Raw genomic sequence first — 57,462 nt, forward strand, 5'->3', positions numbered from 1 at the left:
AGTTTCGGGTACGCGACAGGCACGGTAGAAAACGGCGCATGGAGCGCGCGTTGGTCAATTTCTTCTACTGCCACCCGGTCGGCCACGCGATCGAGGCTCTGTACTACGCCAACGGCCATCACGCCGCGAACCCCGATCGGGAAATCGCGGTCGCGCTCAACGCCGCCACCGCCACCGAGCTCGCTGACTACTGCCCCTTCATCTCGGCAAAGTACGTCGTCGACCATCCGTTGCTGACCTCCGCCAACGATTCGGCGCAACGGGTCGCGCACCTGCCCCGCGAGTGGGACTGGGTGATCGACGAGTCCCGGCGGTACCAGGACTTCCAGCTCGAGATGTTCCCTGGCCTCAAGGACTACTACGCGGCGACCGACCAGCACCTCAAGCCGGCCCAAGGCCGGACGGTCGTCACCAGTCCGAAGCCTGGATACCTGCGACGCCAACACCTCCGCCTCGAACTGCCGGAAACCGCAGTCACCCGGCGGACCATCACGATCATGCCGAGCGGATCGAGTGAACCGGCGCTGTACCCGTCGGCCGACTCATGGCTGTTGATCATGGACGCGCTCACCGACGCCTACCCGGACGCGCAACTCGTGCTGGTCGGCAAGCTCGCCAAGAACGACAGGACATCCACCTCGCTCACCGAGAAGGACCTCAAGCGCTTGCTCGACCACCGGTCCAAGCCGGAGAACTGCTTCGACCGCGGCCTCGTCGAGCAACTGTCTGTCGTCCAAGCGAGCGATGTGTTCCTGTCCCCGCACACAGGCTTCGGTATGGCGGTATTGGCCGCGGGCACGCCGTGGCTGACGCTGTCCGGCGGACGCTGGTTCGAGTTCTTCTTCAACGGTGTCCCGTTCCGGTCGATCATCCCTGACACCGACCGGTTCCCGAGTTACTCCACGTTCGACGACCTGCCGGTGATCGACACCGACGAAGGACCCCGCACACCAAGCATGACCCGGGCCCGGATCACCGCGGACCTCGACCGGATCGTGGCAGCCGCCGGAGAGTTGCGGGACGGGAAACTGACCTACGAGCAGGCACTGAGCGAGTACTTCCCGGCACTGCTGGAGGCTCACAACGGTGACAAGACCCAGCTCTGGTCCATCGACCACGTCCACATGGACTACCTGTAAGCCCGCACCGCACCAGGATAAGGCAGTCGCTCTGGCCGGCGCAGCCGGTACTCGAAATGCCACCACTCATTGTCATACGTCCGATACAGGTTGTAACGCGCGCCGTTGTCCTCCAGCCACTGGGCGCCTTCTCGCGGCCGGATGTCCATGGCGGTCCCACGGACGTGCTCGGACTCGGCCGGGTGCAGCACGGTCGTCAGGCCTGGCCGCTGCAAGTCCTCGATGTACATCCGGTGTTGCACGGCCGCGTCGCGGTGGCCGGAGGTCAGGCCGATCAGCTGGCCGTCCTTCCAGAACGCCTCGGTTCGGGCCGTGGTGAACGCCGCGTACGTGGCCGGGGTCAGGCCGGTCAGGTCCTCTTTGGGGAACCGCATTCCCAGCGCCCACTGGCACGCGACGTGCCGGGCGTGGCCGGGGGCGTTCAGGTGGGCGAAGGGCAGCAGGACCCGCGCAAGCGCTTTCGCCGCCAGCTCCATCGCACGATCTCGTGTCGTCATGCGATCCACTGTCGACGGACACTGTCGTTGTCCCGTTCGTGCCGTGTAACAGCTCTGTACTGGCACTTCTGTGACACAACCATGACATTTCACGAATGGCGCGCGGAAGCGCGGAATGCATCATGGGAGGGGTGGACAGGCGAACTTCGACCGGCCCTGCGATGGTTGGCGGTATGTCCCGGGTGCTGTTGATCGAAGACGACCAGGCGGTGCGTGACGGCTTGGAACTGGCGTTGACCAGGCAAGGGCATGCGGTGCGCGCGGTGGAGACCGGCGAGCAGGGGCTCGGCAAGCTGGCAGGCGTCGACGTCGTCGTGCTCGACCTGATGCTGCCGGGGATGGACGGGTTCGAGGTCTGCCGCAGAATCCGGGCGACCGGCAACCTGCCGATCATCATGCTGACCGCGCGCAGCGACGACATGGACGTGGTGGCGGGCCTGGAAGCAGGCGCCGACGACTACGTGGTCAAGCCGGTCCAGCCACGGGTGCTCGAAGCACGGATCCGCGCTGTGCTGCGCCGCGTGGGAGAACCCACCCAGCAGGCCGATGCCGAACAGTACGGCGAGCTGACTGTCGACCGCGCGAGCCTGGTGGTGCGCAAGAACGGCGAGCAGGTCAGCCTTGCCCCGACCGAATTGCGGTTGCTGCTCGAACTGTCCAGTTCGCCCGGCCGGGTGCTGAGCCGCCAGCAGCTGCTGGAATCGGTGTGGGAGCACGGTTATCTTGGCGACTCACGGCTGGTCGACGCGTGCGTGCAGCGGTTGCGGGCCAAGATCGAGAACGATCCGGCGACACCGCGGTACATCCAGACCGTCCGGGGGTTCGGATACCGGTTCGGGCCGTTGTGAGGAGCCTGCGTACCCGGCTGCTGATCGCGTTCGCCCTGCTCAGTGGTGTGACAGCGGCTGCCGTGTCCGGCGCGTCCTATGTACAGGCTCGCACCATGGTCCTGGAACGTGCACAAGACGCCTATGTCGAGTTGTTCACCGACAAAGTCGCCACCATGGCGGTGCCGAACCCCGATGACTTGTCCGATCGGAACACCGCTGGCTTCATCCTCTACAAAGGACAGCCGTACCACAATGACGGCCGGTCCGTCCCCGAGATTCCGCAGGCGTTGCGGGACGAGGTGAAGACCGGTGTCGTGGCGTGGCAGCGGGTCGAACACAACGGCCGAGTCGGACTGGTCATGGGCATGCGAGTGTCCGAAATGGAGTTCTACCAGACGCGGGGCCTCGACGCCGAGGCGGCGAGCATCAACCGGCTGGCGCTGATCGCGTGGACGATCGGGATCGGTTCGCTGGTCCTCAGCGGCTTTCTGGCGTGGTTCGCCGCCAACAGCGTGCTCCGCCCAGTACGTGAACTGCGTGCGGCCGCGCAGCGGCTGGGTGAAGGCGACCTGTCGACTCGTGTTCACGTCCGTGGCGCTGATGAGCTCGCTGGGGTGGCGGAAACGTTCAACGTCACCGCGGAAGCGTTGGAGAAGCAGGTCGCGGACGCACGCCGGTTCGTCGCGGATGTGTCCCACGAACTGCGGACTCCCCTTGCCGCGATGACGGCGGTCACCGACGTGCTCGACGAGGAAGCGCCGCATCTGACCCCGGATGCGGGCAAAGCCGCGAGCCTGGTCAGCAGGGAGACACGCAACCTGACCCGGCTGGTCAACGACCTCATGGAGGTCAGCCGGTTCGACTCCGGTGCGGCAGCGCTCGTGCTCGAGGAGATCGACGTCGCCGAGGCGATCCGAGCGACGCTGCGAGCACGGCGCTGGTCCGAAGTGGTCACTGACCTGCCGCCGCTGATCGCCCGGGTGGATCCGCGGCGGCTGGACGTGATCGTCGCGAACCTGGTCGGAAACGCGTTGCGGCACGGCGCCCCTCCGGTGTCGGTGATGTTGCGCGGCGGGCCGGGCTGGCTGCTCATCCAGGTCACCGACCACGGGCCCGGTCTCGACCCTGAAGTGCTGCCCCGGGTGTTCGACCGCTTCTACAAAGCCGACACGGCACGGACCCGTTCCGCGGGCAGCGGCCTTGGCCTGGCGATCGCCTGGGAGAACGCCCGACTGCACCACGGCGCGCTGACCGCGGACAACGGACCGGACGGCGGCGCGGTGTTCACGCTGCACCTGCCCACAGGAGGCCCACAGTGAAACGCGCACTCCTCGTACTCGTCCTCGTCCTGTCCGGATGCGGGGTTCAACCGTCCGATCCGATCGGTGGCTCGCAAGCGACGGGCGCTCTGATCTACTTGATCAGGACCTATGACAACACACTGGTACCGATACTGCGGCCGACCAAGCACCAGACGCCGGCCGGCGCCGCGTTGACCATGCTGGCCCAGTTCCAGGCCGAGCAGACGTCGGGTTACCGCAACGAGGTACCGACGGAAGCCGAACTGATGACGGTGAACGGTTCGACTGTCAGCGTGCCGATCGACGTAACCTCCCTGTCCACTTTGGCCACACAGCAGATCGTGTGCACGGCCGCGGTCCCCGAGCCTGTCACGCTCGTCGGCGGCGGACAGTCCCGGGGACCGCTGACTTGTCCTGTTTAGTCAGGCAACAAGCAGCCTGGCTTGTGCAGATCGAGTTGGTTGCCGCGCTTCACGCACGTCGTGATCCAGTACGTCTGAGTGGCGTAGGCTGCGCCCTTGCGTGCTGAGATGTTGCCGTACCTGTCCATCTCACAAGGGTTATTCATCGTGCACGAGCCGCCGTCGCGGTTGCTCGTGTTGTGAATGCCGACGACCTTGCCGCCCGCGACGATCGGTGACCCTGAATAGCCGGGCCCTGGCGGGCATTCTGGGTTGTACCGGATGACGTCCTTGGTCACGTTGGCAGTTTCCAGCACCCGGTAGGCGAAGCCGTCGATCTTGCACGGCAAGACCTTCTTCGCGTAGGACGAGACGACCTCGACGTCCATGCCCTGCTTGGGGCGCTCACTGGACAACGTCAACGGACGCACCTGGTACTGCCGCTCCAGTTGAGCGTAGGACTCCTTCAGCCGGTACAGCGTGATGTCCGTGCCCGTCAGGGTCACGTACAGCGCACGGTTCGCGCGCAGGGAAGCCACTGCGTTTCCCTTGCCATCAAGCAGATCCATCAGCTTGTTGGACGGTTGGTCCACGAGCGCCTCGTCCGGGCTGGGGCTCTGCCCTTCGAAACAGTGCCCGTTGGTGAGCACCAGGGCGGGATCGTTCGCCGACGAGTCCGCCATCCGGACAAGGGATCCGGAGCATCCCATGGCAACCGTTCCGGCGAGGTCGGTGGCCGCAGCAGCCGGAGTCGCCGCTGCCACGCCGAGCAAGGCGGTCAGACCGAGAACTCTCTTGATCATGACAGCCCCTCACAGGTTCCGTTGTCAGTGCGGCCGGTACGGAAGAAAACCACCATCTTGTCCGCCGAACACGACAACCGCCGTGCCCCGGAGTGGGCGTTGTCCTCGATGGTCAGCAACGCACCGCCTACTGTGTTCTGCATTCGTTGCGCCCACAGGTATGGCGTGACGCCCTCATAGAGATGCCCCGACAGTTGCAGCGCACTCGTACCCTTGGGCAACTGCACTGGCCGTGTGGTGAATGGCCAGTCCGCACACCACAGGCTGAAGTCGATGTACCCACCCGTGAAGGGGTACTTGGCGAGCCGCTCCTGGCGTTTCGCCCAGGCGTCCGCGAAATTCCGGCCGCCGATGGCCTCGTTGCAGAACACCGCACGGGCAGCCAACGCGTTGGACTGGAACCCATCGACACCGAAGGACTGGGCACGCACCGGCTGGGACCCGGGCGGCGTGCCGCCTTCCAACAGCGTCACCAGGTCCCGGGCGGACTCCGCGTACCGGTTGGGAGACGGAGACGCCAAGCCACCTACCGTCATGCCGTCGATATCGCCACGAGGCTTGGCGTCCAACTCGGCTCGCAGATCGAGCAGGGTCTTGCGGACCTCGGCCACGGTCTTGCCCAAGTGGTACTCGAAATCCCGCGCGGCAAGCCATTTCAGGAACGGTTCCACATCGGCCGCGCCAAGCGCGGCGATGTCGCTGTCCATTTGGGCCATGTCCAACGCGGGCGGCATCACCGAGTCGAGCCACATCCTGTCGACTCTCGAGTCGAACAGGCCACGGTAGATCGCACCGAGGAACGTCCCGTACGAGACACCGTAGAAGCTGATCTTCTGCTCGCCCAACGCCTCGCGGATCTTGTCCATGTCGCGCGCGGTGTTCGCAGTCGTGATCTGCGCGAGGAACTCCGGATCCTTGGCCGCGCAGGCCTTGTTCCAAGCGGCGTAGGAGTCGAAAGACTTCCTGGCCCCGTCTTCGGCACTCGTCGGTGGCGGCGGAGGCGGGGACTGGTGGTCGCAGAACTGTGCGGCGCTGAACCCGACGCCGCGGGGGTCGAAGCCGATCAGGTCGTAGTTCTCCTCGAGAACAGCGATCTTGCTGTCCCTGATGGAAAACGGCTGCGGAAGGGCGTAGAAACCCGGCCCGCCGGGGTTCATCAGCATCACGCCGCGGCGCTGGCCCTTCGCCTTCAGCCTGCTGACCGCGATGTTGAGCTTACGACCGTCGGGTTTGCTGTAGTCCAAGGGAACCGCGACGTACGCGCATTCCGCCCCGCCCTTGTCTTCGGGAACCTTCTCCGTCCACTTGTCATGCAGTTCGGCGCAGGGCTTCCACTCCGGCCCGGCATGGGCAGGTGTGCCCGAGATTCCGGTGGCGGTCACGAGGATCGCCACCATCGCTGCTGTTTTGGTCACCCGCCCGAACTTGGCAGAACCGTGTCAGCTGGCAGTCATGGTCACGTAACAGCTACGCGATCGCGAGCCGGACCGCGGCCACAAGTCCCAACGTGCCGATGATGTACCGCAGCGGGGCCGGTGGGATCTTGCGGGACAGGTGTGCGCCGACCGGGCCCGCGATCATCGTCATGGCACCGAAAACCAGGGTCTGCGGCCACGGCACAGGAGCGATGAAGCAGAACAAGACACCCGCCACCCCGTTCGCGATCCCTTGCAGGACTACCTTGACGGCGTTCAGCTGATGCGTGGTGCCTTTGGCGAAGAGACCGAGCACCGCGAAGAAGATCACGCCGATGCCGGTGCCGAAGTAGCCGCCGTACACCGAGGTGCCGAAGACCAGGGATTTGATCGGGCCGCGATGTGTCTTGGCGGACCGCAGTTTCTTGGCCACGAGCGGTTGGATCAGCACGAGCAGGGCGCCGAGGCCAAGCAGGGCGGGCACGAGGTAGGTGAAAACCCGTTCCGGCAGCACGAAAAGCACGAGTCCGCCGAGCAGTGAACCGATCGCGGCCGGAAGCATGACTTTGCGCAGCAGAGGTTTCTGTGTCGCGAGCTCTTTGCGGAAGGTCACCATCGATGCGACATTGCCCGGCACCACGCCGATGCAGTTGGCCACGTTGGCCTGCAACGGGCTCATCCCCAGGGCCAGGAACACCGGGAACGTCACCAGCGCGCCGGCGCCGGCGACAGTGTTGATCACACCGGCGAGCAACCCCACTGCGGCGACCACGATCAAGTCCACGCCAATTACTTTCGCCTGAGCTGCACTCATGCGTCCAATAAAAGTCGGCGATTAGATCAATGCGTATGATGCATCGATATGGAGATTGACCAGCTCAGGTGGTTCGTGATGGTCGCCGAAGGCCGCACGGTCACCGCCGCGGCGGCACAGTTGCATGTGTCACAGCCTGCGTTGTCACGGGGTCTGGCGCGTCTTGAGCAGGAGATTGGCGCACCCCTGTTCGACCGAGTCGGCCGTGTCCTGCGCCTCAACAGCAACGGCCGCACGTTGCTCGAAGCCGCCAAGCGCGCGTTGAACTCCATCGACAGTGCCGTCAAGACGATCGGGACCGCCGCCGATCCCACCCACGGCACCGTCCGGTTCGCCTTCCTGAACACCCTGGGCACCATGCTGGTCCCGGCTTTGCTCAGCGGCTTCCGCGCCCGGTACCCGGAAGTGGAGTTCCTGCTACGGCAGGACGGAACGAGCCGCAACGAGCAAAGCCTGCTCAACGGCGAAGTCGACATGATCATGGCCGCGCAGCCGTCGGACCAACCAGGCATCACGTGGCAACCGGTCCTCGACGAGCCACTCGCGCTGGTCGTCCCGGTCGGCCACCGGCTCGCCAAACGCCGCAGAGTCCGGTTGATCGAGGTGAAGGACGAACCGTTCGTGACCTTCGCACACGGCTTCGGCCTCCGGCCGCTCACCGAGAAACTGTGCGCCAGCGTCGGCTTCACGCCACGGATCGCCTTCGAAGGCGAAGACCCGACGATGCTGCGGGGTCTCGTCGGTGCCGGGTGCGGGGTCGCACTGCTCGCACCCGCACCTGGCCCGTTGCCGGACGCTGTCGAACTACCTATTTCAGAACCACGCTGTGCCAGGACAATCGGCGTCGGCTGGTGCCCCGACCACTACCACCCAGCCGTCGTCGAAGCGTTCCGCGAGTACGTCCTCACCGAGTCCCGCTCGCCCACAGCCTGGTCACGCTTCTGGACGAACTAGCGTCGCCACGACCTTCCGCACCGCCGAGGCGTCCGGTGTCGTGGCCCGGTCGGCGAAAAGCAGATGCGTGGACCCGATCAGCATGGCTGCCAACGTGTCGACGTCCGCGTCGGCTGGGATCCGGCCAAGATCCCGCTCTGCCGCGAGGTACGTCCCGATCATGATCGCGGCCTCGGTCAGCACAGGGACTCCGGCAGGCCAGACGTCGCGCAACCGGGCACGCAGGTCGTCCCGGAAGCTGACGAGAGCGACCACCGCGACGGCGACCGATTCGAAGAGCGCCGTCAACGCATCGGTGAGGTTGTCGACGACGTTGCCCGTCCCCGCGGCTTCGCGCAGTGCGGCGGCTTGGGCGTCCATTCGTTCGACACGGTCGAGCACGAACTCGGCGAGGAACGCATCGAAGTCGTCGAAGTGCCGATGCAGAACACCTTTGGCAACGCCCGCCTCGGTGGTGACCGCCCTGCTGGTCAGCGCGCTCGGCCCGTCCCGGAGCAGGATGCGGTCGGCCGCGCGGAAGAGCTGCGCACGCACTTCACGGATGGTCACGCCGGTCGGCACGAGCGTCCTCCATTGTCGAGTGGGCGCTTGCCCACTAGGGTGGGCACATGCCCACTTTAGAGCCTCACCACGTCAGGCAGGTAGCGGAGTCCTTCGGAATCGACGCCGAACGCTACGACCGGGCCCGGCCCCGGTACCCGCAGGAGTTGATCACCCGGATCGCCGGAACGAGCCCTGGCCCAGCGATCCTGGACGTCGGATGCGGTACGGGCATCGCGTCCCGGCAGCTCCAAGCGGCGGGATGCAATGTACTGGGCGTGGAGCCCGACGCGAGGATGGCCGAGTACGCGCGGGAACGCGGCCTGGAAGTGGAAGTCGCCAAGATCGAAACCTGGGATCCGCAAGGCCGGACATTCGACGCGCTGACCGCGGCGCAATGCTGGCATTGGGTGGATCCGGTCGCCGGTGCGGCCAAGGCAGCGCAGGTCCTGCGGCCCGGCGGGCTGCTGGCGGCGTTCTGGAACGTGGATCAGCTGCCACCCGAACTCGATGCCGTTTCCGGGAAGATCTATCGGCAGGTCTTCCCCGCCGTGACGACGAATGCGGACCCGTACAAGGTCATGACGGGCACCGCTGCCGAAGCGATCAACCAGGATGGCCGGTTCCACGCAGCTGAGCAGTGGCGATTCGAATGGCAGCGGCAGTACACCCGGGACGAGTGGCTGGATCGCGTGCCCACCAACGGCGGCATGAACCTGCTCCCACCGGACAAGCTCGCCGAAGTGCTGACGGACCTGGGGCAGGCAATCGACGCCATCGGCGGCAGCTTCACGATGAGCTACACGACCATCGCGGTCACGGCGATACGGATCTGAACCGCGCCTCGGCCTGTTCCGCGGTCAGCCCGAAGTCGGCCAGGTCATAGCGGTGCGATCGGCGCCGGTCGCCCGAAGTGTGCACGGCTTTCATCGCGTCGAGGACGTCATCTGAAATGTCCATGCCGAAATGGGTGTAGATATCGGTGACCACGCTCAGTGGATCGGCCACGAAGTCGTCGTACTGCACGTCGTAGAACTGGGCGGGATTGTGTTTCGCGCGGTCGGCGTTGAATTTCTCCAGGCCGCGCGCCCACAACTCGAGCTGGGTCTCGCCGATCACCGAGCCGTGGAAAACCGTGGACCACTCGCCCGATGCTTGTTCGGCGAGGCTGCACATCGACGCGATGATCGTGCTCGGCGCCCGGTGGGTTTGGATGATCAACGCGTCCGGATAGGCGTCAAGCAGGGCATCGAGTGCGAACAGGTGGCTGGGGTTCTTCAACACCCAGCGTTTCGAGGCGTCCGGCATGCCGATCAGCTGGAGGTTACGCCGGTGCCGGTGATACGCCTCGGTCCAGTCCTGTTCCGCCAGCCACGCGGAATACGTTGGCACGTAAGCAAGACACTCGAACGATATGGACATCATCGACTGCCGCAGCAGCCGCCAGCATTCCTCGGCCATGTCCGCCGTGATGTAGTGCAGGCCCATGAACTCCGGGTGCTCGACGTGGTGCTGCTCGTACCCGGCCTGGATCCGTTGGTACATCGGGTTTTCGTCCCACGTCTCGCGCGGGGGGCGTGGCTGCGGCACGTCGGTGAGCCACAACTCCAGCCCTTGGTGGGCGGGGTCCTCGGTGAGCAGCCGGTGCAACGCGGTCGTCCCGGTCCGGGGCAGCCCGGTCACGAAGATTGGCCGCTCAATCGGCACAGACGCGTAGTCAGGAAGACGTTGCCACGCAGCCTCACTGAGCAGCCGCGCCACCAGAGCTGAGCGCAGCCCGGCCCGTTTCACCCGTAACCCCAACTCGGTCAGACCGGCTTCGCGGTGGTACGAGTCCAGCAGCACCGAGAGGCCTTCGAGGTAGCCGGAGTCCCCGAAGTCGGTCAGTCCGGTGATCTTCGTCGCCGACGCGTGCAGAGACTCGATGTCCACAGTTGACTCCTAGTGGTGGTACTCGCCGCCGTTCACGTCAAGGCACTGGCCGGTGACCGCGCTGGCCAAAGACGAAGCCAGGAACACGATGGTGTCCGCGACCTCGTCGGGCTCCGGCAGTTTGCGCAGGTCGATGTTGGCCGCCACCTCGTCGTAGACCTCTTGTGGCGTGATGCCGCGTTGCTTGGCCAGGTAGTCGAAGTAGAACTTCACGTTGTCCGCCCAGATGTAACCGGGCGCGATCGTGTTGACCCGCACGCCCTTGGGGCCCAGCTCCGTGGAAAGGCTCTGCGCCATCGCCAGCAAGGCGGACTTGGTCATCTTGTACGGCCCCATCGTCAGCTGCGAGTGCCGGATCACCATCGAGCTGACCATCACGATGGAGCCGCGGCTGGCCTCCAGCGCCGGACGGAACAGGTTCACCAGCCGCAACGCGCCGAGCACGTTGGTCTCGAAGCCGTCGCGGATCCCTTCGAACGGGGCACGGTCGAAAGTGGTCATCGGCGGCATGGCGAAGGCGTTGTTCACCAACGTGTCCACCCGGCCGAAGGACTCCAGTGCGGTCTCGGCCAGGCGAGCCGCGTCGTCCTCGGACGAGATGTCCGTCGTCACGGTCACCGCACGCCGGCCGAGATCGGTGACCTCCTTGGCCACTTCGGTCAACCGGGACTCGGTGCGCGCCGCCAGCACGATGTCCGCACCTTGCCGGGCGCACCGCAACGCGATCGACCGGCCGAGTCCCGGCCCGATCCCGGAGACCACGACGACCTTGTCCTGCAACAACATCAGCCCACCATCCTGGTCGCTACGGCCGCCTGACGCGCGGCAATCCGGTCCTTGTACTCAGCTGGGGTGATGCGTGCGTCTTCGTGGAACGGGAGTTTCCGGGCGAGTTCACTGACCGGAACGACTTCCACGGCAGGTCCGTCCGAGGGTTTGAGGTCACGCGACAGCCGCTGCCACCGGATCTGCAGATATCCCTTGGCATGGCCGGTGCGTTCGATCCAGTTCACCAGCCCCGGATCGCGTTCGCTGACCACGTACCTGATCTTGCCGTCCGGGTCGATCCGGGCCTGGTCCGCGGTCAGGCTGGTCTGGTGGTTGATGTAGTCCAGCGAGATGTACCACATGCTGCCGAGCTGAAATCCCTGGTACGGCGCCTCGGACGCGGGCACCGTGATGATCATCGCCTCTTCGTCGGCGAGGTCGTAGTGCCCGACCGAGGAGAACTGGGTGGCCAGTCCGCCAGGCGTCAGCCGCGGCTCGGTCATCGTGTTCACCGGCAGCTTCAAGTAGAACCACTTCGGGAACGCCAGGAACGTCTTGATCCGTCCGATGAGGATCTTGCCTGCCACGGTGTACCGCTTGGCCATCAAGTCCTTCGTCGGAGCAGGCGGTGCCGAACCGGTGGTGTCCGTGCGGCGGATCTTGATCATCCCGCGTTCTTCGCCGGTCCAGTCGCTGTAGACCTCACGCACGATCAGCATCGCCGAGCCGTCGCCGAGGGTGAAGTAGTTGCGCCCGGCTTTGCCCGGCCCGAAGCGGATCTCGAACGAGCCGTCCTCGGCGATGTCGAACTCGCGGTCGTCGAACGCGGTCAGGCTGTCCGGCACGTCCACCGGCGAGTAGTCACCGTTGAGCACCTGGAAGCTCAGGTCAGCGGTGCTGCCGCGCTTGCCGGTCACGACGTACTCGGCGTCCTCGCGGATGTAGGCGTGGAAGTACAGCGTGTCCGGGTTGTCCAGGCCCATCTTGGTGTACGGCCCGGTGGACTGGACGAAGTACGGGAAGTCACGGTCGTACGCCCACGCCATCTGCAACGAGGCCCGGATGCTGCCTGCCAGGTAGTCGTAGCCCTCGGTCAGGTCCTGATCGGTCTGGACATGCGGCGCCTGCGTGATCAGCTTCTCGGCTTCGGCGACCGCGGCGGCGAATGACTCGGTGAGCACCGACCTAGGCTAGAACGTGTTCTAACATCCGGTCAAACACCGGCCAGGAACTTCAGGCTCGGCAGATCGTCCCAGGACACCATCGCCTCGTAGAGCCGGTTGTAGGCGATGTGCTTGATCCGCCAGCCGTGCTCGGGCGACCGGACGTACTGCTCTTCGTAGTAGGCGGCGCCCTTGATCACGAGGCGGTGCTCCTTGACGATCACGGTGTCCTCGAACGCCCAGGTCCCGGTGGCCGAGTCGCCGTCGACGTCGATCTCCGGCTGGCCGGCGAAGTGGAACGTGATGATCTTGTCGCCGCCGAGGTTCTGCCGCATGAAGTCCAGGATCGCGGCCCGTCCGGTGAGCACGAGCGGCTCTCCCATCGCCTTGGTCCCGTAGTCGGCGACCGCGTCCTCGGTCAGCGCGTCCTCCAGCAAGTCCCAGCGTTTCTGGTCGACGCCGCGCAGATATCGGTACTTCAGCCGGCGGATCTCTTCGATCACATGCAAGTCGTCCATGCCGACCAGCTAACCCCTGAGCATTGACCAGTGCAATAACCTGTTCTAGTTTTTGATCGTGGCCACCACGTACGAGCTGTCCAATCTGCGCGCGCTCGAGGCCGAGTCGGCGCACGTGCTGCGCGAGGTCGCGGCGACGTTCGAGCGCCCGGTGCTGCTGTTCTCCGGCGGCAAGGACTCGGTGGTGATGCTGCACCTTGCGGCCAAGGCGTTCTGGCCCGCGCCACCGCCCTTTCCGGTGATGCACGTGGACACCGGGCACAACTTCGACGAGGTCATCGAGTTCCGGGACCGCACAGTCGAATCGACGGGCGTCCGGCTCGTGGTCAGCCACGTCCAGGACGACATCGACGCGGGCCGCGTCGTCGAAGAGACCGGGCCTAGAGCGAGCCGGAACCGCTTGCAGACCACGGCTTTGCTCCGAGCCATCAACGAAAACCGGTTCGACGCGGTGTTCGGCGGAGCCCGCCGGGACGAAGAGAAGGCACGGGCCAAGGAGCGCGTGTTCAGCTTCCGTGACGAGTTCGGCCAATGGGATCCCCGCAACCAGCGACCCGAGCTTTGGAACCTCTACAACGGACGGCATCGCCGCGGCGAACACATCCGGGTGTTCCCGTTGTCCAACTGGACCGAATTGGACATCTGGCAGTACATCCGGGACGAACGCATCGAGCTCCCGGAGATCTACTACGCACATCGGCGACAAGTGTTCCAACGCGACGGCATGCTCCTGGCGCATACCAGGTTCGTGACGCTCCTGCCGGGCGAAGAACCCTTTGAGGCGTCCGTGCGGTTCCGCACAGTCGGCGACGCGACCTGCACCGGCTGCGTCGAATCCACTGCCGCCACACCGGAAGAGGTCGTCGCCGAAGTCGCCGCGACCCGCGTGACCGAGCGCGGCGCGACCCGGGCGGACGACCGGATCTCCGAGGCAGGCATGGAGGACCGCAAGAAGGAGGGCTACTTCTGATGAACCAGCTTCTCCGTCTTGCCACCGCGGGCAGCGTCGACGACGGCAAGTCCACTTTGATCGGCAGGCTGCTGTTCGACTCCAAGACCATCTTCGAGGATCAGCTCGCGGCGATCGAACGCAGCAGCCGCGACCGCGGCGAGGACTACCCGAACCTGGCGCTGCTGACCGACGGGCTGCGCGCGGAGCGGGAACAAGGCATCACGATCGATGTGGCGTACCGCTATTTCGCCACACCCAAACGGAAATTCATCATCGCGGACACGCCTGGGCACATCCAGTACACCCGCAACATGGTCACCGGGGCGTCCACAGCGGACCTCGCACTGATCCTTGTGGACGCCCGCAAAGGGATTCTGGAGCAGTCACGCAGGCACGCGTTCCTGGCCAGCCTGCTGGGCATCCCCCACCTCGTCGTGTGCGTGAACAAGATGGACCTGGTCGGCTGGTCCCGGGAACGCTTCGAAGAGATCCGTGAGGAGTTCCGCCAGTTCTCCATGAAGCTGACCGTGCCCGACCTGACGTTCGTACCGGTGTCGGCACTCCACGGCGACAACATCGTTCACCGCAGTGCATCGATGCCTTGGTACGAAGGCACTTCCCTGCTGCACCACCTCGAAGAAGTACACATCAGCTCGGACCGCAACCTGATCGACGCCCGGTTCCCGGTGCAGTACGTCATCCGCCACAAGGACTTCCGTGGTTACGCCGGAACGGTCGCCGGCGGTGTGTTCAAGCCGGGCGACGAGGTACTCGTGCTGCCGTCCGGATTCACCACGACCGTGCAGGCGATCTGGGGCCTCGGTGGGCAACCGGTCGCCGAGGCCTTTCCACCGCAGTCGGTCACGCTGGAGCTGGCCGACGAGCTGGACGTCGGCCGCGGTGACCTGATCTGCCGCCCGAACAACCGGCCGCACGTCGGCCAGGACGTCGACGCGATCGTTTGCTGGCTGACCGAACGCACTGACCTGACCCCGGACGCGAGGTACACGGTCGTCAACACCACCCGGTCGACCAAGGCCGTGGTCAAGTCGCTGGACTACCGGCTGGACATCACCACACTGCACCGCGACGACACAGCAGAGTCCTTGTCGCTCAACGAGATCGGCCGGGTCAAGCTGCGCACCCAGCAACCGCTGCTGTTCGACGCGTATCGCCGCAACCGGGCCTGCGGCAGTTTCATCCTGGTCGACGAGACGTCCAACAACACGGTCGCGGCCGGAATGATCACCGGGCCGAGCCAGGCGGTGGTCTGGCATTCCACCGCGGTCCAGCGCACCGAACGCGGCTCCGTGGGCTGCACCGTGTGGCTGACCGGGCTGTCGGCGTCCGGGAAGTCGACCGTAGCCGTGGAGCTGGAGCGACGGCTTGTGGCTTCGGGACGCCCGGCTTACCTTCTGGACGGCGACAACCTGCGCCACGGCCTGAACGCCGACCTCGGGTTCGGTGCGGCCGACCGCGCGGAGAACGTCCGCAGGGCCGGCGAAGTGGCGAAGCTGTTCGCCGACGCGGGCGTGGTCGCGGTGGTCTCGCTGATCAGCCCGTATCAGGCTGATCGGGACCGGGTCAGGGCCATGCACGAGCAAGCGGGCTTGCCTTTTGTGGAAGTCTTTGTGGACACTCCTGTCGAGGTGTGCGAGGCCCGCGATCCCAAGGGGATGTACGCCAAGGCCAGGGCGGGCGAGATCACCGGGTTCACCGGGGTGGACGACCCGTACGAGGTACCAGTGGCACCCGAACTGGTACTGCGACCGGAGCAAGGCGATCCCGCGAGGATGGCCGCATTGATCCTCGCCTCAATGGATCAGGTCACACTGACCCGGATGGACTAGCGGCGGCCCGTCGCATCGCCCGCTGCCTACACACGTTCGTCGCAGCGTCTTGCTACTCGCGAGTGAACGGTGTTTCGCACCGAAGCACTTTCGGTTCATTTATTGGCGTGTCAGCCGCAAAAAGCGTGAATCGTCCCATGATTGTTTTCCACAGGTCGGGCAAGCCTTTTGGGTGACTGCGCACGTTCAAAACGTGGTGCTAGCCTCCGTCTTGGCACCGTCCGAACTGGATCATTCAGCTGGGACACGAAAGGGTGTTCCACCTTTGTCTCAAGCCAATTCCCCATGTCTATTTCCCATGAACCCGACTAGGAAGAATGGCGGCACGTTGTGACCGACACGGTGGAGTCGAATCTTGGCGTAGAGAACGGCCAGCAACAGCAGAGCCTGGCCACCGCGGCCGCGCGGAATTTGGCGACGACCACCAAATCCGTCCCGCAGATGCAGAGCATCACCTCGCGCTGGCTGCTGCGGGTCCTGCCGTGGGTGCAGGCCCAAGGTGGCGTGTACCGGGTCAACCGAAGGCTGAGCTACACCGTCGGTGACGGCCGGATCGCCGTCTCCAACACCGGGTCCAGGGTCCAGGTTGTCGGCCCGGACCTGGTGGAAATGGCTCTGCTGCGCACTTTCGAGGACGAGGACGCGCTCAACGCCTTGGCAGGCCGGTTCGAGCAGCAGGAGTACGAGCCCGGCGCCGTGATCGCCGAATTCGGTCACGAGGCCGACTACGTCTACGTGGTCGCGCACGGCAAGGTGAACAAGATCGGCACCGGTGAGTACGGTGACCAAACCGTGCTCGGCACGATGGTCGACGGCGACTATTTCGGCGACCAGGCGCTCATCCAAGATCAAAGCATCTGGGAGTTCACCGCCAAGGCTGTCACCCCGACGACGATTCTCGCATTGCCGAAACAGGCATTTCAGGAATTGCAAGATCAATCCGAGGCGTTGCGCGAGCACGTCAACGCTTACCGCAACAGCCCGAAAAAACCGGCAAACCCGTACGGTGAAGCCGAGATCGAACTGGCATCCGGCCACGACGGTGAACCGGACCTGCCGAGCACGTTCGTGGACTACGAACTCTCGCCGCGGGAATACGAGTTGAGCGTCGCGCAAACAGTCCTGCGCGTGCACACCAGGGTCGCCGACCTGTACAACCAGCCGATGAACCAGACGGAGCAACAGCTCCGGCTGACCATCGAGGCGCTGCGCGAACGCCAGGAACACGAGCTGATCAACAACCGCGACTTCGGCCTGCTCTGCAACGCCGACCTCAAACAGCGCATCCCGACCCGCAGCGGCCCGCCGACCCCGGACGACATGGACGAACTGCTGGCGACGGTGTGGAAGGACCCGATGTTCATCCTGGCCCACCCGCGCGCGATCGCCGCGTTCGGCCAGGAGTGCAACAAGCGGGGCCTCTACCCGCAGAGCATCGACCTCAACGGCCACCAGGTTCCGTCGTGGCGTGGCATCCCCGTGTTGCCGTGCAACAAGATTCCGGTGTCCAACACGAGGACCACGCAGATGATCGCGATGCGGGTCGGTGAGCAGAACCAGGGTGTGATCGGCCTGCACCAGACCGGCCTGCCGGACGAGTACCAGCCCGGCCTGTCGGTGCGGTTCATGAACATCAACGAGAAGGCGATCATCTCCTACCTGGTCAGCGCCTACTACTCGGCGGCGGTCCTGGTGCCGGACGCCCTCGGTGTGCTGGAGAACGTAGAACTGGGCAGAACTGACTAGTGGCCGATCGGCCTGAGCCGATCGCAGCCGTCAGTCCCCCACCTATCCCCTCGGCCACCAGACCTTGGCCGTTGCCACGCCTGACTTTCCCGTTCGGCCGTCGGCGCTCCCAGCGGACGGGGAAGAACAGAGAACAAAGAACAAAGGGCGTGGTGCCCTCATCGGCCAGGGGCGAGTCAAGGTGGTCGAGCGGGCGCTGGCCGATGTGCGGCCCTCCCTGAAGAAGGGCCATCGACATGGTTCGGCATCGGCCAGCGTCGAATCCCCGGCAGATCCGCACTCTCATCTGATCAACTAGGAACAGGCGGTCGAACACGTGACACAGGTCGAGAACCCCCAGTCGCAGCAGATGAGCCTCGGCACCGCCGCGGCGCGAAATCTGGCGACGACGACCAAGTCCGTACCGCAGATGCAGGGGATCACGCCGCGGTGGTTGTTGCGCGTCCTGCCATGGGTACAGGCCGAAGGCGGCACGTACCGCGTGAACCGGCGGCTCACGTACGCCATCGGCGACGGGTTGGTCAGCTTCACCAGCAGTGCGGGCCGTGTCCAGGTGGTGCCGCCGGAACTGCGTGAACTGGCTCTGCTGCACGATCTGGACGACGACGAGACGCTGGCCGCACTGGCCGGCCGGTTCGAGCAGCAGGAGTTCGAACCGGGAGACCTGATCATCCAGAGAGGAGGTCACGCCGACCGGCTCGTGCTGATGGCACACGGCAAGGCGGACAAGATCGGCCAAGGTGAGTACGGCGCGGACACCGTGCTCGACACGATCGGTGAAGGCGAGTACTTCGGCGAGCAGGCGCTGACCGGCCTGCGCGACGAGTGGAGCTTCTCGATCAAGGCGAAGACCCCGTGCATCACGTTGTCGTTGTCCCGTCAGGACTTCGACCGGATCACCGAGCAGTCCGACAAGCTGCGGGCGCACCTGGAGTACTTCGTCTCGTTGCGCGGCAAGCGGAGCAACGCCAAGGGCGAGGCAGAGATCGAGCTGTCCTCCGGCCACGAAGGCGAAGCGCTGCTACCGGCCACCTTTGTGGACTACGAACTCTCGCCGCGTGAGTACGAGCTGAGCGTCACGCAGACGGTCCTGCGGATCCACACCAGGGTCGCGGATCTGTACAACCAGCCGATGAACCAGACCGAGCAACAGCTCCGGCTGACCGTCGAGGCGCTGCGTGAACGCCAAGAGTACGAGATGATCAACAACCGGCAGATCGGGCTGCTGCACAACGCGGACCTCAAGCAGCGCATCCCCACCCGGACCGGGCCGCCGACCCCGGACGACATGGACGAGCTGATCTCACGCAGGCGCAAGACCCAGTTCATCCTCGCCCACCCGAAGGCGATCGCCGCGTTCGGCCGGGAGTGCAACAGCAGGGGGATCTACCCGAACACCAAGGAACTCGACGGCAAGATCGTCCGCACCTGGCGCAACATCCCGCTGCTGCCGTGCGACAAGATCCCGGTCAGCGAGACCGGCCGGACCTCGATCATCGCGATGCGGACCGGCGAGAAGAACCAGGGCGTGATCGGCCTGCACCACGCCGGCCTGCCGGACGAGCTCGAACCCGGCCTGAACGTGCGGTTCATGGGCGTCAACGAGAAAGCCATCATGTCGTACCTGGTCAGTGCCTACTACTCGGTCGCGGTGATGGTGCCGGACGCGCTCGGCATCCTCGAGAGCGTTGAGCTCGGGCGTTGATGTCATGACACTTCGTGAGGTGACGACCGAAAGCCGTCAACCGGGTGAGGTGCTGGCATGGAGCAGGGACATGGTCGACCCGGCGACCCGTGCCGCGGTCGGCACCCTGCCCGGTTCGATGCGGCATATCGCCGGTTACCACTACGGGTGGTGGGACGAGACCGGCACGCCGACGGAAACCTCTGGCGGCAAGGCATTACGGCCGACGTTGACGCTGCTGGCGGCCGAGGCGGTCGGCGGTGTGGCGTCGGCCGCCGTGCCTGCCGCCGTCGCGATCGAGCTGGTGCACAACTTCTCCTTGCTGCACGACGACGTGATCGACGGTGACGTCACGCGCAGGCACCGGCCGACGGCGTGGAGTGTTTTCGGCCGCAGTGCGGCGATTCTGGCCGGTGATTCCCTGCTGACGCTCGCCTTCGACGTCCTCGCGGCGAGCGGGCATCCCGATTCCCGGGAGGGCATGCGGATCCTCAGCGCCGCCGTCCAGTCCCTTGTGGAGGGCCAGAGTCTCGATGTGGCGTTCGAGGACCGCCAGGACATCGAACTGGCCGAGTGCGAGGTGATGGCTCGGGGCAAGACCGGGGCGCTGATCAGCGCGGCGTGTGCCATCGGAGCGTTGTTCGGCGGCGCCCGCAGCGCGCAGGTCGAGCACATGCGTGCCTTCGGCGCGGAACTCGGCCTGGCGTTCCAGTTGGTCGACGACCTGCTCGGGATCTGGGGTGACCCGGCGGTGACCGGCAAGCCGGTGTACTCGGATCTGCACAACCGCAAGAAATCGCTGCCTGTAGTGGCCGCGTTGAGATCGAAAACTACTGCGGCACAGGAACTACACGAGCTGTACCACGCCGACCGGCCGTTGTCGGGCGTTGACGTCGAACGCGCCGCCGCGCTGATCGACGCGGCCGGTGGCCAGGCGTGGTGCCAGGCACAGGCCGACGACCGGCTGGCCCGTGCTATCCACCGGCTGCGGTCGGCGGACCCAGTGGCCGGTGCCGCCGCCGAACTGGCCGGGCTGGCCTGCCTGGTCACCCATCGCGACCACTGAGTTCCCTCGTGGGGTTTCTAACCGGACTGGAGACTCACGAGCAGATAAGAGGGGCCGCCATGCAGGTCAAGGTGTTGCTCGCGTCGCCACGGTCGTTCTGCGCCGGGGTGGAACGCGCGATCGAGATCGTCGAAGAGGTGCTGCGGCACCGAAAACCACCTGTCTACGTGCGTAAGCAGATCGTGCACAACAAGCATGTCGTCGCCGATCTGGCCACACGCGGTGCGGTGTTCGTCGACGAACTCGACGCCGTTCCGGACGGCGCGACCGTGGTCTTCTCGGCACACGGGGTCTCCCCCGCCGTGCGTGAGGAAGCCGAACGGCGACGGCTTGACGTGATCGACGCGACCTGTCCGCTGGTCACGAAGGTACACACAGAGGCCCGTCGCTTCGCCGGCCGAGGCGACACGGTGGTGCTAGTCGGACACGCCGGGCACGAGGAGGTGGAAGGCACGCTCGGCGAGGCACCAGACCGGACCGTACTGGTGCAGACCGCGGAAGATGTTGCGAGCCTGGACATTCCCGATCCGTCGAGGGTCTCGTACCTGATGCAGACGACGTTGGCGGTCGACGAGGCCGCGGAGGTGGTGTCGGCCCTCCGGGCTCGGTTTCCGGACCTGCGCGGCCCGGCTTCGGACGACATTTGTTACGCCACAACCAATCGGCAGAACGCGTTGCACGCGATCGCCGACGAGGCGGACCTGGTCCTGGTAGTCGGGTCGACGAATTCGTCCAACTCGGTGCGACTGGTCGAATTGGCGCAACGCCATGGCACGCCTGCGTACTTGATCGACGATGTCAGCGACATCAAGGCGAGATGGCTGGAGGGTGTGCGTGTCATCGGGATCACCGCAGGCGCTTCCGCACCACCGGGACTGGTCGACGAGGTGGTCGCCGCGTTGAACCCGATCAGCGTGGAGAACCGGGAAACGGTCACCGAGACCATCCAGTTCACCCTGCCGCCCGCGGCGAGGCGGTCGTCATGATCTCGGGTCCCGCCGATCTGGCGGCCAAGTCCACTTCCGAACTGGCCACTGTGGCCAATGACATCCGTGACTTCCTGATTCGCAAGGTGTCCAGGACCGGCGGGCACCTCGGTCCCAACCTCGGCGCGGTCGAGCTGACCATCGCCCTGCACCGGGTTTTCCATTCGCCGCACGACGTCCTGCTGTTCGACACCGGGCATCAGGCCTACGTGCACAAGATCCTGACCGGCCGCGAGTCCGATTTCGACTCGCTGCGCCAAGCCGGTGGCCTGTCCGGGTATCCGTCCCGGTCCGAGTCCGAACACGACGTGATCGAGAACTCGCACGCGTCCACCGCGCTGTCCTATGCGGACGGATGGGCCAAGGCCTTCGCGTTGCAGCAATCGACGCGCCGAGTGGTCGCGGTGATCGGCGACGGCGCGTTGACCGGCGGGATGGCGTGGGAGGCGTTGAACAACATCGGCTCCGCGCCGGACCGTCCAGTTGTCATCGTGTTGAACGACAACGGACGGTCGTACGCGCCTACTATCGGCGGGATAGCTAGTCATCTAGCCGTGCTGCGCTACGAGGGCGACCGCAACATCTTCGAGGACTTGGGGTTGGCGTACATCGGCCCGGTGGACGGGCACGACATCACCGACCTGGAGCACGCTTTGCGCAAGGCAGTCCGGTTGAACAGACCGGTGGTGGTGCATTGCCTGACGCGTAAGGGAAAAGGGTACGCACCGGCCGAAGAGGACGAAGCAGACCGCCTGCACGCGGTCGGACCCGTTGGTGCGGCCAAGAAACGATCGTGGACCTCGGTGTTCGCCGAGGAGATCACGGCGATCGGCGCGGAGCGCGAGGACATCGTGTGCATCACCGCGGCCATGGCCGAACCGGCCGGCTTGGCCGGCTTCGCTTCGCGTTTCCCTGACCGGATGTTCGACGTCGGGATCGCCGAGCAGCACGCCGTGACCTCGGCCGCGGGCCTGGCCATGGCCGGGATGCACCCGGTGGTGGCGATCTACTCGACGTTCCTGAACCGCGCGGTCGACCAGTTGCTGATGGACGTGGCACTGCACCGGCAACCGGTCACGTTCGTGCTCGACCGAGCCGGGATCACCGGGCCGGACGGGCCGAGCCACCACGGTATGTGGGACTCGTCGATTCTGCCTGTCGTTCCTGGTCTCCGGCTTGCCAGCCCACGGGACCCAGCGAGGCTGCGGGAACTGCTCAGAGAAGCGGTCGACGTCAACGACGGACCGACCGTCGTGCGCTACCCCAAGGCCACCGCGAGCGACGACATCCCGGCTGTGCGCCGGACCGGGCACTGTGACGTGCTGCTGGAATGCCCAGGTGCCGATGTCTTGTTGGTCGCGGTTGGCCCGTTGGCGTCGGCTTGTCTTCAGGCCGCGGATGAACTGCGTGCCCAGGGCGTGCCGGTGATCGTGGTCGATCCCCGCTGGATCGCGCCGATCGACCCGTGCCTGCTGAAGCTCGCCGGGGCACACCGGCTTGTGGTCGCGGTCGAAGACACCACGACACCAGGAGCTTTGGGCGGACGGATCGCGCAAGCGCTGGCGGCCAACGGTTCGGACACGTGCGCGGCGACCTTCGCGCTGCCGCCACGGTTCCTGCCACACGCATCCCGCTCGGAGATCCTGCGCGCGCACGGCCTCGACGCGGCCGGAATCACCACCACCGTGCTCAAACGCCTGGAGGCACTGTCTTGACCCTCGTTCAACTCGGCCCGCCGACGCTGCGCCGGAAGTCCCGTCAAGTGCTCGTCGGCGACGTTCCGGTGGGCGGGAACGCGCCAGTGAGCGTGCAGTCGATGACGACGACCGTGACGTCCGATGTGGACTCGACGTTGCAGCAGATCGCGGAGTTGACCGCGGCGGGCTGCCAGATCATCCGGGTGGCCGTGCCCTCACAGGATGACGCCGACGCACTGCCGGCGATCGCTCGCAAGTCGCCGATCCCGGTGGTCGCGGACATCCACTTCCAGCCGAAGTACGTGTTCGCCGCGATCGAGGCGGGGTGTGCCGCCGTGCGGGTCAATCCCGGCAACATCAGGCAGTTCGACGACAAGGTGCGGGAGATTTCCCTTGCTGCCTCGTCCGCCGGTGTCCCGATCCGGATCGGGGTCAACGCGGGGTCGTTGGACAAACGTTTGCTTGAGAAGTACGGCAAGGCCACGCCGGACGCGTTGGTCGAGTCCGCGCTGTGGGAGTGTTCGTTGTTCGAAGAACACGGGTTCCGGGACATCAAGATCTCGGTGAAGCACCACGATCCGCTGGTGATGATCGAGGCGTACCGCAAACTGGCCGCGCGCTGCGACTACCCGCTGCACCTCGGGGTGACCGAAGCCGGGCCACGCTTCCAGGGCACGATCAAGTCGTCGGTGGCCTTCGGTGTGCTGCTCGCCGAAGGGATAGGCGACACCATCCGGGTCTCGTTGTCCGCGCCACCGGTCGAGGAAGTCAAGGTGGGCGCGCAGATCCTGGAGTCCTTGGGGCTCCGGCCGCGCAGGCTGGAGATCGTCTCGTGCCCGTCGTGCGGGCGGGCCCAGGTGGACGTCTACAAGCTGGCCGAGGAGGTCACGGCCGCGTTCGACGGTTTCCCGGTGCCGCTACGGGTGGCCGTGATGGGCTGCGTGGTGAACGGACCGGGCGAGGCGCGCGAAGCCGACCTCGGCGTGTCGTCCGGAAACGGGAAGGGACAGATTTTCGTTCGGGGACAAGTGGTTCGGACCGTGCCGGAGAGCAAGATCGTGGAAACCCTGCTCGAGGAGGCGCTGAATCGCGATTGGAGCACTAATGTCTGAGCCGTGCGAGAAGTCCAGCAGAAGGTCGCCCAGGTCGCTGACAAACTCGGCCTGCACGCGAACGCGCCCAGCCTGACACTGACACTGCTGTCGGAAATCGGGCGGTTGTCCGATGAAGTGCTTGCCGCGACCGCGAACGGGCGCAGGCCGTTCCGGCCGACGGAAGGCTGGGAGCAGCGGCTGGCGGACCTGGCGTTCACGGTGATCAACCTGGCCGATCAGACCGGCGTGGACCTGACCACGGCATTGGAAGGCACGATCGCACGGCACGAAGCGAACGCGAAACCCGTCGACGACCTGCCTGGCTGGTAATTCGCTTTGCGGCGTGCGCGGGCCTGCAGTTGGATGACGTGATGGCATCCAGGATCCACAACGTGTCACTGAACGCGCTGGACGCGTACGGCCTCGCCGAGTTCTGGGCCAAGGTCTACGACAGGCCGATCGACGAGGTCGACAAACCGGGTGACCCCGAAGTGGCGATCGACCTCGGCGGCGGGATGAACATGTTCTTCCAGCAGGTGCCGGAAGCCAAGACGCCGCTGCGCAATCGAATGCACATCTGCCTGCAGCCCGACACGACCCGGGACGAGGAAGTAGACCGGCTGCAAGGACTCGGCGCCAAGCTGCTGGAAGACTTCCGTCGCCCGGACGGCACCGGCTGGGTCGTGATGGCGGATCCCGAGGGCAACGAGTTCTGCGTCGAGCGCAGCACGGCGGAGCGCGCAGCCACCTGAACCACTCGGAGGAACCGATGCGCAACGCAGAACTCGAGAAGCTCGGCGGCCTCGTCGGCACGTGGGCAACGACGTTGTCGAACGCCTGGTTCCTCGACCCGCCGGGCCTCGAAGTGCCAGGAACAACCACCATCGAGTGGCTCGGCGAGTCGCTGCTGTTCATGCGAACGAAACTCGGCGAACGCGCGCACCACTCCGAGATGAGCTTCGTCATCGGACGCAGCGACCCGAACAACACATACGTCGCGCTCTACCAAGACGATCGCGGCGTATGCCGCTTCTACGCCATGACCTTCGCCGGTGGGCACTGGACCATGTCCCGTGAAGACCCGGACATGCACCAACGCTTCATCGCCGAGGTCGAAAACGACCGGATCGTCGGCCGGTGGGAGGCCTCCGAGGACCAGGGCGAGACGTGGCGGAAGGACTACGGCCTCACGTTCGAGCGGACTTAGGACTGGGCGGCGCGTTCTCTAGTGCAACGCAGCGAGGTAGCTGACTTGTCTTGCCGTCCTGGGCTGCGTTGACGAGTAGGCTCCGGGGCGGGGGTGCGTGACATGCACACAGATGTGGATATCGCGGTCATCGGGGGCGGGCGGGGTGGGTTGACCCTGGCGATCGGTCTGCTGCGCCGGTCTGTTTCGGTGGCGGTGTTCGAGCAGACCTCCGAATTGCGCGAGATCGGGGCTGGCGTCGCGATCGCGGCCAACGGAACCCGGCTGTTGCGGGAACTGGGTGTTGAGCTGGCAAACGCCGGGAACATTCCCCCTTACCTGGAATTCCGCCGCTGGAACGACGGCGGCTTGATCTCCTCGCACGAGTTGGGACGCTGGTATGAGGACCGCATGGGGGCGCCGATGGTCACCATGCATCGGGGCACGCTGCAGCGAATGCTCACCGAGCAGGTGCCGAAGGAGCACGTCCACCTGGACCACCAAGTGACCGAACTCGTCGCGGAAGACGGTGGGGTACGCCTGCGGTTCGCCAACGCGCCGGATGTGGTGGCCAAGGCCGTGGTCGGCGTCGACGGCATGCGTTCGGTGGTCCGCCGCTACGTTGCTGGGGCGGTGTCACCGGTCTGTTCCGGTGAGATCGGGTTCCGTGGAGTGATCCCGGTAGGCGCGTCACCGAGTCTGCCCAACCCGACGTCGCTACAGGTGTGGTGCGGTCCCAGAACCCATGCCATCACCTATGGCGTGGACGACGGGCGGCTGATCAACCTGCTGGCCGTGTCTGTACCCGACGAGATCCCGGCATGGACACGATCAACCAACCGTGTGCCTGCCACTCGCGCTGAAGCGCTCGCGATCTTCTCCCGTGCCGGATGGACAGACAGCATGCTCGAACTCATCCGCGGTATCGAGGGTGACATGCATTTCTGGGCGTTGCAGGAGTTGCCAGGCCTGCGCCGATGGAGCCGTGGCCGCGTGGTACTGGCCGGCGATGCCGCGCATGCACCGCTGCCGCACCAGGGCCAGGGAGCAGGCCAAGCCATCGAAAGTGCCTACACCTTGGCCCACTTGCTGGCCGAAGCCGGGCCGGACGCCTACCAGCGCGCGTTCGACATCTACGAGCGGCTGCGCAAACAACGCACGCGACGGGTGCAGCATTACTCGCGGATGGCCGGCAAGCTGATCAAACTCACCGGCGCAACCGTGCCGCGACGCGACCACGACCTGGCGGACTTGCCGAGACGAATCGGCTGGATCCACGAATACCGCGCCGACTTCGCCGTCCGCGCAGCCCAATGACATTCGATCGCCGGCCCCGCGACAACCTCAGGCGGCTGTTGTGACGTCGGCCCGCAGCTGGTCACGCTGGCGATCGGTTGACGGATAAAGCAAGCTCACCACGCCGATCGCCACTCCGGCTCCGATCAACTGAGTGAGGACGAAGAGCGGGACCGAAGAGGGGGCGATGCCGGCGAAGGTGTCGCTGAAGATCCGGCCGACGCTGATAGCGGGGTTGGCGAAGCTCGTCGAACTGGTGAAGAAGTACGCCGCGCCGATGTACGCACCCACTGCGGCGGGTGCCCGATCGGCGCGGCCGGTGCGGACGAGCGAGAAGATCACCAGCAGCAGGCCAGCGGTCGCGACGACCTCGGAGACGCCGTGGGCGAAGGTCGCCCGTTCAGTCGTGCTGATGCTGACCGGGTCGGCGGAGAACAGCACGTTGGCCACGACCGCACCCGTGACGCAACCGGCCACTTGCGCCGGGGCGTAGGCCAGGAATCGGCGCCAGGACGAACCGCCCAGCAGGACATCGGCCAGCGTCACCACTGGGTTGAAGTGTGCGCCGCTGACCGGCCCGAAGATCAGGATCAACGCGTACAGCCCAGCCGCAGTCGCGGCGGCGTTCTCCAGCAACTGCAACCCGACGTCGTCCGGGGACAGGCGTTGCGCGGCGATCCCTGAGCCGATCACGACCGCGGCGAGCAACATGCTGCCCAGGAACTCGGCGAGGACCGGGCGTGCGAGCGGCTCAGTGGAGCGCGGGGACATTCAACTCCTCAAGCAGGTCACGGATACGGCGTTCGATCTCGTCACGCACCGGGCGAACGTCCTCAACACCCTTGCCTGCCGGGTCGTCGAGCTGCCAGTCGAGGTAGCGCTTGCCCGGGAACACCGGGCATGCGTCGCCGCAGCCCATCGTGATCACCACGTCGGCGGCCTGGACGATCTCCGTGGTCCACGGCTTCGGGAACTCCTTGGAGATGTCGATCCCGCGTTCGGCCATGGCCGCGACCGCGGACGGGTTGATCTCGTAACCAGGCTCCGAACCGCCGGACCACGCAACCGCGCCGTCTCCGGCCAGGTACTGGAAGAACCCGAGTGCCATCTGGCTACGCCCGGCGTTGTGCACGCACAGGAACAGCACGACCGGCTTGCCGTCCTGGATATGTCCTTCCACTTTGGCCAGTGCTTGCAGGCGTTGCCGGGCGAACCGTTCGGCCAGCAAGGGCAGGAAGTTCGGGATCGTGCTGCGCGAGGCGAACTGGTCGTAGCTGGAGTGCAGGAACAGTTCGATGGTTTCCTGGCCGAACACGCCGTCGAATTGCTCGCGCAAGCGGGTTGCCGCGGAGCGCAGGGCAAGGCGTTGGTCGATGCTCAGGTCGTGGGTCTCAGTCATCCTTGTCTCCCAAGGGATGTACCGCGGGCGCGAGCCGCTCGACGCGCTCGGCCAAGTCAACGAAAGCGCGTTCGAAAGCGTCGTCGCTGCCTGCCTTGACCGGATCGGGGACCGACCAGTGCAGTCGTTCCCCCTCGGCGAGTTCTTCGTGCGCGTTGTCGCACACAGCAACCACCAGGTCGTCAGGCTGGAGTACGTCTCGGACATGCGCTGTGCGAGCACGGGCCAGCGACAACCCATGCTGCCGCGCAGTGGCCACGGCAAGCGGATGCACGCGCCTGGCCGGGACCGTCCCCGCTGACGTGGCGGGGACCTGACTACGTCGTTTCCACAACGCGGCCGCGAGTTGCGAACGCGCGGAATTTCCCGTGCACACGAAGACCACTCGTGACGCGTCCCGGGCGCCCCTCGGGGACAGGTCGTGCAGCACACGCAACCGGAGGTAGGTCCGGCGATGGTCACCTTCGGACCGGGATCGCTCCACGATTCCGGCTTGTTCCAACGACTTCACATGATGGGCCAGCAGATTGCTCGGCAAGCCCAATGCCCGCCCCAGCTCGCTGGGCGACGCGTCGCCCAGCGACAGCAGGTCCACGATCGCCAACCGAGCCGGTTCGCCGAGCGCGGCGTGCTGCCGCGCCCGGTCGACCAGCGCCGAAGGCCACTCAACGTTCATTGAGTCAATGATTGCTGAGTTAATCGCCCGAGTCAACCCGGCCATTGCTGTCCTGCACATGAACCTGACCGTCGGCTAGCCGCTGACCTTGCAGTTGCGTTCGCATCCTCAGGCTGTCGGGGGAACCGATCGCGAGGGCGTACAGCGCCGGGCACATGCCGTCCTCTCTCCGTGGCCCGGACGAGCCGCAGGCAGGAGTGATTTCGGCGAGGATGACGGCATGAACCACGATCGCGTGATGGGCGTCGACGCGTGCAAGGCCGGGTGGGTAGGTATCACTGTGGCCGCAGGACAGGTCGATAGCCATGTCGCAGCCACAATCGAAGAATTGGTCGCCTTGGCCGACGGACCGCTTGCGGTGATTGCCATCGACATGCCCATCGGGTTGCCCGACCGCGACCAGCGGGAAGCAGACATCCTTGCCCGGCAACAAATTGGCTCATTGCGGTCCTCGGTGTTCATGACACCCGTCCGCGCCGTTCTCGACGCTACCGATCACCTCACGGCCAGCGAGCGCAATCGCCAACTGACTGGCGAAGGCATCTCCATTCAAGCATTCGGCTTGTTGCACAAGCTTCGGCAAGTGGATCGATGGATCCGCCAGCGCCCATGTCACGTCGTGGAAGCCCATCCCGAGGTCAGCTTCGCGCTTCTGGCCGGTGCGCCACTCACCGCACGCAAGCACACATGGGCCGGCGCCCACCTGCGGCGGCGACTGCTCACTGACGCCGGAATCCCGCTGGACAGCGATCTTGGCGACGCCGGCCGGAAAGCCGCCGTGGACGACGTCCTCGACGCCGCCATCTGCGCGTGGACAGCACAACGCGTCGCGCGCGGCCAGGCACGATCCTTGCCCGATCCACCCCAGGTATTCACCGACGGCCTACCTTGCGCTATCTGGAGTTAACGACCCGATGGCGGACAGTCCGGGTGGTTCACTGGTCGCCGGTCCCACGCTGTTTGGCTATCGCGTCGATTTCGTCGGCGATGGTGGACCACAGTTCGCGCGGAAGGTCGTGGCCCATCCCCGGGTAGCTGACGAAGCGCGCACCGGGGATGGCTGTGGCGGTGGCCCTGCCCGCTCGGATCGGTTGCACGGGATCGGCTTGTCCGGTCAGCACCACACTGGGCACCCGTATCCGAGACAGTTCGGCACGGCGGTCGCCGGTGGCCCGGGAGGCCTCCCTCTGTCTGCGCGCCGCTGCCGGATCCGTGCGGTGCTCGTAGGTGCGGCTGGCCATCTCGCGGAGCCAGTCCTCGTCATGCGGGTAGCCGGTGGAACCGATGATCCGCATCATCCCGATCAAACGCTCGGCCTCGGCCTGTGGCCCTGTTCCCCGAACGCGCAACCCCAACGCGAGCATGCGGAGCACGAGCCTGGGCGTGCGCCGGTTCCACCACAGGGAGGGATTCGGTGCCGAGGAAAGCGAGGTCAGGCTCAGCACACGCGGCTGCTGGCGTACCGCCATGACCTGCGCGATCATGCCACCGAGGGAGACGCCCACCAGATGAGCCGCCGGCCAGGCCAGCGCGTCGAGCACCGCACAAGCATCCGCGGCCATATCGGCGAGTGTGTAGGCGCGGGGGACGCGCGAGGACCGCCCCGAATCCCGGTTGTCGAACAGCGCGAGCCGGAACCCGCGTCGTGCCAACTCCGTGCAGAACCCGTCCGGCCAGGCTTCCATCGGAGCGCTGCCCCCCTGAATGAGCAACAGCGGACGCTCACCCTCACCCGTCGTCCGGTAAGCGATCTCGACATCGCCATTGCGGGTCGTCGAGACATCCATGGCAGCCCTCCCATCCAGGCCCACCGAGAGGCTACCGCCAACCGTGTGTTCACCAGCCCTGGCCGGGGATGCGGCCTGGGCAGGGGCGGCCCGTGGAGGCATTGATCGGGGGAACAGATGCGTCCGTTCGGGAATTGGGCGTGGCATGAGCCAACTCGTAGACCGCACGATCACTGCACTTCGCTCTGAGCATGACGTGCTTGCCGGTCTCGTGCGCACCCTTACCGACGACCAGTCTGGAATACGACAGCCGCTGGCTCGACACGGTCGAGGCGCTCACCCCCGAGCAGCGCTCGTCGCTGACCGTCGACCTCGGGTTCCTGCCGGAGCCGGTCCCGCTGGTGACCGCCCTGGGCATGCGGCTCAACGAGGTGGCCAACCATTCCTGGGACGTGCGCGTGGCATTCGACGCGCACGCCGAAGTGGACGCCGATTCGGCCGCGGTACTCGTCGACCTCCTGACCGGGCCCGTGGCCTTCATGCTGAATTTCCTCGCGAAGCCGGCCGAGCTCACCGACCCGGTGTCCGTCGCGGTCCCAGGCGCCGGTCTGGTGATCGACGACGCGGTCACCGTGGTTGACCATGTCGAGTCACCTTCCGCGACGTTCAACGGGCCGCCGGAAGCGTTTGTCCGGCTGATCAGCGGCCGTCTCAAGGCCCCGTACGACAACGGCGTCACCATCGACGGCAACATCACGCTCGACGACCTGCGTCGCGTTTTCCCCGGCTTCTAACGGAAATCAACGGGTACGCCCTCGATGCGCTCCTTGGAAGTGGCGTCAAGTTCGCTCGTCGGTGCCACGCACGTCCGCATCTCGGCATGAGCGAGCGTGCGTGGCATTGACCTGCTCACCTTGGCCCAGCCGGGCGTCCCGAAACCACGAACAGTCATGAACTTGTGCATGAGTCTCGACGGTAGGCAGATCACGGCCGCCGCGGCTCATGCTTCTGGCTAAAACTGTTCAGCGACGCTCATCCATCCGGACGAGGTGCCTGCCCGAACCAAGCACCTGTTTCGCACCCGACGGCAGGATAACCTCGGCCTCGGAGTTCACCGGGACCTCGATCTCACCCGCGCCGGCACGCCACGAGACCGAAATACGCCCGCGCACGGTGTCGAGCACCACCCGAGACCCGACGCGACCTGGGACAACCCGGAATCGCGCCCACCCGGGCTCCAGCAGCGAGACCCCGACGGCCCGCTCGACCAGCCAGTTCACGACCAGGCTGAGGGTCGGGTCCTGGTGGCCACGGGACTCCTTCTCCCACGACTCCCAGAACGTCGTCGCCCCCAGCGAACGCAAGTATCCGAACGACGGGTACGTGTCCTGAGTCAGAACCGCGTAAGCCAGGTCAGGCCTTCCGTTGTCGGACAAGGCGAACGGCAAAGCACCAGTGCCCAGGGCACCTGTGTCGAGGTGCCTGCCCTTGCGTTCCACGTCATCGACCAGGCCCTGGACGACCTGCGCGCGAACCGCGGGCGGTACGAGCCCGAAAGCCAGCGCGACAGCGTTGCCGGTCTGCCGATAGGAACTCTGGATAGCCGTCCGGTACTCCCCTGAGCGCAGGAAAGCGGCGTTGAACTGGCGAGAAATCTCGTCCGCACGAGCCTGCCAAGTCCGGGCCTGTTCCATGCGCCCCAGCTCAGAGGCAATCGCGATCGCGGACCGCAGCGTCTCGATCACATACGCCGTACCGACGAGTGTGCCGCCTTCCGGTGCCATCGGCGTGCCCTTGGGCGGATACCAGTCACCGAAAGTGTCGTCGGCGATGCCGTCGCGCAGCTTGCCCAGCAGCCAGGTGACGTACTTCCGGACGCCCTCGAAGTGTTTCGAGAGAACGGTTTTGTCGCCATACGTCAGCCAATGGCGGTGCACAAGATACGGATACACACCGGTCGACGAAGGCGTCAGCAACCTGCCGCCGCTCAGCGCACCTGAAGGCGTGATCAGCGGAATCTCGCCATCGGCACCTTGGCTGACCCGGATGTCCTCCAGCCAATTCTCGAACAGCGCGGCCATGCCGTACTGGTACAGCATCGGTTGCACCGCCCGATAGGTAGCGCTCGTCCAGCCGTAGCGCCCGACGTCGGGATGGCCGCGCAGGATGTTGCGAGTCGTTCGCTTGCCGGCGTCCGCGATCCACTGCAGCTCAGGGTGATCCAGTTTGATGTCCATTGTGGAAGAGACCGCGCTCGCCTCGGGCACCGCGACCACGTCGACCTCGATCGCGGTTCCGCTGAGCTCGACATAGCGGAACGTCTTGTACGTGAACGAAGGCTCCCACGTGAACTCACCGGAACCGTCCGAAATGTACTCGTCCTGCATGTACCGGCCATCCACCGACGTGTTCTCGTTCCCGCCGGGGATGCCGACATTCACGTGCCCACGCGCGTCCAGCTTCTCGCTGTGCACGAGTTTCACGGCCACGCCTCGCGGCAGCCGCGCCCGGATCCGGACGTGTCCGGCGAGCATCGCACCGAAGTCGTACAGCCGGATGCCGGGAGCGGGCACGCTCACCTTGACCGGGCGGACAGGATCCATGTCCACCACAGGTTCTGCGGTGTACGCGGTCATCCTGCCGCCCGGACTCGGGACGACCCTCGCCGGGCGCCATCCCGTGGCGTCAAACCCCGGCAGTGCCCACCCCTCAAGAGCACGCCGGGCGTCATAGGTTTCGCCTGCGAGCACGGCATCGTAGACCGTCGGGCCCTCGGTGAGCTGCCACGATGGTCCGCTTGAGACCACGATACGTCCGTTGATCTCCACTTGCACCTTGGCTTGCGGCTCGGCGATCCAGCGCGCGAGGTTGCTGGCGTCGGTATCCAGGCCACGAGTCGCGAACATGCCACGGCCCATCGCCAGGCCAATGGCGTTCTTGCCCTGCCGGACAAGCGAGGTCACGTCATGCGTGGTGTACAAGATTCGCTTGTCGTAGTCGGTACCCACCGGCGTCCCGGCAATCCGCCGGCCATTGACCCACACAAGCGCTTGCCCAAAGCCAGACACGTAGAGCCGCGCCGAAACGATCTTGGCCTGGACGTCGAACTCCTGACGCAGCAGCGGGTTCGCGGGCGGGTTGGGCGGAATGCTGTACACCCACCGGTCCTCGCCCGGAACTTCGGTACCGTCGGCGAACGCCACACCCTTCGGATAAGCGTTGGCCTGCAGTCCTTTCCACCCGATGGAGCCGGAACTGTCGCTCAGTTCCAGGTAGTACGAGCCGGGCTCAACGGGTTTGTCGAAGTCCAACCGGCCCTGTGCCTCGCCGTACCTGTCGCCGACCAGACCCGACAACACCTTCGTGCCGATAACGGTGTCACCACGTCGAAGCGTCATCCGGCAGCTGGCCGTTTCAGTCACTGCCAACAGGACAGTCACTGCCAGCATCTGGCTCTCTGACTCGAAACTCTGGCCGAGCGTGTGGCCTGGTTCCAGGTCGACGGCCGAGTACAACGCCTGCGGCAACGTTTTCACCGGTGGCGGGACGAAGATCCCGCTGCCGATCCACTCGGCCTGCCACTCTTCCGGCTCAAGAAAGGCGGTTTCAAACCAGGCAGGCCCGCTGACCGGGCCTGGCTGGTCGTTCTCGTCCCAGACCTGGATCGTCCAGTGGTAACGCGTCCGCGACCGCAGCGGGCCGCCGGAGTACACTGTGGACTGGCCGGACGACATCACCTTGCCGGAGTCCCAAACACCGGCGACGATGATCCGGTAGGCGGTCTGCTTGCGCCCGGTCCCGTGCCCGGACAGCTGCCAGCCGAACCGTGGATTCGGATTGTCAATGCCAAGTGGATCGGTCACGTGCTCGGTGGTCAGCCGGATCGGCCGGACGCCACCTCTGTTTTCATCACCCCAGGCGGGTATCGCCGAAGCCGCTGTCAGCGCAGCGACTCCGCCGAGGACCACTCTGCGGTTGACCCGTTTCACCACTAACCTCCCCTTGTTGGATAAGGGGATCGTGGCGTGGGTCGCGCGCAACCACGTCCGCTCAGGAGCGGCTCACGCGGTACGCAGATGGTCGTAGTTCTTGACCACGAACGTGTCGTGCATCCGTGTGCCGGACTTGCTGAGCTTCGCCAGAGCGCGGCTGATCGACGGCGGCAACGCGGAGATCACCCGCGACACGTTGGCCAGCGCCCATAGCCCGAAAGGCGTGGCAGGGATCAAGGTCTTGGCCGCGAGATGGGCAAGCTTCCGGCTGTTGCGGACATACTCGATCATCTCGCGCTCGTAGGCCGCGAAACCGCGCTCGTAGTCACCGCCCGCTGCGGCCAACTCCCCTGCCAGCACGTACGCGCCGACGACGGCCAGGCTTGTGCTGCCGCCCACGGCCGGGCCTGGGCAGTAGCCCGCGTCGCCGACGAGCGTGACACGGCCGCGTGACCAGGTGTCCTGCTTCAGCTGCGTGATCGAGTCGAAGTAGAACGCGGGCGAGTGCTCGATCTGCGCAAGCAGGCGGTTCACCTCCGGGTGCAGGCCCTGGAACGCCTGCTTGAGCAATTCCTGCTGCCGGGGAACGTCACGGTAGTGATAGTCGAGCGGCTCACTCCGAAACAGAAAGATGGCACGTGCATCATCCATGTGAGTGGCACTGTACGCCCCTGCCATTCGCCCGACATCGAGGTAGTTCATGAACTCGCCGTCAGGCCCGAACTCCTTCGGCACGGTGACCACGGCGAGGTACGCGCCAATGAACTCACTGGCCGTTTGACCAAACGTCAGCTTGCGTACGTTCGAGTGCAGGCCGTCGGCTCCGACGACTATGTCGAACGTGCGCGGAGCGGAATTCTCGAACGTGACTTTTCCATCATCGGAAATCCCGGTAATGGAATCACCGAAGATGTATTCGACGTCCTTGACGGTGGCGTCGTAGTAGATCTCGCTGAGGTCGTCCCGCATGATTTCGACATGCCGGTCGGACGCGGCCTGGTAGATGTTGCCGAGGTTGATCTTGACCGGCTTGCGCACCCCGCGCCGGTACAGCCGCAACCGGTCGGTGCCCGTGACGTGCTTCTCGACTTCCGGCAGGACGCCCATCTTCTCGGTGATGTCCATCGCCGGGCGGAACAAGTCGATCGCATGCCCGCCCGTCTTGCGCAACACCGGCGAACGCTCGACGACCGTGACGTCAAATCCGTACCTGACCAGCCAATACGCGAGTACGGGACCCGCGATGCTCGCCCCAGAGACAAGTACCTTCATGTCACCCCTCCTGACTTACCGGTAAGTCAGGCTAGCACGGAATCTGACCTACCGGTAAGTCAGCGAGGTCACGCAGCCCAGACCAGCCGAGGCGTCGCTTCGGGACGGTGCCGGATGTAGCGAAGGGCGTTCTCGGCGTGGGCGAGGGCGTACTGGTTTCTGCCGTCGACCGTGGTCATGTACGCGTGCTCATCCAGGGCTATACCCCACGCCACGATTTGCGCATCGACTTGGTTGCCGTACTCAAGGACGACCGCGAACAGCTTGGGTTTGTTGTCGAAAACCATCTCGGTCACATCGGCATCGAAGTCATCGAGGTCACCGTCGTCGAGCATTGAATAGTCCTTTCCCAGAATTGGAAATCCCACTGTTTACCCCTGCCCCAGCAGGGGCCGAATGAACAATCTAAAGCAGAAGTTGCCCCCGACTGAACTAACCGATCAGGTGATTTCGCGATCGAGCGCTTGCCCTCAATACTGGATCACATGCCCACGAAGACCGTTCCCCTGCTGATGCTGAACAACGAATTGCACAGGCTGAAGCGGAAGTCCGGAATCAAAGATGAGGAAACTGCTCGCTACCTGGGCTGCCGCGGTACGAAGATCAGCCGGATCATGAACATGGCGTCGAGACCGAGCGTGGCCGACGTGAAGATGATGGGTGAGCTCTACGGCGCCAGCCCCGAGCAGCTGGCCATGTTGATGGATCTGGCCCGCAACCTGGGCAGAAAGGGCGATTGGACCGGCTACAAGTCGGTCTACCGGGAGTCGGCCCGGCTCTTGATCGACATGGAAGCCCGATGCGACCAGCTCCGCCGGGCGGGAGTCAACATGGTCCCCGGCCTGCTCCAGACCGAGCCCTATGTCCGAGTGCTCAGCCGATTGATGGCCCGGTTCGGCTTCACCTTCGACGAAGACGACACAGTTCAAGCCCGACTGGCCAGACAGGCTGTCCTCCACGGCAACGTGAAGGCGAGCTTCATCCTCTGCGAGTCCGCCCTCAGGCGTGTCTTCGGCGATCGCACGGTGATGTATGGGCAGATGAAGCATCTGCTCACAGTCGCCAGCCAGCCGAACGTCGAGATCCAGATCCTGCCGTTCGCTGGCACCGGCGGCCAGGTCATGTACTCGTGGCTGAGTTTCGCGTTGATCCATGTTCCCAGCCGGGGCATCAGCACTCCGCTGAACTTCGTGCACCTCGAGCAGTTTGACGACGCACGCTTCATCGACGATCCCGACCTGGTCAATAGCTACGAACGGCTGTGGAGCGAGCTGGTGGCTGCGTCGCTTTGCCCGATGGAATCCGTTCATTTCATTGGAAAAATGGTGAAGGAGTACCAGTGATCCGCCTGCGGAAAGGACAGCCCGTTGCGCGAGCACGACTACCTTCCCAGCAGCGCCTTCGACGGCGCCCGCTGGCAAAAAGCAGCCGCCAGTGCACCCAACAGTGACTGCGTGGAATTCACCAAGATCGACAACGCTCAGTGGCAGAAAGCAACTGCCAGCGCCCCCAACGATGACTGCGTGGAGTTTGCCCAGCTTGGGCCCGTGATCGGGCTCCGGGACTCCAAGCTCGGCCCCGACAGCCCCATCCTCCAGTTCACCCCGGCCGAGATCGCCGCCATGCTCGACGGCGCCAAAAAGGGCGAGTTCGACCACCTGATCTGAGCCGTTGACCTACCGGCCAGTCCTGACTTGCCGGTAGGTCACTTACTCTTCTCTCGTGGCCGACACGAAACAGCGCATTCTGGACGCCGCCCGCGAGCTCTTCGCTGCCCAGGGCGTGCAGAAGACCAGCCTGCGGGAGATCGCCGACCGCCTCGGCATCAGCAAACCGGCCCTGTACTACCACTTCTCTTCCCGTGAGGACCTCGTCCGGACCATCGTCGGGCCAGTCATCGACGGCGGCGAGGAGTTCATCCGCAAGCTGGAGCAACAGCCGGAGATCGACAAGCGCACGGTGCTCGAGGAGTACTTCGACCTGCACTACCAGCACCGCGGCGACATCAGGCTGCTCCTCCAGGAGATCAGCACGCTCAGCGACCTCGGCCTGATCGAGCTGGTGGTGGCCTGGCGGGAACGGATCGGCGTACTGCTGCTCGGGCCGGAGCCGTCGCTCGCGCAGTCGGTCAGGGCCACCATGGCGTTGGGCGGGATACAGGACTGCACCATCCAGTTCACCGATGTTCCCCAGGATGAGCTGCGGAAAATCGCCGTCGACGCGGCGATGGAGTTGCTCGGGCTTGAAGAAAATCCGGCCGGGGAAAACCGAACCGGACCTTCCGCCGTCTAGCTGGGCATGACGGATGACGAGGCGGCTTTGGTCCGCCGGATCGCCAAGGGCGATCGGGCGGCCTTCGAGGAGCTGTATCGCCGTACGTCACCGTGGCTGGCTGTGCGGCTGCGCCGCCGTTGTTCGGACGACCAGGTCGTCTCCGAGGTCATGCAGGAGACATACCTCGCGGTCTGGCGTGCGGCAGGCGGCTTCGCAGGCGCGGCGGTAGACGGCAGCGCGGTCGGGTGGTTGTGGACCATCGCGGCCCACCGGCTCGTCGACGTCTTCCGCAAGCAGAAGAAGCACGCCGAGGTCCGGCACGAAGTCCCCCAGGACTCCCCGGCCGCCGAGGACGAGGCGCTGTCCGGAACCGTCGGGGCCGAGTTGGGCGCCGCACTCGACGAACTGGCGCCTGAGCTGCGTGACGTCCTGCAGGCGATGGTGCTCGATGGGCTGACCGTACGCGAGACGTCGGTCCTGCTCGGAGTGCCCGAGGGAACCGTGAAGACCCGAGCGCGTCGTGCGCGAACCCTTTTGAGGGAGGCGCTGTCATGAGCCACGTGTCGGGGGACCTGGTCCGCAGGTATGCCAATGGGGATACGGACATCCCTGCGGACCAGGTGTGGGCATTGGAGGCGCACATGGAGACGTGTGCGTCCTGCCGTCTCCTCCTGGCATCGCATGCCGAGCAGGTCACGCCTTTGCTCGACACAGTTTGGGCGGAGCTCACGCCGACTGAAACGCCCGCCAAGCATCGCCGCAGGTTTTGGGTCGTGTCTTCGGCTGGTCTGCCGTGGATCGGGATGACGATCCTGGTAACCGCCGTCGCGATGCTGCTCGACCTTATAGCGCCACTCAGCATGTCGTTGGTGCTCCTCTTCGCACCGATCGCGCCCATGGTGGGTGTGGCGGCCTCGTGGAACAAGAACGCCGATCCGATGCACGAGCTCGTCGCCGGAACGCCCCGTGCGGGCCTGGAGCTCGTGCTGCGGCGAACCGTCTCGGTGCTGCTCCTCGTCATCCCCGCGCTTTTTCTTGCGGGACTGCCAGTTGACGCATCACCGGCGATGTGGTTGTTGCCGTCCTTGGCTTTCACGACCGGAGCGCTCGCTTTCGGTTTGCTCATCGGGGTCACCCCGGCCGCGAGCGTGCTCGGGATCGTGTGGGTCCTCGTCGTCGCCGGTCCGAGCGTGATCAACAACCAACTGCCGGTGGTGCTGCAGCCGGCCAGCCTACCCTTCTGGGCGTTGTCCATTGCCGGGTTCATCGCGGTGCTGGCCCTGCGGGCCGATGCGTACGCGCGACTGTTGCGTTAAGGGGAACATTTTGGGACGCGTGGTGAAGACGGCGGAGACTGCGCCGACGACGTACGCATGGGAGATCCACACCTCGGACCTGCGGGTGCGGGCCGGCCGCCGGATGGCCGTGAACGGGTTGGATCTGTCGATGGGTATCGGCGTGCACGGCATCCTCGGGCCGAACGGCGCCGGTAAGACGACGTTGATCCGTGCGCTGGCAACGGTTGTCCGTCCAGCGGGTGGTTCGATCGAACTGCTGGGGTCGCCGCCGAGTGGACGTGACCTCCGGCCGGTCCGACGGCAGATCGGTTACCTGCCACAGCAGTTCGGCTTCTACCCCCGGTTCACCGTACGGGAGTTCGTCGAGTACATGGCGTGGCTCAAGGAAATGCCGAAGGCCGAGATCCCAGGTGCGGTGCAACGCGCGATCGACCGAGCGGACCTGACAGCCCGGGCCGACGACAAGATGAAAACGTTGTCCGGCGGCATGGTCCGGCGCGTGGGCATCGCGCAGGCGATCGTCAACGACCCACGGATCCTGTTGCTGGACGAGCCGACCGTCGGCCTGGATCCCGCACAGCGCATCCAGTTCCGGGAACTGTTGCGGTCGTTGAGCGGGGACACGTGTGTCGTCGTGTCGACGCATCTGGTCGAGGATGTCGCAGCCGCGTGCACGGATGTCGTACTGATGGACGAGGGAAAGCTGGTGTTCCAGGGAACTGCGGAGTCGTTGGCCGCCGCCGGTGGCGATTCCGACATCGGCGACAGCCCGGCCGAACGCGGCTACTCGGCTTTGCTGGGGCGTGCGAAATGAGGGCGCTGGGTATCGAGTTGCGGCGCTCGGCCGCGCTCTGGGCCGGTCTGCTGATCGTCCTGGTCGGTCTTGGTTTCTTCTACGCTCTTCCCGGGCCGTGGGGCAAGGGCTCGGACGCGTGGACCGAGGAATGGTTCTCGCTCGCGATGTGGCAGCGCTGGCTGTTGAACCTGTTGTGGCCGTTGGCGGTGGGTGCGGGCGCGTGGCAAGGCAGGCGGGACCGGCGGTCCAAGATGGACGAACTGCTGTCCGCGACACCAAGACCGGCGTTCCAGCGGGCGCTCCCGCCGGTTGTCGCGATGTGTGCCGGTGTGACCGCGGCGTATCTCGTGATCTTCTTCGTCGGCGCGGTCCAGGTGATCGGGAACGCGAGCTACGTCGGCGTCGGTTGGGTGCCCGTGATGCTGGTCGGCATCCTGTCGATGATCGCCGCTGTGCTGGCTGGAATGGGCGTCGGCCGGATCTTCCCGTTCCTGCTGACCGCACCGATCGCCGCGGTGCTCACCATGGCCGCGACCACGGTGGCGCTGGTCGGCGCCCCGGGAACCGGCAGCGTTGTCGAGGGGACGGTGTCGTGGCAATTCGCCCTGTTGACTCCGGTCTTCGACTTTCAGGACGACTTGTTCGTGACGGTGTCCACTCCGGTGAACCTGGTGCAGGCCTTGTGGTTCGCCGGATTGACGATCACCGGATTCGGGTTGCTGACGCTCGTCGGCCGCAAAGCACGCCTGCTGGCGCTACTCCCCGCCCTCGCCGCGCTCGCGATCACACTGCCGCTGTTGCCTTCGTCCGCGGCGGGCATACTCACGCCGGACACCTCTGCAGCCGCCTTGGTCTGCGAGGACCGCGTGTGCGTGTCACGGCTTCATCAGGACCACCTGCCCGAGATCGCCGGTCCGGTTCGGCAGGCACTGACTCAACTGGCGAAGCTGCCTGGCGCGCCGACGGTGGTTCAGGAGGCGCGGATGTCCCAGTTCACCATGGACACGTTGCCGCCGTCGGCTGACATCGTGTTCTTCCACTTCGACGACTACGAGTTCCAGTTGAACCCGCGACGGACCATCCTCGCCGGGCCTGACCTGCACCGGTACTGTGACTGGGAAATCGGCAAGCATGCGGCTGCGCGGCGAATGGTGGTGGCGTCGTGGTTCGACGGCGAACTGCGACCGGTCGCGTCCCGCAACACGACCAACCGAGACGTCGAGACCGAAGCCAAGCGGATGTGGCAGGAGTTGCGTGCGCTACCGGTCGACCAGCAGCCGGCGAAGGTCGCTGAACTGCGTGCCCAGAGCCCTGAGTGCTGACAATGCGCCTACTCGTGCTGTACCTGCGCTCTCGCGGTGCGCCCGCGGCGTTCACGGCTCTGCTCGCGACAGCCATCGGTGCGTGGGCACTCGACAGTCCCGAGCCGAAGATTTCGCTGGTAGCCCTTGGCATGGGCACCGCAGTGGCCGCGGTCGGCCTTGGCGGTGCGGATGTCCAGCTCGACCGTACCGGGGCCATCGCGTGGCCGGTCTGGCGCGCGGCGCACCTGCTGTCGATCGGCCTGGTCGTGTTCGGCCTGACGGCCGCGGTCGATCTGTGGGACGTTTCCGTGGTGCTCCGCAACGCTCTGGGACTCGCCGGATTGGCTGGTTTGGCCGCGGCGGTGCTGGGTAACCAGCTGGCGTGGACGTTACCCGCCCTCTGGGCCACCGTGTGCGTGTTCGGCCCACGGGACAGCGAGATCCTGACGTGGCTGTCCCAGCGCTCGGATTCCACCACTGCCGTAGTCACGGCTTCAGTGATCGGAACGGTCGGTCTGGCGGCGTACGCGTTCGCCGGCCCTAGAGGTACTTCGTAGCCTCTTTCCTGGACAACGGTGAAAGGTCTGGGTGCGTGCTGACGAACGTGCGCACCCAGGCCGCGTCCACTTTGGAGTGCTGACGCAGTGCCCAGCCGATGCCCTTGCGCAGGAAGAAATCCTTGTCGTGGATGTTCGCCTCGATGGCCTCGGCGAGGAGCTCGGTGTCCACTTCGGTCTTGGCGCCCACCTGGCAGATGATCGACGTGCGGCGCCGCCAGAGATCCTTGTCGGTCGCCCACGCACGCATAATGGGCGCGACGTCGTCCCACTCCCTGAGCAGAATGGGCCCGACGCGCCGAATCGCCAGCTCGTCGACGAAATCCCACCACGCGCCGGTGACGATCATCTCGTCGTACATCGGCAGCAGATCCTTGGTCTGCCACTTGGCGTACCGGCGATCCCCGGTCAGGTCGATGGCGAGGTACCGCTCCTCGCGGTACTCGGCACCCCGCCACAGTTCAAGCGTTGTCTTTCTTAGCTCGTCCACATCGGACATCACATGCTCGGCGAAGAGCTTCTTGGCCAACGCGGCCCGTTCCGGCTTGGCCACGCCACGAAACGGCATCTCGGACTTCATGTACCGCTGCATCTCCGGCGCCTTCGCCGGATCCGCGGCACGCTTGAGCTCAACCCGGACCGCGTCGACCAAATCGCTCATGCCCGGAGACTACGCCCGCGCACCGACAATCAGCCTTGTGGCGGGAACATCAGGTCGATGTCGGGTGTCGTCTGACCGGCCGTCACGCGCACGGGCGTGGGGTACTCGTACCGGGGTGTCCCCATGGCGACGTAGCTGATCTCGACCTGCTGGGTGTTCAGGCCCGGCACCATGTACGTGAGCGTCGTGGAGTCCTTGACAGGCTTCGGGCTCGCGTAGTCACCGGTCCACCTGTTCACCACATCGATGGACATGTACTGCCCGCGATCCGGCGCGTTGACGAGCTTGCCCGTGATCCGGCCCTCAGGCTCCAGCTTGGCGTGCAGGGCCGTGGTCACGCCGCTGCGCACCCGGACCGTCGAAGCTGCGAGACGGTTCGGCGCGTTGCCGGACCACTCCCACGCGTACCGGCCAGCGAAGTCGGGGAACTGCACGACCCAGTCGGCCGCCGCGAGCCCGGTGATCTTGTACTCACCCGCGTCATTGCTGCACGTCACACCCGGAAAACCGCCGAATCCCTTGCCGGCGGGCGTTGGCATCGGGCACAACCCGGCCACCGGAGCGCCAGTGGTCGCGTCAGTCACGACACCGGCGATCTCACCGGGCGCCCCCATCATCACGTTGACCCGCGTGACGCGGTCCTTCGCCTCGAACCACTTCGCCTTGGCGAACTCACCCGTGGGGCCGTGCGCACCGATCCAGTGACTGCCGTACGAGCCGTCTCTCGACCAGACATAGAACCGGTGGCGGTTGGTGTAGTAGTTCCTGACCTTCCCGGAACTGTCGCTGCACTGAACCATGACCTGCGGCTCGACCACACCCCGGTCACTCTCGTCGACCATGCCAAGGCACACGTTCTCGACCGGCGCACCGGTCCCGGCATCCACAAAGGACACCTCGAAGCCTGGAAGTTCCGCAGCGGCAGCGGGTACGGCCAGCGCCATCACACCGACAAGGGCAACGCCCATCGCTTTGATCATCATGTACTCCCCCGCACAAGCAATCAGGCGAGGCCCCGTTGACCTCGCCTGATCACTATGCGGCGGCACAAGGCCACTCGCAAAGACACTTACGCCTCAGCGCAAAGTCGCACCGAACCGCTCGGACACCACGGCGACCGCGGTCTCCTTGGCGGCAGTGGCTTCCTCCACCGTCAATGTCTTGTCGGCCGCACGGAAGCGCAACGAGTAAGCCAGCGAACGCTTTCCTTCGCCGAGCTGCTCGCCGGTGTAGACGTCGAACAGGTGCAGGTCCTCCAGCAGGTCGCCGCCGCCCGACTTGAGTGCCTCGGTCACCTCGGCGACCGGGACGGAGGCGTCGAGCACGAGTGCCACGTCCAGCAGCACCGGTGGGTACGGCGAGACCTTGGGCGCCGGGCGGTGTTTCTGGATCGGCAGCAGGTCCAGGTCCAGCTCCATCGCACACGTGCGCTTCGGCAGTCCGAGTGCTTCGACGACCTTCGGGTGCAGTTCGCCCGCGTGCCCGACTGGGAAGTCGCCCACGCGAAGCTCGGCGCACCGGCCTGGGTGCCACGGCATCAGTGAGCCAGCCTGGACCGTCAGTTCGACGCCCGCGACGGCGGCCACGTCTTGCGCGGCCTGGACGGCGTCGGCCCAGGTGGCCGGTTCGCCCTTGCCCCACCAACCCGGGCGCTGGCGGTTTCCTGCCAGCACAACGGCAACGTGCACGGGCTGCGCCGGAAGGGCTGCCTTCAGGGTGGCGATCTCCGCGTCGGAGGGGCGTTGGTCGACCGGCACCTCGGGCACCGGGACCTGCTGCACCTTGGGCAGCACGACCTGTCCGATGTGGAAAAGCGCGACATCCCGCATACCACGGGAAACGTTGCGGCCCAACGCTTCCAGCAAACCAGGCAGCAACGTCGACGTCATCTCGTTGCGGTCGGCCTCAAGCGGGTTGAGGACCTTCACGGTCTGCCGCCGCACGTCGTCCTCGGGCAGCCCGAAGGCGTCCCAGGTCGCCGGGGACACGAACGTCATCGGCATGACCTCGACGTAGCCGACGTCCGCCAGAGTCCGGGCGACGGCACGACGGCGACGCTGCGAAGGCGTCAGGCCGCGACCGGCAGGCGCGGCGGGCAGCACGGACGGGATCGTGTGATACCCCTCCAGCCGCAGGACTTCCTCGACCAGGTCGGCAGGGCGGGTCAGGTCGGGACGCCACGTCGGCGGCGTCGCGATCACCGCGGCACGACCGGCCTCCGTCGTCGCCACCTCGACGCCGCAGCCGATCTGGCTCAACCGCCGAGCGGTCACGCCACGCGGGTAGTTGATGCCCGCGACTCGGTCCGGCAGGTCGATCTCCATCAGCACCGGACCGGGCAGCTCAGGCCGTCCGACATCGGTGCGGCCGGGCTGGATCCGTGCTTCGCCGTGCTCACGCAGCAACTTCGCGGCGAGTTCCGCCGCGGCCGGAGCCAGCGCCGGGTCGACCGAACGCTCGAAACGCTTGGAGGCCTCGCTGGGCAGCTTGTGCCTGCGGACCGCACGCGCGATCGACGGCGGGTCCCAGACGGCCGCTTCCAGCAGGATGTCCGTGGAGTCCGGGCGGACCTCGGTCGACGCGCCACCCATCACACCGGCAAGCGAGATCGGGCCGGTCTCGTCGGCGATCACGATGTCGTCCGGGTCGAGCGCGCGCTCGACGTCGTCCAAAGTGGTCAGTTTCTCGCCGGCCTGCGCGCGGCGCACGGTCAGGTTGCCCTTGACCGACGAGGTGTCGAACGCGTGCATCGGCTGCCCGGTCTCGAGCATCACGTAGTTCGTCACGTCCACCGCGAGCGAGATGCTGCGGATCCCGGACAGCATCAGCCGCCTGCGGATGAACCACGGCGTCGGCGATGTCGGGTCCAGCCCCGTCACGCGACGGAACACAAACCGCGAGCAACCCAGCTGGTCCTCGATGTGGACGCTGTGCGCCTCGCCCTCGGCACCGGGCACCGCGATCGCCGCCGGGTCGACCAGCGTCGTCTCGAACGCGATCGCCAGCTCACGCGCCAGGCCACGCACGGACATCGCGTAGCCTCGATCCGGCGTGATCTCCAGGTCGATAACGGTGTCATCGAGTCCGAGCAGCGGCGACGCGTCGTCGCCAGGGCTCGCCTCGCCGCTCGGCAGCACCATGATCCCGGCATGGTCGTCGCCGAGGCCCAGCTCACGGGCCGAGCAGATCATGCCGTTGGACGTGCGGCCGTACGTCTTGCGTGCGGAGATCGCGAACCCGCCGGGCAGCACGGCACCAGGCAACGCGACGACGACAAGGTCACCCTCGGCGAAGTTCGAGGCGCCGCAGATGATTCCCCGAGTCTCGACGTCTTCGTCGTCGTCGCTGTCGCCGACGTCGACCTGGCAGTAGCGGATCGGCTTCTTGAAGTCCTTGAGCTCCTCGATCTCCACCACGCGGCCGACCACGAGCGGGCCGGTCACCTCGTCGAGCGAGCGCATTTCCTCGACCTCGAAGCCCAGGTTCACCAGCGCCTCGGAGATCCGGTCCGAAGACAGCCCTTCAGGCAGGTCGACGTACGCCTTCAGCCAGCTGAGCGGGATTTTCACTCCGCCTCCGTTCCGAACGCCGTCGTGAACCGGACGTCCCCTTCAACCATGTCGCGCATGTCCGGAATGCCGTTTCGGAACTGCAATGTCCGATCAATGCCCATTCCGAACGCGAAACCGGAGTAGACGTCCGTGTCCACGCCGCAGGCGCGCAGCACGTTGGGGTCGACCATGCCGCAGCCGCCCCACTCGACCCAGCCCGCGCCGCCCTTCTTCTCCGGGAACCAGACGTCCACCTCGGCCGACGGCTCGGTGAACGGGAAGAAGTTCGGCCGGAAGCGGGTCTTGGACTCCGGACCGAACATCGCCCGGGCGAAGTGGTCCAGGGTGCCCTTCAGGTGGGCCATCGTGATGCCCTTGTCCACCGCGAGGCCCTCGATCTGGTTGAAGACCGGCAGGTGGGTGGCGTCGATCTCGTCGGTCCGGTACGTGCGGCCCGGGCAGACCACGTAGACCGGCAGCTCACGGTCCAGCAACGAGCGGACCTGCACCGGCGAGGTGTGCGTGCGCAGCACCAGGCCGGAGTCCGCGGGCGCTATATAGAACGTGTCCGACATCGTCCTGGCCGGGTGGTCCGGCAGGAAGTTCAGCGCGTCGAAGTTGAACCACTCGGCCTCGACCTCGGGGCCTTCGGCGACCTCGTAGCCCATGCCGACGAAGACGTCCGCGATCAACTCGGACAGCGTGCTGACGGGGTGACGCGCGCCACGCGGTACTCGATCCCATGGCAGCGTGACGTCGACCGTCTCCTCGCGCAGGACGCGCTCGTCGCGCTCGATCTCCAGCTGCGCGCGGCGCTCGTCGAACGCGGCCTTCACCGCAGTCTGCGCTTCGTTGACGCGCTTGCCGGCCTCGGAGCGGGCCTTGGGCGGCAGCGCGCCGATCTCCCGGCGAGCCACCAGCAAGGGCGACTTCTCACCGAGGTGAGCTGGTTTGACTCCGGCGAGGGCTTCGAGGCTGTCAGCGGCGGAAAACTCAGCCTTAGCCTTGTCGACCGCCTGCTGAAGCGTCTCCGGCGCGAGCGCCGCGACCTCTTTAGGGTCGTAGGGGTCGTTGGCTCCAGACATCGGTGCTGGACATCTCCTCGGGTCCACAAGTGCGTGTGTTCACCTGAAACAGGCAACAGCGGTAGCCCAACGATCGTAGGCGACCCTCACTTCGCGCAACTCAATAGGTCACATAAGGGCCCATTCGCGCCGCGGGGTAACGACCTGAACACTCGCCCGATAGAGTGACGCGCGCGACATTACGCGTTGCTCCCACGGCATTCCGAGGTCAATTACCACTCATGTCCAGATCGTTCGGCGTCGATCTCCGAGGCATCATCGAGCTGCTCAGCCAGCACCTCTACTCCAGCCCTCGGGTCTACATCCGGGAACTGCTGCAGAACGCGATGGACGCGATCACCGCGCGGGACGGCGTACAACCGGGCGGACCGGCGTGGATCGCCATCGAACCGGCCGAGCGCACCGGCGACGGCACACTGCGGATTTCCGACAGCGGCGTAGGACTGACCGAGGACGAGGTGCACACCTTGTTGTCGACGCTCGGTCGTACCTCCAAACGCGACGAGCTGGGCTTCGCCCGGCAGGACTTCCTCGGCCAGTTCGGTGTGGGGCTGCTCTCGTGCTTTCTGGTCGCCGACGAGATCCGGCTGGTCAGCCGGTCGGCCAAGGGCGGACCGGCAGTGCGGTGGACCGCCGACGCTTCGGGCACATATGAAGTAGTCGCCGATGAATCGGCACGGGCGCAGGTCGGCACGACCGTCACGCTCGTGCCCCGCAAGGACGCCGAACACTGGCTGCAGCACGACATGGTCGCCGCACTGGCACGGGAATTCGGCGAACTGTTGCCGGTCGATGTGCGGATCGGCGACTCGTTGCTCACCCAGCCCGCATTGCCCTGGGAACGCGGGACCGACTTCACCGAGCGGATGACCGCGTACTGCGAGCGGACGTTCGGCTTCCGGCCGTTCGAGATCCTGCCACTGGACATCCCCGCGGCCGGGCTGACCGGTGCGGCGTTCGTGATGCCCGACGCGGCGCATCCCGGTGCCCGCCAGGCACACCGGATCTACTTGAAGCGCATGCTGGTCGGCGACTCTGTCGAAGGACTGCTTCCCGACTGGGCGTATTTCGTGCGCTGCGCGGTGAATTCGTCCGCGCTCCGGCCGACCGCGAGCCGTGAGTCGCTGTACCAGGACGAGACGTTGCTGGCGATCCGCGACGAACTCGGCACAGTGTTGAAGGACTGGCTCGTGCGGCTCGGCGCGACCGAGCCGGAGCGTGCCGCCGCGTTGCTGGCCAAACACCAGCTCGGGATGAAGTCGGTGGCCCTGGTCGACGACGAACTGCTCCGGCTCGTGGAACACTGGCTGCCCTTCGAGACCACGGACGGGAACGTGACGTTGCGTCAGTTCCGCCGCCGCCACAACACCATCCTGTTCACCTCGGATGTCGACGAGTTCCGTCAGCTCGCACCCGTCGCACAAGCGCAGGGTCTGGGTTTGCTGAACGCCGGTTACGCGTACGACGCGGAGTTGATGCGACGCCTCACCGAGGTCGACGGCTCCGCCGCGACTCGCCGGGTGATGCCCAGTGAGCTGTTCGCGACCATGGACCGGCCGGATCCCGTGGTCGAGGCGCAACTGCGCAGCAGCCTCAAGCTCGCGCAGGAAGTGCTGGACCGGCACGACTGCGAGGCCGTCCCGCGCGAGTTCGACCCGGTGTCGTTGCCCGCCTTGTTGATCACCGACGCGGACCGGGAACGTCAGCGCGACACCGCGGAAATCGGCTCGCAGAGCGATCCGCTGTGGGCGGAGTTGCTCGGGCAGCTGGCCGAGCCGACGTCATCGGCGAGCCAACAACTCGTGCTGAACACACGTAATCCTTTGGTGCAACGGCTTTCCGAGCTGGGCGACAAGACGCTCGCCGAGCTGACCGTCGAGTCGCTCTACGTGCACGCGCTGCTGCAGTCCAGGCGCCCCATGCGGCCCAAGGACACCGCCGCGCTCAACCGGTCCTTCCTCGACCTGCTGGACAGGGCGGTACGCAGATGACCGATCCGGTACGGCTGTTCGCCGAAGCCTTGGACATGCCAACGGGCATGGCCAAGCACGAGGCGCTGGAGCGGGCCGCGCGCGCCGCGGACGCGAGCGGCGACAAGCACCTGCCTGCGGCCTGCCGGCTGGCTCTGATCGAGTCTTGCTACTACCTCAACCGGTACGACCTGATCCTCGCGCCGATCGCGTGGTGTCACACCGCGGAGCAGCGTGACCCGTCGGTGTTCAGCGACAGCGACATGCGCAGCCTGAACTGGGCGCACAAGTGGGTGCCGGTCGGACTGCGGCGTGACCCCCGGTTCACCCTCGCGCAGATCGAGTCGGTGCTGGACGCGTTGGAGTCGCGGTACAAGCGGTTCGGCTTCTCGCTGCAGCCGGTCTGGGGTCAGCGTGCCCTGACTGCCGCTCATGTTGGCGACTTCGAGTTGGCCGACGAGCACTTCGCGCGGTTCATCGCCACCGAACGCGACGACATGTCCGACTGCGCGGGCTGTGTGGTGGAAGAACAGGTCGAGCACCTGGTCATGCGTGGACGGTATGAGGAAGCGTTGCGCCATGCGGAACCCGCATTGGCTGGGCGGTTCACGTGCAGCACTCAGCCACAGGGAGTGCTCACTGCTCTGTTGCCCGCGTTGACCGCTCTCGGCGAGATCGAACGGGCGCGGGACGCGCATTTGGTCGCGTATCGGCAGTCGCGTGAGCAAGCGAGCCAGGGTTACGTCGGACTGCATCTGGAGTTCTGCGCGGTCACCGGCAATGTGCCGCGTGGCATGGAGTTGCTGCGTCGGCACCTCGACCAGGTCCATCACGCGACCAGCCCGATCGGCACGATGAACTTCGCGGCCAGTGCGGCTTTGCTGTTGAGCCGTCTCGATTCGGATCGGATCGAGCTCGCGGTTCCGTTGCCGGGCGGCGAGATTTCCCGGATGACCGCCGGGCACTTGCGGGAGTATCTGACTTCGCGGGCGTTGGAGCTGGCCGCCGAGTTCGACAAGCGCAACGCAACCACCCGGCAGTCCAGCCGTATCCAGTCCATTCTGGACGCTCCGGATGTGGTGCATGTTCCGTTGGCCGTGCCGAATCCGGCCCCTGAGCCTGCTCCGGTCACCGCTGATCCGGTCGAATTGGCTTACCAGGCGCATTTGGCGTACGAGGAGAACGACTTCCTGACCGGGTACCGGTTGCTGAAGTCGCTGCCCGCCGACTTGGACCCGTTGCTGCCCTCGAAACTCGCGGTTCAACTGGCCGCCCGGCGGCTGGTGGTGTTCCCCGGCGCCGACGTGCTCGACTCGCTGCCCTTGGCTGTGCAGCGGCTGGTCGAGGTCGGCGATCTCGACCAGGCGGCCCGGTTCCACGCGCGGCTCGGCATGCTGCGGGCGGAGGCCGGCGATCTCGACGGCGGCATCGCCACAGTCGAACAAGCGCTTGAGTCAGCCGAGGCGCACTCGGCTTCGGCCGGCCGGATCCTGGTCCGGCTGATCCTGTGCGAACTGCTGGACCACCGGCACGAGCACATGCGGGCGACCTCGTTGCTGGACGAGGCACTGGAACTGGCCAGGGAAACGGCCTCGGAACGGGTCACGTCGGTCATCCTGGAGCAAGCCGATCACGAGGCGCGCCAAGGAAACCTCGACGACGCCGACAAGATCATGGACCAGGTCCTCACGACGCCAGGGTTGCGTCCCGGCGACCGGTTCCACGCACTGCGGGCCCGGATGGCGATCGCCGAGGTGCGCGGGGACGTCGAGCTGGCGTTGCAGACTTCGGCCGAGCTGGTCGAGTTCGTGCGCAACTACCCAGGACCGTGGCGGCCGGACGTATTGCTGCACCGAGCGTCCATGCTGGACAACCTGGACCGCGCCGGTTCCCATCTGCGCGAGCTGGTCGACACCGTTGCCGTGTGCCGTACCGAAGGAAGCCCTTTGGAGACAGCGCATGCGTGTTACGTGTTGTCTTCCGGTTACTTGGCGCACGGCCGATTGGTCGAGGCCGCTGAGGCGCTTGAGGAAGCCTTGCGCCTATTGCCTTCGGACGCAGAGGAAGAAGCCACCCTCCGGATCCGCTACCGCCTCGGCTCAGTGTGCGCGGAACTCGGCGAGCACGCCGAAGGCCGCAGGCACTTCCAGGCGATGCTGGACCTGGTCGCCGACGCGCCTTCGGCCTCACAGGCGATGGTGTGGGCCGGTCTGGGCTCCACCAACCACGCACTGGAGTCGTACGAGGAAGCCGAGCGGTGCCACCGTCGGTCAGCGGAACTCTGGGAAGAAGCCGAACTGCCCGTCGAAGCCTGCCGAGCGTGGATCAAGACGGCGGCCGCGATCGCCGACGATTCACCTCAGGTGGCTCTGGAGGCCTTGGAGCGAGCCTCAGCCCATATCGAAGACGGCGAGCTGGCGGCCAGGCTCACCGCGGAGATGCTGGAACTGCGGGGGTACACGTACACCCAACTCGGCGAGCACGCGGATTCTTTGGCCGACAACATGCGGGCGGCGGAGATCGTCCGTGACCTCGGTGAACCCGACTGGGAGATCTTCCTGATGGTCCGGGCCGCCCGTAACCACATCGCCATGCAGGCACCCGGGAAGGCCGAGACATGGGCGAAGGACTCGGTCGAGCTGATCTCCGAGGACACGCCACCGAGCATCATCGCCCGAGTACTCGACGTCCTGACCCGCGCCCTGGAAGCCCAGTCGAAACCAGTCTCCCAGGACGCGACAGTCCGGTCCCTCACCGCCCGCCTGCGCTCCTAAAACCCGTGCCCACCGTTCCAGCCCCGGTGTGTCCACCGTTCCAGCACGGTGTGTCGACCTTTCCAGCCCAGTGTGTCGACCTTTCCGGCACTATGAAATCGCAGTGCGGTTCCCGGCTGGGGAATTTCAGTGTGCTGGAATGGCGGACACGGGGTGCTGGAATGGTGGACACGGCTTCTTGGGCTAGGTGATTCGGTAGGCGTTGGTGAAGGTCTGCTCCACCTTGTTGCCTGCCCTGTCTGTCGCGGACACCCGCAACGACGCGAACTTGGCCTTGGTGTTGTTCAATTCCAGGCCGTACCACGTGTCACCGGCGGGGATGACCGGGACCTTGTGCCATGTGGTCGAGTCGAAGGACGCCTCCAGACTCACGTTCTTCACCGGAGACTGAACGCTGCCGGGGTTGCGCTGGAACTGGATCGGCAACAGCAGCAGACGGTTCGCCTTCGCCGCGTTGTGACTGTCCAGATTGGGCGAGATGCTCGCCGTCATCAACGGCAGCGCGGCCTTCTCCGCTGTCGCCGACTTGAACGTCCACACCGTGTGAGTCTTGCTGGACAGGGGCAGGAACTCCGGTTTCAGCTCCAGGGTCACCTCCGCGCGATACACGGACTCCTGTGCGGGCAGCTCGTCGAACCTGTTGTCGAACAGGTTGTCCCGTTCCGACACCAGCTGCCCGTCCCGGTACAGCGTGACCTTGCTCGACTCGGACTTCATCGGATAGCCGATCCGCCCTGGCGTCCCGTCGGAATAGCCGGGGGCGTGGATCCACATTGTGTCGCCGACGCGGACCGAGCTGTAGTTCAGCGGCGAACCCTCCGGCGCGAACGACGGTCCGAAGACTCCCCTGTTCCAGTTCCGCACCGTTGCCTGCCCGGCAACCAACGTCTTGGGCGCGTGCTCTTCGACATTGCTGACGTCAGGGAAACTCAGTGGCTCGGTGCCCTGGTGGAAACTCTGCAGCCAAGTCCGGCCGTCCGCCAGGTAGTACTCGGTGCGGGAGAACGGCAGCGTCATCTGCAGCGGTACGGCGAAGCGACGCTGGACCTCCGCGGTTGAGCCGAACGACCACGTGTACCCGTATTTCCCGTCGGTCATCGCCGCGTAGTTCTGTTTGACCGCAGCGAATTCCCGCTGCTTCAGCTCCGGCGAGAAACCCGTCGGGTAGGTGCCCCGCGTGCCCCAGAACAGGTGGTACACGTACGGGCTGTTGATGTACGTGAAGTCCTTCATCGGGTCCGCGATCTTGACGTTCACCCACGTCTCCAGGTCTTGTTTCGGCACCGCCGGGCCGACCTGGGTGGTGTAGAACGGCGTCACCTTCCCGCCAAGGCCGGACTGCTGAATTCCCGACCCGATCGCGATCCGGCCGAACTGCGACTCGAAGTACCGGTAGAACCCGACATCCTGCATCGCCATCTCGCCCTGCACACCGCGGACCGTCGGCCGGACCAGTTTGGCTGTCCTGGCGTCCAATGTGATCGTCACGTCGCGGTCAAGGTCCAGCGACAGGTACGGAATGTGCGTGAAGTCGCCGTCGCCCTCGATCACCGCGTCCACAATGTACTTTCCCTTGCCGCGGCGCAGGGTCACCGTGCCGTCTTCGTCATGCGGGAAGTCCGTGGCCATGGTGTACGTGTTAAGCAGCATCAGCGAGTTGATCGGGGCAGGCTTGCCGTCCCGGCCGATCAGGCTGATCGTGACGTTGTAGCTCTCGCCTTCCTTGTTCACCGTCATCGGCGTGATCACGCGGGTCTCCCCGGCCGTGGCGACCAAGCGCCCGGCCAGGTGACCGGTCGCGCCGGTGCGTGTGTCGGCGATGACCGTGACGTCGGCCGTGCCGCCTGCCGGAACCGTGACTTCCTTGGGCTCCACGGAGAACACGGACTCCGTGGAGCTCAAGGAAAGCGTGACCGGGTTCGCGCCTGCGTTCCGGTACGTCACGGTCTTGCGGATCGGCTCACCGGTGTGCGGCCAGCGCTGCTGACCGAAGTTCACCGAATTGGTGGCCGTCACCTCTTGCTTGATCGCACGGGCGAGGTCCACCCGGCCCGAGCCGACAGAGTACAGCGCGCCCTCGCCCGTCGACGAGGACATCAAAAGAGACTTCAGCTCGGCCGCCTTCAGGCCAGGCCGTTGCTGGAGAAGCAAAGCCGCCGCGCCCGCCACGTGAGGCGTCGCCATCGACGTTCCGCTTGCCGTCGTGTAGATCTCTTCGACCGGCGGCAGGCCGCTGTTGGTCGCACGGGCTGCGACGATGTTGGTGCCCGGCGCGGCGACCTCGGGCTTGATCGCGCCATCGCCGAGCCGTGGGCCTTCGTTGGAGTACGCCTCGTCGGCGTTCTGCTTGTTCACCGCGCCAACGGAAAGCGCCGCGTCCGCGGTGCTGGGCGAGCTGACCGACTCGGGCCGGTACGCCTGGTTGCCCGCGGCGATCACGAACAACGCACCGGTCTCGGCGGTCAGCCGGTCGACCGCGGTGCCACGCCACGGTATTTGCCGTCGCCCGCGATCGTGGACGCGACGTGTGTGCCATGTCCGAAGGTGTCGTCGGCGTTCTCCTCGGTCGTGAAGTCCTTGGCGTCCACGATCCGGCCGGCGAAATCAGGGTGTGTCGCGTCGATTCCGGTGTCCAGCACCGCGACGGTCACGCCTAGCCGGTGAAGCCCGCCTGCCACGCGGCAGGCGTCCCGATCTGCGGGACACTGTCCTTCAGGCTGAGCTTCCGTTTGCCGTCCAGCCAGACCTTCTCAGGACTGGTCTTCAACTCCTGCCACGCTTGGCCTTCGGCACGCGCCTGGCTTGCATCCGCTGACCGTCCACGATCACCGGGAGGTCCGGCGTGTCGGCGTATCCGAACTCACCGACTCCTTCAGCGAGTGTGTATGCAAAAGGTATGAAGGCGTGAAGGTGTTGCCTAGGTCCGGAAGTCGCGAACTAGGTGACTCGGTACGCGTGCAGCACTGTTTGCTCGACCTTGTTCCCTGCCTCGTCGGCCGCAGTCACGCGCAGCGACGCGTAGCTGTTCGAGACCTGGTTGGCCTCCAGGCCGTACCAGATGTCATTGCCTGGATAGACCGGGATTTCCCGCCACGACGCCCCGTCGTCGAAGGACACCTCGATCACCACATCGGTCACATTGGCCGATGCGCTGCCAGGATTGCGTTGCAGCATCACGGGAATGACCAGCAACTGGTTCACTTTGACGGCGTTGTTCGCGTCCACGTTGGGCGCGATCCGCACGTTCATCAGCGGCAAAGCCTGCGCCTCCTGGGTTGCCGCTGAGCGGAACGTCCAGGCGGTACTCGTCTTGGTGGACAAGGGGAACAGCTTCTCGTCCAGTTGCAGGGACAGCTCGGCCCGATAGGTCGACTCCGCGTCCGGCAGCCCCTCGAACAGGCTTTGGAACATGTCCGGCTTCTCGGCGACCAAGGCGCCATCTCGGTACAAAGCTATACGGCTCTTACGATCCCCGCTCATCGGGTACCCGGTCCGGCCAGTGGTGGAGTCCACATAGGGCGCGGCGAAGATGTTCATCTTGTCGCCGGTCCGGGTCGACCGATAGGACGCGGGCGCGTCGGCGGAGTCGAACCCGGGCGTGAACACCGCCCTGTTCCAGTGCCGGACGACGCTTGTCCCCGGTTTGAGGGTCTCGCGCCTGCTGTACAGGTTGCTGATCTCCCGATCGGCGTCTTTGTCGCGATACTGCGCGAAACTCTGTTCCCAGGTCCGTCCCGTCTGGAAGTAGTCGGTCCGGTGGAACGGCAGGTGCACCCCGATCGGCCCGCCCGCGGCGGTGTGACCGAGGCCGTCGAGATACCCGAGAGTCCATGTGTACGCGAACTTCCCGGCTTCGGTCGCGTGGTAGTGCTGCCGGACTTCAGCCAGTTCCTCCTGCTTGACCACGGGCTCGAACCCGGTGGGGTACGTGCCGTGGTCCTGCCACAGCAGGTGATACATCACCGGGGACTTGGTGAAGTCCATTTCCTTGTCCGGTTCGGCGAGTTTGAACGCCATCCAAGCTTCGAGGTCTTCCGGTGGCAACGGCTCACCTTGGTAGAAGCTGTAGAAAGGTGTTCCGTCATACAGAATCGCGCCGGTCAGTAGACCACCACGGCCGCCGCCAAGGGGGAAGGACCTGATCAGGCCGACATCCAGCAGTGCGGCGCCGACTTTCGCGTTCGGTACGACCGGTTTGACGAGCTTCGCTTGCCGGGCGTCCAACGTGAGGTCTTGATCGCGGTCCAACGTCAGCACGGGAACGATGATGTGGCTGTAGCTGTCCTTGGCAGGCACATGGCTGTCCACAATGTACCGGCCTTTGGGACGGCGGAGCACCACCGAGCCGTCCATGTCGAACGGGAAGAATGACTGCCCGGAGTCCATTCCGAGCATGACGGCCGAGACGATCGGCGCGGGCTTGCCGTCCCTGCCGGTCTGCGTGACCCGCAGGTCGTAGCTCTCGACCTCTTTGTTCACCGTCAGCGGTGTGACAACCCTGGTCTCACCGGCCGTTGCGATCAACCTGCCGGTGATGTGCCCGTCCGGCCCGGTCCGGGTGTCCGCGGTGACGGTCGCCGTGGCTTCACCGCCTGCCGGGACAGTGAGTTCGTTGGGTGCGACGCTGTAGGGCGAGGCAGTGGCCAGACTCAGGGTGACTGGCGTCGAGCCGGTGTTGCGGTAGGTGATCGTGCCGCTGACTGGCTTGTCATCGTCGTGCGGCCAGCGTTGCAGGCCAAGGTTGACCGAGTTGTTGACAGCGACCACGGTTTGTTTCGTCGCACGAGCGACATCCAGCCGGCCAGCGCCGACCATGTGCGCGTCGAATTGGAGAGGCGTGGCCGACGAGACCAAAGTGGACTTCAGCTCGGCCGACTTGGTACCGGGTCGTTGCTGGGCGAGCAAAGCCGCAGCACCGGAGACGTGTGGCGTGGCCATCGACGTGCCGCTTGACCGGGTGTAGAACTTGTCGATCGGTTCGGATTCACTGTTCTTGGCCAGCGCGGCGACGATCGAGGTTCCTGGCGCGGCGATCTCGGGTTTGACAGCGCCGTCGATGCGTGGGCCACGACTGGAGTAGAAGGCCTCGTCGTCCTTCTTGCCCACTGCGCCAACGGAAAGCGCGGCATCGGCCGTACTCGGCGAGCTGACCGACTCCGGACGCGGCCCTTGGTTGCCTGACGCGACAACGAAAAGGGCGCCGGTCTCGGCGCTCAGCTCGTTGATCGCGGCTTCCAGCGGGTCGATCTCCTCGGCGTCCGGCCCGCCCAGGCTCAGGTTCACCACCTGGGCCTTCTTCTCGCGCGCGGCCCACTCCATGCCCTTGAGGATGGCGCTTTCCGGGCAGCCCTCGTCATCGCAGACCTTGCCGATCACCAAGGTCGCTTCTGGTGCGACGCCTTTGTACTTCCCGTTCGACGCGGCACCGCTGCCCGCGATCGTCGAGGCGACGTGGGTGCCGTGGCCGTTCTTGTCGTCGGCCTCTTTGTCTTTG

Annotated in this window: 54 protein-coding genes (1 of these 54 cut by a window edge); 30 read left to right on the forward strand and 24 right to left on the reverse strand. The window is 65.6% G+C overall.

Translation table 11 applies throughout. The features are described from left to right. Positions 1–38: 38 nt before the first annotated feature. Positions 39–1,139 carry a glycosyltransferase family protein gene (locus tag B9C43_RS19270; protein ID WP_084428366.1) on the forward strand — a complete coding sequence of 367 codons (1,101 nt, stop codon included), beginning with the start codon at positions 39–41 and terminating at the stop codon, positions 1,137–1,139. Here B9C43_RS19270 and B9C43_RS19275 read toward each other — a convergent pair. Beyond that, entirely contained in the window at positions 1,130–1,636 is a 507-nt protein-coding gene (locus B9C43_RS19275) for a D-alanyl-D-alanine carboxypeptidase family protein (RefSeq protein WP_084428367.1), read from the reverse strand. The genes B9C43_RS19270 and B9C43_RS19275 overlap by 10 nt on opposite strands. Before the next feature lie 173 nt (positions 1,637–1,809). On the opposite strand from B9C43_RS19275, the gene B9C43_RS19280 reads away from it, so the two are divergent. Genes B9C43_RS19280 through B9C43_RS19290 form a run of 3 tightly spaced genes read left to right on the forward strand, consistent with a single transcriptional unit; the run spans position 1,810 to position 4,189 of the window. Beyond that, entirely contained in the window at positions 1,810–2,484 is a 675-nt protein-coding gene (locus tag B9C43_RS19280) for a response regulator transcription factor (RefSeq protein WP_160096586.1), read from the forward strand. Continuing rightward, entirely contained in the window at positions 2,481–3,785 is a 1,305-nt protein-coding gene (locus B9C43_RS19285; protein WP_200825611.1) for an ATP-binding protein, read from the forward strand. The genes B9C43_RS19280 and B9C43_RS19285 overlap by 4 nt, the downstream gene beginning before the upstream one ends. After that, complete coding sequence (locus B9C43_RS19290; protein WP_084428368.1) at positions 3,782–4,189, forward strand: hypothetical protein; 408 nt, start codon at positions 3,782–3,784, stop codon at positions 4,187–4,189. Before B9C43_RS19285 ends, B9C43_RS19290 begins: the two co-directional genes overlap by 4 nt. Here B9C43_RS19290 and B9C43_RS19295 read toward each other — a convergent pair. Genes B9C43_RS19295 through B9C43_RS19305 form a run of 3 tightly spaced genes read right to left on the reverse strand, consistent with a single transcriptional unit; the run spans position 4,186 to position 7,200 of the window. Further along, the gene (locus B9C43_RS19295; RefSeq protein WP_084428369.1) at positions 4,186–4,971 is read right to left on the reverse strand and encodes a S1 family peptidase; all 786 of its coding nucleotides are present in this window, start codon (positions 4,969–4,971) and stop codon (positions 4,186–4,188) included. The genes B9C43_RS19290 and B9C43_RS19295 overlap by 4 nt on opposite strands. After that, positions 4,968–6,386, reverse strand: coding sequence for an alpha/beta fold hydrolase (locus B9C43_RS19300; protein WP_084428370.1), 1,419 nt, complete (start codon positions 6,384–6,386; stop codon positions 4,968–4,970). The genes B9C43_RS19295 and B9C43_RS19300 overlap by 4 nt, the downstream gene beginning before the upstream one ends. Before the next feature lie 52 nt (positions 6,387–6,438). Further along, positions 6,439–7,200, reverse strand: a complete 762-nt coding sequence (locus B9C43_RS19305) for a sulfite exporter TauE/SafE family protein (protein ID WP_084428371.1) — start codon at positions 7,198–7,200, stop codon at positions 6,439–6,441. A gap of 48 nt (positions 7,201–7,248) precedes the next feature. Between B9C43_RS19305 and B9C43_RS19310 the strand changes: the two genes are divergently transcribed. After that, entirely contained in the window at positions 7,249–8,154 is a 906-nt protein-coding gene (locus tag B9C43_RS19310) for a LysR substrate-binding domain-containing protein (protein ID WP_084428372.1), read from the forward strand. Here B9C43_RS19310 and B9C43_RS19315 read toward each other — a convergent pair. Beyond that, positions 8,134–8,715, reverse strand: a complete 582-nt coding sequence (locus B9C43_RS19315) for a TetR/AcrR family transcriptional regulator (RefSeq protein ID WP_084428373.1) — start codon at positions 8,713–8,715, stop codon at positions 8,134–8,136. The genes B9C43_RS19310 and B9C43_RS19315 overlap by 21 nt on opposite strands. Before the next feature lie 47 nt (positions 8,716–8,762). On the opposite strand from B9C43_RS19315, the gene B9C43_RS19320 reads away from it, so the two are divergent. Further along, positions 8,763–9,530: a class I SAM-dependent methyltransferase gene (locus B9C43_RS19320; protein ID WP_084428374.1), complete on the forward strand. Its 768-nt coding sequence runs from the start codon at positions 8,763–8,765 to the stop codon at positions 9,528–9,530. Here B9C43_RS19320 and B9C43_RS19325 read toward each other — a convergent pair. From B9C43_RS19325 to B9C43_RS19340, 4 genes are read right to left on the reverse strand one after another with little or no spacing between them, the layout of a single operon-like run. After that, the gene (locus tag B9C43_RS19325; protein WP_084428375.1) at positions 9,511–10,626 is read right to left on the reverse strand and encodes a sulfotransferase family protein; all 1,116 of its coding nucleotides are present in this window, start codon (positions 10,624–10,626) and stop codon (positions 9,511–9,513) included. The two genes, B9C43_RS19320 and B9C43_RS19325, sit on opposite strands and share 20 nt — an antisense overlap. A 9-nt stretch (positions 10,627–10,635) precedes the next feature. Beyond that, complete coding sequence (locus B9C43_RS19330) at positions 10,636–11,412, reverse strand: SDR family oxidoreductase (protein WP_033389434.1); 777 nt, start codon at positions 11,410–11,412, stop codon at positions 10,636–10,638. Then, positions 11,412–12,575 (reverse strand): hypothetical protein, encoded by a 1,164-nt coding sequence (locus tag B9C43_RS19335; RefSeq protein ID WP_084428376.1) that lies wholly within the window; start codon positions 12,573–12,575, stop codon positions 11,412–11,414. The genes B9C43_RS19330 and B9C43_RS19335 overlap by 1 nt, the downstream gene beginning before the upstream one ends. Positions 12,576–12,607: 32 nt before the next feature. Further along, the gene (locus tag B9C43_RS19340; RefSeq protein WP_033389432.1) at positions 12,608–13,075 is read right to left on the reverse strand and encodes a nuclear transport factor 2 family protein; all 468 of its coding nucleotides are present in this window, start codon (positions 13,073–13,075) and stop codon (positions 12,608–12,610) included. A gap of 55 nt (positions 13,076–13,130) precedes the next feature. On the opposite strand from B9C43_RS19340, the gene cysD reads away from it, so the two are divergent. The 12 genes from cysD to B9C43_RS19400 all read left to right on the forward strand — a co-directional run bounded on the left by cysD (position 13,131) and on the right by B9C43_RS19400 (position 26,653). Further along, complete coding sequence (cysD, locus tag B9C43_RS19345) at positions 13,131–14,045, forward strand: sulfate adenylyltransferase subunit CysD (protein ID WP_200825653.1); 915 nt, start codon at positions 13,131–13,133, stop codon at positions 14,043–14,045. After that, positions 14,045–15,877 (forward strand): adenylyl-sulfate kinase, encoded by a 1,833-nt coding sequence (gene cysC / locus B9C43_RS19350; protein ID WP_033389430.1) that lies wholly within the window; start codon positions 14,045–14,047, stop codon positions 15,875–15,877. The genes cysD and cysC overlap by 1 nt, the downstream gene beginning before the upstream one ends. A gap of 330 nt (positions 15,878–16,207) precedes the next feature. Next, positions 16,208–17,623, forward strand: coding sequence for a family 2B encapsulin nanocompartment shell protein (locus B9C43_RS19355; protein ID WP_033389429.1), 1,416 nt, complete (start codon positions 16,208–16,210; stop codon positions 17,621–17,623). Between the two features lie 316 nt (positions 17,624–17,939). Continuing rightward, complete coding sequence (locus tag B9C43_RS19360; RefSeq protein WP_407657106.1) at positions 17,940–19,328, forward strand: family 2B encapsulin nanocompartment shell protein; 1,389 nt, start codon at positions 17,940–17,942, stop codon at positions 19,326–19,328. A 4-nt stretch (positions 19,329–19,332) separates the two neighbouring features. After that, positions 19,333–20,373, forward strand: a complete 1,041-nt coding sequence (locus B9C43_RS19365) for a family 2 encapsulin nanocompartment cargo protein polyprenyl transferase (protein ID WP_084428377.1) — start codon at positions 19,333–19,335, stop codon at positions 20,371–20,373. Between the two features lie 59 nt (positions 20,374–20,432). Further along, positions 20,433–21,359 (forward strand): 4-hydroxy-3-methylbut-2-enyl diphosphate reductase, encoded by a 927-nt coding sequence (ispH, locus tag B9C43_RS19370; protein ID WP_084428378.1) that lies wholly within the window; start codon positions 20,433–20,435, stop codon positions 21,357–21,359. Continuing rightward, positions 21,356–23,074 (forward strand): 1-deoxy-D-xylulose-5-phosphate synthase, encoded by a 1,719-nt coding sequence (locus B9C43_RS19375; protein WP_084428379.1) that lies wholly within the window; start codon positions 21,356–21,358, stop codon positions 23,072–23,074. Before ispH ends, B9C43_RS19375 begins: the two co-directional genes overlap by 4 nt. Beyond that, positions 23,071–24,168: a flavodoxin-dependent (E)-4-hydroxy-3-methylbut-2-enyl-diphosphate synthase gene (gene ispG / locus B9C43_RS19380; RefSeq protein ID WP_084428380.1), complete on the forward strand. Its 1,098-nt coding sequence runs from the start codon at positions 23,071–23,073 to the stop codon at positions 24,166–24,168. The genes B9C43_RS19375 and ispG overlap by 4 nt, the downstream gene beginning before the upstream one ends. 3 nt (positions 24,169–24,171) lie before the next feature. After that, positions 24,172–24,480 (forward strand): hypothetical protein, encoded by a 309-nt coding sequence (locus B9C43_RS19385; RefSeq protein ID WP_033389426.1) that lies wholly within the window; start codon positions 24,172–24,174, stop codon positions 24,478–24,480. 41 nt (positions 24,481–24,521) lie between these two features. Then, on the forward strand, positions 24,522–24,902 hold the full coding sequence (locus tag B9C43_RS56740; protein ID WP_084428381.1) for a VOC family protein: 381 nt from the start codon (positions 24,522–24,524) through the stop codon (positions 24,900–24,902). Between the two features lie 17 nt (positions 24,903–24,919). Next, positions 24,920–25,357: a hypothetical protein gene (locus tag B9C43_RS19395; RefSeq protein ID WP_084428382.1), complete on the forward strand. Its 438-nt coding sequence runs from the start codon at positions 24,920–24,922 to the stop codon at positions 25,355–25,357. Positions 25,358–25,459: 102 nt separating this feature from the next. Further along, positions 25,460–26,653 carry an FAD-dependent monooxygenase gene (locus B9C43_RS19400; protein WP_143446456.1) on the forward strand — a complete coding sequence of 398 codons (1,194 nt, stop codon included), beginning with the start codon at positions 25,460–25,462 and terminating at the stop codon, positions 26,651–26,653. A gap of 27 nt (positions 26,654–26,680) precedes the next feature. Here the strand turns inward: B9C43_RS19400 and B9C43_RS19405 are convergent, their stop codons facing one another. Genes B9C43_RS19405 through B9C43_RS19415 form a run of 3 tightly spaced genes read right to left on the reverse strand, consistent with a single transcriptional unit; the run spans position 26,681 to position 28,707 of the window. After that, on the reverse strand, positions 26,681–27,403 hold the full coding sequence (locus B9C43_RS19405; RefSeq protein ID WP_084428384.1) for an MIP/aquaporin family protein: 723 nt from the start codon (positions 27,401–27,403) through the stop codon (positions 26,681–26,683). After that, positions 27,384–28,031, reverse strand: coding sequence for an arsenate reductase ArsC (locus B9C43_RS19410; protein WP_033389418.1), 648 nt, complete (start codon positions 28,029–28,031; stop codon positions 27,384–27,386). The genes B9C43_RS19405 and B9C43_RS19410 overlap by 20 nt, the downstream gene beginning before the upstream one ends. Further along, positions 28,024–28,707 (reverse strand): arsenate reductase/protein-tyrosine-phosphatase family protein, encoded by a 684-nt coding sequence (locus B9C43_RS19415; protein WP_084428385.1) that lies wholly within the window; start codon positions 28,705–28,707, stop codon positions 28,024–28,026. Before B9C43_RS19415 ends, B9C43_RS19410 begins: the two co-directional genes overlap by 8 nt. 238 nt (positions 28,708–28,945) lie before the next feature. Here B9C43_RS19415 and B9C43_RS19420 point away from each other — a divergent pair, with 238 nt between their 5' ends. Further along, on the forward strand, positions 28,946–29,614 hold the full coding sequence (locus B9C43_RS19420; protein WP_160096588.1) for a DUF429 domain-containing protein: 669 nt from the start codon (positions 28,946–28,948) through the stop codon (positions 29,612–29,614). 28 nt (positions 29,615–29,642) lie between these two features. On the opposite strand, the gene B9C43_RS19425 is transcribed toward B9C43_RS19420, so the two are convergent. Beyond that, a complete protein-coding gene (locus B9C43_RS19425; protein WP_084428387.1) occupies positions 29,643–30,494 on the reverse strand; it encodes an alpha/beta fold hydrolase in 852 nt (283 codons plus the stop codon). Between the two features lie 191 nt (positions 30,495–30,685). Between B9C43_RS19425 and B9C43_RS19430 the strand changes: the two genes are divergently transcribed. Beyond that, complete coding sequence (locus B9C43_RS19430; protein WP_235038725.1) at positions 30,686–31,228, forward strand: maleylpyruvate isomerase mycothiol-dependent enzyme family protein; 543 nt, start codon at positions 30,686–30,688, stop codon at positions 31,226–31,228. Here B9C43_RS19430 and B9C43_RS56745 read toward each other — a convergent pair. The 4 genes from B9C43_RS56745 to B9C43_RS19445 all read right to left on the reverse strand — a co-directional run bounded on the left by B9C43_RS56745 (position 31,225) and on the right by B9C43_RS19445 (position 36,033). Next, positions 31,225–31,398, reverse strand: coding sequence for a hypothetical protein (locus B9C43_RS56745; RefSeq protein ID WP_160096590.1), 174 nt, complete (start codon positions 31,396–31,398; stop codon positions 31,225–31,227). The two genes, B9C43_RS19430 and B9C43_RS56745, sit on opposite strands and share 4 nt — an antisense overlap. Before the next feature lie 58 nt (positions 31,399–31,456). Next, positions 31,457–34,423 carry a family 78 glycoside hydrolase catalytic domain gene (locus tag B9C43_RS19435; RefSeq protein WP_200825612.1) on the reverse strand — a complete coding sequence of 989 codons (2,967 nt, stop codon included), beginning with the start codon at positions 34,421–34,423 and terminating at the stop codon, positions 31,457–31,459. A gap of 72 nt (positions 34,424–34,495) precedes the next feature. Then, on the reverse strand, positions 34,496–35,698 hold the full coding sequence (locus tag B9C43_RS19440) for an FAD-dependent monooxygenase (RefSeq protein ID WP_084428388.1): 1,203 nt from the start codon (positions 35,696–35,698) through the stop codon (positions 34,496–34,498). Positions 35,699–35,766: 68 nt separating this feature from the next. Then, complete coding sequence (locus B9C43_RS19445) at positions 35,767–36,033, reverse strand: hypothetical protein (protein WP_084428389.1); 267 nt, start codon at positions 36,031–36,033, stop codon at positions 35,767–35,769. A gap of 177 nt (positions 36,034–36,210) precedes the next feature. Here B9C43_RS19445 and B9C43_RS19450 point away from each other — a divergent pair, with 177 nt between their 5' ends. Genes B9C43_RS19450 through B9C43_RS19485 form a run of 8 tightly spaced genes read left to right on the forward strand, consistent with a single transcriptional unit; the run spans position 36,211 to position 41,927 of the window. Further along, positions 36,211–37,041 (forward strand): helix-turn-helix domain-containing protein, encoded by an 831-nt coding sequence (locus tag B9C43_RS19450; protein WP_268811584.1) that lies wholly within the window; start codon positions 36,211–36,213, stop codon positions 37,039–37,041. Between the two features lie 24 nt (positions 37,042–37,065). Continuing rightward, a complete protein-coding gene (locus B9C43_RS19455; protein ID WP_235038727.1) occupies positions 37,066–37,365 on the forward strand; it encodes a DUF397 domain-containing protein in 300 nt (99 codons plus the stop codon). Between the two features lie 55 nt (positions 37,366–37,420). Then, entirely contained in the window at positions 37,421–37,990 is a 570-nt protein-coding gene (locus B9C43_RS19460) for a TetR/AcrR family transcriptional regulator (protein ID WP_084428391.1), read from the forward strand. A gap of 6 nt (positions 37,991–37,996) precedes the next feature. Next, entirely contained in the window at positions 37,997–38,527 is a 531-nt protein-coding gene (locus B9C43_RS19465; protein WP_084428392.1) for an RNA polymerase sigma factor, read from the forward strand. Continuing rightward, a complete protein-coding gene (locus B9C43_RS19470) occupies positions 38,524–39,288 on the forward strand; it encodes a hypothetical protein (protein ID WP_084428393.1) in 765 nt (254 codons plus the stop codon). Before B9C43_RS19465 ends, B9C43_RS19470 begins: the two co-directional genes overlap by 4 nt. Beyond that, positions 39,263–40,084 carry an ABC transporter ATP-binding protein gene (locus tag B9C43_RS19475; protein ID WP_051896954.1) on the forward strand — a complete coding sequence of 274 codons (822 nt, stop codon included), beginning with the start codon at positions 39,263–39,265 and terminating at the stop codon, positions 40,082–40,084. The genes B9C43_RS19470 and B9C43_RS19475 overlap by 26 nt, the downstream gene beginning before the upstream one ends. Beyond that, positions 40,081–41,388: a hypothetical protein gene (locus B9C43_RS19480; protein WP_084428394.1), complete on the forward strand. Its 1,308-nt coding sequence runs from the start codon at positions 40,081–40,083 to the stop codon at positions 41,386–41,388. The genes B9C43_RS19475 and B9C43_RS19480 overlap by 4 nt, the downstream gene beginning before the upstream one ends. Before the next feature lie 2 nt (positions 41,389–41,390). Further along, positions 41,391–41,927, forward strand: coding sequence for a hypothetical protein (locus tag B9C43_RS19485; RefSeq protein WP_084428395.1), 537 nt, complete (start codon positions 41,391–41,393; stop codon positions 41,925–41,927). Here B9C43_RS19485 and B9C43_RS19490 read toward each other — a convergent pair. The 4 genes from B9C43_RS19490 to pheS all read right to left on the reverse strand — a co-directional run bounded on the left by B9C43_RS19490 (position 41,911) and on the right by pheS (position 47,224). Then, positions 41,911–42,588 carry a DNA alkylation repair protein gene (locus B9C43_RS19490; protein ID WP_084428396.1) on the reverse strand — a complete coding sequence of 226 codons (678 nt, stop codon included), beginning with the start codon at positions 42,586–42,588 and terminating at the stop codon, positions 41,911–41,913. The genes B9C43_RS19485 and B9C43_RS19490 overlap by 17 nt on opposite strands. Before the next feature lie 29 nt (positions 42,589–42,617). Continuing rightward, complete coding sequence (locus tag B9C43_RS19495; RefSeq protein ID WP_143446458.1) at positions 42,618–43,568, reverse strand: hypothetical protein; 951 nt, start codon at positions 43,566–43,568, stop codon at positions 42,618–42,620. Between the two features lie 96 nt (positions 43,569–43,664). Further along, positions 43,665–46,157 (reverse strand): phenylalanine--tRNA ligase subunit beta, encoded by a 2,493-nt coding sequence (gene pheT, locus B9C43_RS19500; RefSeq protein ID WP_084428398.1) that lies wholly within the window; start codon positions 46,155–46,157, stop codon positions 43,665–43,667. Beyond that, complete coding sequence (gene pheS, locus B9C43_RS19505; RefSeq protein WP_033389406.1) at positions 46,154–47,224, reverse strand: phenylalanine--tRNA ligase subunit alpha; 1,071 nt, start codon at positions 47,222–47,224, stop codon at positions 46,154–46,156. The genes pheT and pheS overlap by 4 nt, the downstream gene beginning before the upstream one ends. A 221-nt stretch (positions 47,225–47,445) precedes the next feature. Between pheS and B9C43_RS19510 the strand changes: the two genes are divergently transcribed. Both B9C43_RS19510 and B9C43_RS19515 read left to right on the forward strand, forming a co-directional pair. Next, on the forward strand, positions 47,446–49,215 hold the full coding sequence (locus tag B9C43_RS19510; RefSeq protein ID WP_084428399.1) for an HSP90 family protein: 1,770 nt from the start codon (positions 47,446–47,448) through the stop codon (positions 49,213–49,215). Beyond that, complete coding sequence (locus B9C43_RS19515) at positions 49,212–51,968, forward strand: tetratricopeptide repeat protein (RefSeq protein WP_084428400.1); 2,757 nt, start codon at positions 49,212–49,214, stop codon at positions 51,966–51,968. Before B9C43_RS19510 ends, B9C43_RS19515 begins: the two co-directional genes overlap by 4 nt. 183 nt (positions 51,969–52,151) lie before the next feature. On the opposite strand, the gene B9C43_RS19520 is transcribed toward B9C43_RS19515, so the two are convergent. The 3 genes from B9C43_RS19520 to B9C43_RS19530 all read right to left on the reverse strand — a co-directional run. Then, positions 52,152–54,407, reverse strand: a complete 2,256-nt coding sequence (locus B9C43_RS19520) for a S8 family serine peptidase (protein ID WP_235038728.1) — start codon at positions 54,405–54,407, stop codon at positions 52,152–52,154. 23 nt (positions 54,408–54,430) lie between these two features. Continuing rightward, entirely contained in the window at positions 54,431–54,619 is a 189-nt protein-coding gene (locus B9C43_RS57560; protein ID WP_200825613.1) for a S8 family serine peptidase, read from the reverse strand. Positions 54,620–54,905: 286 nt separating this feature from the next. After that, positions 54,906–57,462, reverse strand: partial view of a S8 family peptidase gene (locus B9C43_RS19530; RefSeq protein ID WP_143446459.1) — the 3' portion only. It continues 575 nt past the right edge of the window; only the last 2,557 of its 3,132 coding nucleotides appear in the window; its start codon lies beyond the right edge, outside the window — the gene reads right to left on this strand; the stop codon is at positions 54,906–54,908.

Source organism: Kibdelosporangium aridum (assembly GCF_900176515.1).
Lineage (GTDB): Bacteria > Actinomycetota > Actinomycetes > Mycobacteriales > Pseudonocardiaceae > Kibdelosporangium > Kibdelosporangium aridum.

Bases quoted from the DNA above. Each gene is read 5' to 3' on its own strand.
- B9C43_RS19405 (WP_084428384.1), bottom strand. From the start codon at position 27,403: ATGTCCCCGCGCTCCACTGAGCCGCTCGCACGCCCGGTCCTCGCCGAG.
- B9C43_RS19470 (WP_084428393.1), top strand. From the start codon at position 38,524: ATGAGCCACGTGTCGGGGGACCTGGTCCGCAGGTATGCCAATGGGGAT.
- B9C43_RS19485 (WP_084428395.1), top strand. From the start codon at position 41,391: ATGCGCCTACTCGTGCTGTACCTGCGCTCTCGCGGTGCGCCCGCGGCG.
- B9C43_RS19480 (WP_084428394.1), top strand. From the start codon at position 40,081: ATGAGGGCGCTGGGTATCGAGTTGCGGCGCTCGGCCGCGCTCTGGGCC.
- B9C43_RS19320 (WP_084428374.1), top strand. From the start codon at position 8,763: ATGCCCACTTTAGAGCCTCACCACGTCAGGCAGGTAGCGGAGTCCTTC.
- B9C43_RS19410 (WP_033389418.1), bottom strand. From the start codon at position 28,031: ATGACTGAGACCCACGACCTGAGCATCGACCAACGCCTTGCCCTGCGC.
- cysC (WP_033389430.1), top strand. From the start codon at position 14,045: ATGAACCAGCTTCTCCGTCTTGCCACCGCGGGCAGCGTCGACGACGGC.
- B9C43_RS19305 (WP_084428371.1), bottom strand. From the start codon at position 7,200: ATGAGTGCAGCTCAGGCGAAAGTAATTGGCGTGGACTTGATCGTGGTC.
- B9C43_RS19310 (WP_084428372.1), top strand. From the start codon at position 7,249: ATGGAGATTGACCAGCTCAGGTGGTTCGTGATGGTCGCCGAAGGCCGC.
- B9C43_RS19415 (WP_084428385.1), bottom strand. From the start codon at position 28,707: ATGAACGTTGAGTGGCCTTCGGCGCTGGTCGACCGGGCGCGGCAGCAC.
- B9C43_RS19295 (WP_084428369.1), bottom strand. From the start codon at position 4,971: ATGATCAAGAGAGTTCTCGGTCTGACCGCCTTGCTCGGCGTGGCAGCG.
- B9C43_RS19395 (WP_084428382.1), top strand. From the start codon at position 24,920: ATGCGCAACGCAGAACTCGAGAAGCTCGGCGGCCTCGTCGGCACGTGG.
- B9C43_RS19375 (WP_084428379.1), top strand. From the start codon at position 21,356: ATGATCTCGGGTCCCGCCGATCTGGCGGCCAAGTCCACTTCCGAACTG.
- B9C43_RS19465 (WP_084428392.1), top strand. From the start codon at position 37,997: ATGACGGATGACGAGGCGGCTTTGGTCCGCCGGATCGCCAAGGGCGAT.
- pheS (WP_033389406.1), bottom strand. From the start codon at position 47,224: ATGTCTGGAGCCAACGACCCCTACGACCCTAAAGAGGTCGCGGCGCTC.
- B9C43_RS19475 (WP_051896954.1), top strand. From the start codon at position 39,263: ATGCGTACGCGCGACTGTTGCGTTAAGGGGAACATTTTGGGACGCGTG.
- ispH (WP_084428378.1), top strand. From the start codon at position 20,433: ATGCAGGTCAAGGTGTTGCTCGCGTCGCCACGGTCGTTCTGCGCCGGG.
- B9C43_RS19340 (WP_033389432.1), bottom strand. From the start codon at position 13,075: ATGGACGACTTGCATGTGATCGAAGAGATCCGCCGGCTGAAGTACCGA.
- B9C43_RS19490 (WP_084428396.1), bottom strand. From the start codon at position 42,588: ATGAGCGATTTGGTCGACGCGGTCCGGGTTGAGCTCAAGCGTGCCGCG.
- B9C43_RS19495 (WP_143446458.1), bottom strand. From the start codon at position 43,568: ATGATCAAAGCGATGGGCGTTGCCCTTGTCGGTGTGATGGCGCTGGCC.
- B9C43_RS19270 (WP_084428366.1), top strand. From the start codon at position 39: ATGGAGCGCGCGTTGGTCAATTTCTTCTACTGCCACCCGGTCGGCCAC.
- B9C43_RS19365 (WP_084428377.1), top strand. From the start codon at position 19,333: ATGACACTTCGTGAGGTGACGACCGAAAGCCGTCAACCGGGTGAGGTG.
- B9C43_RS19280 (WP_160096586.1), top strand. From the start codon at position 1,810: ATGTCCCGGGTGCTGTTGATCGAAGACGACCAGGCGGTGCGTGACGGC.
- B9C43_RS19450 (WP_268811584.1), top strand. From the start codon at position 36,211: ATGCTGAACAACGAATTGCACAGGCTGAAGCGGAAGTCCGGAATCAAA.
- B9C43_RS19440 (WP_084428388.1), bottom strand. From the start codon at position 35,698: ATGAAGGTACTTGTCTCTGGGGCGAGCATCGCGGGTCCCGTACTCGCG.
- B9C43_RS19420 (WP_160096588.1), top strand. From the start codon at position 28,946: ATGGGCGTCGACGCGTGCAAGGCCGGGTGGGTAGGTATCACTGTGGCC.
- B9C43_RS19515 (WP_084428400.1), top strand. From the start codon at position 49,212: ATGACCGATCCGGTACGGCTGTTCGCCGAAGCCTTGGACATGCCAACG.
- B9C43_RS19445 (WP_084428389.1), bottom strand. From the start codon at position 36,033: ATGCTCGACGACGGTGACCTCGATGACTTCGATGCCGATGTGACCGAG.
- B9C43_RS19510 (WP_084428399.1), top strand. From the start codon at position 47,446: ATGTCCAGATCGTTCGGCGTCGATCTCCGAGGCATCATCGAGCTGCTC.
- B9C43_RS19430 (WP_235038725.1), top strand. From the start codon at position 30,686: ATGACGTGCTTGCCGGTCTCGTGCGCACCCTTACCGACGACCAGTCTG.
- B9C43_RS19400 (WP_143446456.1), top strand. From the start codon at position 25,460: ATGCACACAGATGTGGATATCGCGGTCATCGGGGGCGGGCGGGGTGGG.
- B9C43_RS56745 (WP_160096590.1), bottom strand. From the start codon at position 31,398: ATGCACAAGTTCATGACTGTTCGTGGTTTCGGGACGCCCGGCTGGGCC.
- B9C43_RS19330 (WP_033389434.1), bottom strand. From the start codon at position 11,412: ATGTTGTTGCAGGACAAGGTCGTCGTGGTCTCCGGGATCGGGCCGGGA.
- B9C43_RS56740 (WP_084428381.1), top strand. From the start codon at position 24,522: ATGGCATCCAGGATCCACAACGTGTCACTGAACGCGCTGGACGCGTAC.
- B9C43_RS19275 (WP_084428367.1), bottom strand. From the start codon at position 1,636: ATGACGACACGAGATCGTGCGATGGAGCTGGCGGCGAAAGCGCTTGCG.
- B9C43_RS19425 (WP_084428387.1), bottom strand. From the start codon at position 30,494: ATGGATGTCTCGACGACCCGCAATGGCGATGTCGAGATCGCTTACCGG.